Genomic DNA, 57,671 nt, shown 5'->3' with positions numbered 1-57,671 from the left:
GGCGGACGGCACCACGGTGATCGCCGCGGTGCACGGCGGCTTCCTGTCCTTCGCGGACAACAAGCTGTCGATCCTGGCAGAGGTCGCGGAGCTGGCCGACGAGATCGACGTCGACCGCGCCGAGCGGGCCCTGTCCTCGGCCAAGGCCGAGAGCGAGGCGGCGGCGCAGCGTCGTGCGGAGGTCCGGCTCTTCGCGGCCACCGGCCGCTGAGGCGCTTGGCGCTTTCGCTCGACACGAGCTCTACCGGCAGTCCCGGGGCACCGAGGGTGACCCCGGGACTGCTGTATCAGTTGTGCAGAACGTGAAGGACCTGCTGGACGCGTAGGACGCCGCCGACCCCGGGACGGGTCGGCGAGGAGGGAGCCGGGCATGGTGCTCGCGGTGGTGACCGTCATCGCGGTACTGCTGGTCTGCCTGCTCGGGCTGGGGGCCTTCGCAGTGCGGAGACGCCTGATCCAGCGACCGGGTGGCACCTTCGACTGTTCGGCGCGGCTGAACGCGCCTTCTGCGGAGGGTACTGAGGCAGAGGGCAAGGGGTGGATCTTCGGGATCGCCCGGTACAACAACGACTCGGTGGAGTGGTTCCGGGTCTTCAGCTACGCGCCGCGTCCGCGGCGGGTGCTGGAACGTTCGCAGATCGAGGTCCTGGAGCGGCGCACGCCCGCCGGGCAGGAGGAGCTGGCACTGCTCTCCGGCGCGGTCGTCCTGGTCTGCACGCACGCCGGCGAGCCGCTGGAGCTCGCGATGAGCGAGGACGCCCTGACGGGTTTCCTCGCGTGGCTGGAGGCGGCGCCTCCAGGCCAGCGGGTCAACGTCGCCTAGAACATTTCGCCGGCGGACGTTGCGCCCCTGAGCACTTGCCTGGTTCCTCGCCTGCGGAATCCCCGCCTAGACTTCCTTCATGGAGCAGGTGAGCCTGGACACGCTCGTGTCGCACGACGGGGTCGTGCTGTGGGGCCTGCTCGGGAACGTGTACCGGTTGATCAACGACCGGTTGCATGAGGACATCCACGACGCCACCGGCCTCGACGGCTCGGAGTTCGAGTTCCTGCTGCGGCTCGCCCGCTTCCCCGCGGCGCGGGGGATGGCCACGCGGGTCGGGGAGCGGATGGGGTTCACCTCCGCCGGGACGACCAAGCTGGTGGCGCGCTTGGAGCGCAAGGGGCTGATCGAGCGGACCAGGGACCCCGACGACGGGCGGGCCTATCTCGTCGCGCTGTCGCTGCGCGGTGAACGCCTGCTCCGGAAGGGGCTCACGGCGCACGTCCCGCGCCTGGACGACGAGGTGCTCGGGCACCTGACCCCCGCCCAGCAGCGGCAGTTGCACTCCCTGCTCAGCCGTCTCGACCCGACGCTGCGCCCCTGAACCGCCGAAGTACCGATTCCCCCGGGCGATAGGCTCCGGACATGGTCAACCTCACCCGCATCTACACCCGCACCGGCGACGACGGCACCACCGCGCTGGGCGACATGAGCCGCACCCGGAAGACCGACACGCGTCTCGCCGCCTACGCGGACTCCAACGAGGCCAACGCCGCCATCGGCGTCGCCATCGCCTGCGGCGGTCTGGACGCGGACGTGGCAGCGGTGCTGACGCGTGTTCAGAACGACCTCTTCGACGTGGGCGCGGACCTGGCCACGCCGGTTGCTCCGGACCCGAAGTACCCGCCGCTGCGCGTGCTGCAGACGTACATCGACCGGTTGGAGGAGGACTGCGACCGGTTCAACGCCGATCTGGAGAAGCTGCGCAGCTTCATCCTCCCGGGCGGGACGCCGGGTGCGGCGTACCTGCATGTGGCGTGCACGGTCGTCCGCCGCGCCGAGCGCAGCACCTGGGCGGCGATCGAGGAGTACGGCGACGGCATCAACCCGCTGACCGCCAAGTACCTCAACCGGCTCTCGGACCTGCTGTTCATCCTGGCGCGCACGGCCAACAAGGCGGTCGGCGACGTGCTCTGGGTGCCGGGCGAGAACCGCTAACCCTGACCGGGTTCCGGCGCGGCGGGGTCGGGCTCTTCGCCGAAGAGGGCCAGCATCCGGCTCAACACCCGTACGCACGCGGTCAGTTCGGCGTCCGTCAGGTCGCCGGCCAGCTGGCGCAGGAGGGCGTACTCGTGCCCGGTCACGGCCGTGATCGCCGCGCTGCCGCTCTCGGTGAGCCGGATCAGCGAGGAGCGCTGGTGGGCGGGGTTGGGGATGGCCTCGACGAAACCCTGTGCGGCGGCGTCATTGACCATGCGCTGGACGAACTGACGGCTGAGCGACTGGGCGCGGCCCATCTGCGGGACGGTCATCGGGCCGTTCTCGCGCAGCAGGTCGAGCACGGCGCGGACGCCGACGGAGAGCCCCTCCGTCGGAGCGTCCTGCTCGATCCGGCGCTGGACCCGCCGGTAGAGCGGGCCGACCAGGCCGAACACCTCCATGAGGCGTTCGGGCAGTTCGTCGGGGGAGAGGATGCGGTCGGGCACGGCTTCATGATGACACACGACATGACACCTCGGTTGCCATAGTGCTCCAACTGTGACACCTTGGTTGTCATGACTGAGACCTCGATCTCTTCGGTGTCCCGTGACGCAACCCGTGACGCATCCCCTGACACGCACTCCTTCGACTCCGGCGACGGTGACCTCGTCTACCGCGACTCCGGGCCGCCGGACGGGCAGTTGGTCGTGCTGCTGCACACCGGCTTCGTCGACCGCACCCAGTTCGACAACCTCGTCCCGGGCCTCGCCGCCCAGGGCTACCGCGTCGTCGCCCCCGACGCGCGCGGGCACGGCGACTCCGCCAACGCCTCGCGGCCGTTCCGCTTCACGGACGACCTCGCCGCGCTGCTGCGCCACCTCGACGCCGGTCCGGCGGTGCTGGTCGGAGTCTCCATGGGCGCGCTGATCGCGAGCGACACCGCGCTCGAACACCCGGAGCTGGTCCGGGCGTTGGTCACCAGCGGCTACGGCCTCGGCGACCATGACGCGGGCGACCCCTGGTTCGTCGAGCGCCAGGCGGCGCAGAGCGACGCGCTCGCGCGCGGGGACATCCCGGCGTGGATGGACGTCTTCCTCGACTGGGTTCCCGGGCCCGACCGCGCGCTCACCGACGTCGACCCCGCCATTGTCCGTCAGGTCCGGGAGATGTCCGTCCGGACGCTGATGAAGCACACGCCGGACGAGCCCGACCACGCGGTGTGGGTGACCGGCAAGGAGGAGCGCGCCCACGAGCTGACGCTGCCCGTGCTGGCGGTCAACGGCGGTTTCGACTGCGTCGGTGTGCGCCGCTCCGTCGCGCGGATGGTCGCGGCCGTCCCCGACGGCCGCGCGGTGGATCTCCCCGACTCAGGCCACTACACGACGATGGAGCGGCCGGAGGAGTTCACCCGGATCCTGGTCGACTTCCTCGGGCAGCTGGACTGAGCAGCCCGAACCGGGCGACACCGACATCACGCGTCACTCTTCCGGCCGAGCGCGCGACGGGCGCCACGTACGATGCCTGACCATGGAACGGTTCCGGGTGGTCGGTGGCACGCGGCTCGTCGGGCGGGTGCGCGTGCCGGGTGCGAAGAACAGCGCGCTCAAGCTGATGGCGGCGACGCTGCTTGCCGAGGGCGAGTTCAGGATCGGCAATCTGCCCCGGATCCTGGACGTCGAGATCATGGCTGAGCTGCTGCGACGGCTCGGCTGCCAGGTGCAGCTGGAGTGGGAGGACATCCAGGGCGGCACGGCCGTGATCAGCGTGCCGGGGGAGATCGGTTACGAGGCCGACTACGACCTGGTCCGCCGGTTCCGCGCCTCCATCGCCGTGCTCGGGCCGCTGCTCGCCCGCTGCGGGCAGGTGCGGGTCGCCCGGCCGGGCGGGGACGCGATCGGCTCGCGCGGCCTGGACATGCACATCGACGGCCTGACCCGGCTGGGCGCCAGGATCGCCACCGAGCACGGGTTCCTGGTGGCGGAGGCGCTCTCCGGCAGGCTGGTCGGCGCCTCGGTGGAGTTGGACTTCCCGAGCGTGGGCGCGACCGAGAACATCCTGATGGCAGCGGTGCTGGCCAAGGGCGACACGGTCATCGACAACGCCGCCCGCGAGCCGGAGATCGTCGACCTCTGCGAGATGCTGCAGGCGATGGGCGCGAAGATCGGCGGCGCGGGTTCGTCGACGATCGAGGTGCAGGGCGTGGACCGGCTCTACCCGGTCGCCTACGACACCGTCCCGGACCGGATCGTGGCCGGGACCTTCGGCGTCGCGGCGGCGATGACCATGGGCGACGTCCGGGTCGACCACGCCCGCCCGGAGCATCTGCGCATCGCGCTGGACAAGCTCGCCGCGGCGGGAGCCGAGATCAGCGCGGACCCGGTGGGCTTCCGGGTGGTGATGACACGCCGTCCGCGCTCCGTGGACGTGGTGACGCTGCCGTACCCGGGGTTCGCGACGGATCTGCAGCCGCAGTTCGCGGCGATGAACGCGGTCGCGGAGGGCACGGCGATGATCACCGAGAACATCTTCGAGGCGCGCTTCGTCTTCCTCCAGGAGCTGGCCCGCTTGGGCGCGGAGGTGCGCACCGACGGCCACCACGCGGTCCTGCGCGGCGTCGACCGGTTGTCCGGTGCGCCGGTGGTCTCCTCCGACGTGCGGGCAGGCGCGGGCCTGGTCCTGGCCGGGCTCGTCGCGGACGGCGAGACGGTGGTCTCGGGGATCCACCACATCGACCGCGGATACGCGGGCTTCGCCGAGCAGTTGACCGCGCTGGGCGCGACGATCACGCGCGAGCACGAGTCATAGGGGAAGTTGCAGGTTCCTCAGGGGCGCGGGGCACTGCTGATCTGCGGCTCCGCCGCGTGGGCGCGCCAACCCACCCACGCGGGTTGAGCGCCGAACGTTCAGGGCCATCCGCACGGGGTGGCTTCTCGCGCAGTTCCCCGCGCCCCTGGAGATTGCACCGTCCCTCTCACCGCAGCGTCCGGCGGGCCCGTTCCACGTCGTCCTCCCAGACCATGACGCGGGGGCCGGACGTGGTGTCCACGATCGTGTGCCGGATGCCCGCCTCGTCCAGCCGTGCGCCCAGCACCAGCGCCTCCTCGGTGTCGGCCGGCGCAGCCACCGGCACCAGCAGGCCGTAGTCGTCCGGGCGGCCGGACCTCGGCTCGCGCTGAGCGAGGGAGCGGCCACGTCCCCAGGTCCAGCGCAGCAGCAGCATCAGGACCCCGACCACGAGAAACGGGGCCAGCAGGCGCAGGGTGAGCGCGATCACGCTCCCATTCTGCTTCGGACGGCCGTGAAGTGTGTAGATTCCTGCCAGGCACGACGCCGTGCGCGGGCGATCCTCGCTGCGCGGATGCGCTGCCGCGGACACCACTACGACACGGAGGACACCGTGACCAGCAGCATCGCCGTCGTCGGAGCCGGGCTTATGGGTTCCGGAATCGCCCAGGTCTCGGCTGTCGCCGGACATGACGTGGTGCTGCGGGACGTCACCGACGCGGCCCTCGAGCGCGGCCTCACCGGCATCCGGGACAGCTACGCCCGCTTCGTCAGCAAGGGCAGGATGACCCAGGAGGCCATGGACGCCGCCCTCGCCCGGATCACCACGACCACCGACCTCGGCGCGGCCGGGAACGCGGACATCATCGTCGAGGCGGTCTTCGAGCAACTGGACGTCAAGGAGGGCGTCTTCCGCGAGCTCGACAAGATCGCCAAGCCGGGCGCGGTGCTCGCCACCAACACCTCGGCGATCCCGATCACCCGCATCGCGGCCGTGACGGAGCGTCCGGAGGACGTCGTCGGCGTCCACTTCTTCTCGCCGGTGCCGATGATGCAGCTGGTCGAGCTGGTGCGCGGCTACAAGACCAGCGACGCCACCCTGGCCACGGTCCGCGCCTACGCCGAGGGCATCGGCAAGACCTGCGTCGTCGTCAACCGGGACGTGGCGGGCTTTGTGACGACCCGCCTGATCACCGCGCTGGTGGTCGAGGCCGTCAAGCTCTACGAGTCCGGCGTCGCCAGCGCGGAGGACATCGACACCGCCTGCCGTCTCGGCTTCGGCCATGCGATGGGCCCGCTGGCCACCGCGGACCTGACCGGCGTCGACATCCTGCTGCACGCCGCGCACAACATCTACGACGAGACCCAGGACACCAAGTTCGCCGCGCCGGAGATCATGGCGCGCATGGTGACCGCGGGCGACCTCGGTCGCAAGAGCGGCCAGGGCTTCTACCCCTACGGCGACAAGTAGGACCGCTCCGCACGCGTGCGGAAGTGTGACGTGGGCCCCAGGTGAGCTGTCTCACCTGGGGCCCCATCAGCACTGGGGATCCTCGATAATCAAACGAACATCCGGTCGACTGACGTGAAGCGCGGACATCCTTCACCCGGATGAGTGATTTCCTTTCAGATCTCGCCGTGGCCAGCAACTTGCTCGCCTGTCGTTGCGTCAGATGGAGGGGGTCACCTGTGAGAAGTCACCGGCGGACACCTCGGTGACCCGGTATCCACGAGAGCGAGGGGAGCCCGCATGCTGATCCGCGGTGACCACGGTCACCTCGCCGTCGAGGGCGAGCTCGACGTGCGCTCCGCCGCCGATGCCCGCACCGCGCTGCACCGCGCCGTGGACGACGGAGCGGGCGATCTCGTGCTCGACCTGAGCGGCCTGTCGTCCTGGGACGCGACCGGGCTGGGCGTGATCATGGGTACCCACCGCCGTGCCGGACGTTACGGCCGCCGCCTGGTGCTGCGCGGCGTCCCGCTGCAGCTGCAGCGACTGCTGGTGGCCACGCGGCTGCACCGGATCCTCGCGATCGAGAGCTACCACCCGGCGTCCGCGGTCGAGCCGCTGCCGGTGTCCATCCCATAACGGTCCGAGGGCCGCTCTCCCCAGGGTTCACTTCCGTACCGCAGAATGACCCCCGCAGAGCGCCTTGTGTCGGCGCGGACGGGGCCGGAAGAGGATCATGAGCGAAACGACAGGCCACCACTCCGCAGGCATATCCGGCGGGGAACTGGTGCCCAGAGGTACACCCGGCGCGGTCGCACCGTATACGGGCGGTTTGTCCGTCGCGGGTGGAGCGCTCGGCTCCGGCGAGCCGCTCCCTGACGGACGCCGACGTACCGGCGACGTCGTCGCAGGCGACCTGCTGCTGACCGTCAACGGCCCCGAGGGCTCCGCCGTCGAGCCGCTGCCCGAGCACCGCCGCCCGCAGCCGCCGACGCCGCTGGGCGACGCCCACGGCCCCGTCCGCTACGCGGCCGGCGGACTGCTGGAGCGCGAGGAGCAGTGCGCACGGCTCCGGGAACTGCTCGTCCAGGGCCGCTCGGTCCGGCTGACCGGCCCGCACGGCTCCGGACGCAGCGCCGTGCTGGAGGCCGTCGCCGCCTCGTGCTCCGGGCTGCTGCCCGGCGGCGTGGTCCGGCTGAGCGCCTACCGCAAGCCGCTCGGCGACCTGCTCCAGGACCTCTACGCCGCGCTCGGCGGCGCCCCCGGCCACCGGCCCACCCGTCGTGAGCTGCCGCAGCTGCTGGCCGGCCACCGGGCCGCCGTCCTCGTCGACGACGTCGACTTCGGCGGCGAGGCGCTGGACGAGCTGATGCTCGCCGCTCCCGACTGCTCCTTCCTGATCGCGGCCACCCCCGACGCCCCCACGCCCACGGCCGGCGCACCCGTCGAGGAGTCGCGGCTCACCGGCCTGAGCCGGGCGGGCTGCCTGGCGCTGCTGACCAAGCTGGCGTGCCGCTCCCTGGACGAGAGCGAGCGGGCCTGGGCGGTGGACCTCTGGTTCGAGTCCGAGGGCCTCCCACTGCGCTTCGTCCAGGCCGCCGCGCTGCTGCGCCACCGCGAGCTGGCCATCGACGCGCTCGCGGGCGGACTGGTCGACCTCGACGAGGACCCCGTGCCGCTGCCGTCGGTCGCCGAGAGCGCCGCGCCCGCGGCCCGGATCGCCAGGGGCCTCTCCGAGCCGACGCGGGCCGTGCTCCGGCTCGCCGCGGCGCTCGGCGGCGACTTCCCGACCCCGCCGCACCTGCCCGCGCTGGTCGACGTCGGCCACGGCGAGGCGGCCCTGGAGGAGTTGGTCGAGGCCGGTCTGGCCGAGGAAGTTCCCGGCGGCACGCACCGCCTGGTCGAGGGCACCGCCGCGCTGCTGGCGGGGGAGTGGCCCGAGACCGGAGTCCGTGATGCCGCGCAGCACTTCGCCTGGTGGACCGGGCACGCCGCGGTGACGGAGACTCAGATCGCGATCGAGTCCGAGGTGCTGCTCGCTGTGCTGCGCACCGACCAGGAGGCCGGACGGCACGAGCAGGTGGTTCTGCTCGCCCGCGCCTGCGCGCCCGCCTTCGGGTTGGCGCTGCGCTGGGGCGCCTGGGAGCGGGCGCTGCGCCACGGTCTGGAGTCCGCGCGGGCGACCGGCTCGGTGGCCGAAGAAGCCTGGTTCCACCACGAGTTGGGCGTGCTGACCTTCTGCGCGGGAGCCTACGAGCGCTCGCGTGCCGAGCTTGAGGCCTCCGTCGCCCTGCGCGGCGCCCTCGCCGACGCGCGCGGCACCGCCAACGGCCGCCACGTGCTGGAGTTGCTCGACCAGGCCGCCGTCATCACCGGCGCCACCGCTGTCGGCGGAGCGCGCCTGCGCGGCGGCCGGGAGGACGGCCTGCGCCGCCTCGCCGCGTTCGCGACGCGGCGCACCGTCGGGGCCACCGAGCGCCGCGAGGGTCAGGCGACGCGGCGTCAGCTCATGCTGGCGGGCGGCAGCGTGGTGCTGATGGGCCTGCTCGGTGCGGGCGCGGCCGTGGGGCTGCACGTCTTCGACGGCGGCTCCGGCAAGGGGCAGAGCGTCGACGTCGCCCCGGCCGGTCGTCCCAGCGCGACGCCGACCCTGCCGGACCTCGGTGGTCCCGGCTCGCCGTCCGCCTCCGGCACGACCTCCTCGTCGGCCAAGGCGTCCCCGTCGAAGTCGACGACCGCCTCGCCGAGTTCCAGCGCGTCCAGCCCCTCGCTCTCCCCGTCGGCTCCGGGCGTGACCCAGCCGCCGAACTCCCCGCCCGCCACGCACGGTGGCTCGGGCGGTACCACGGGCGGGTCCACCGGCGGTTCCAGCGGCGGCAGTTCGGGGGGCACCACGGGTGGCACAACCGGTGGCAGTACCGGTGGCAGTACCGGTTCGACGGGGGGCAGCACGGGTTCCACCGGCGGGTCGACCGGAGGCACGTCGGGCGGTACGACGGGCACGCCTACGGGCGGTACGACGGGCGGCACGACCGGTGGCAGCACCGGGAGCACCGGTTCGACGGGGGGCAGCACGGGTTCCACCGGCGGGTCGACCGGCACGACCGGTGGCACGTCGGGCGGGTCGACCGGCTCGCCCTCGCCCGGCGGGAGCGCCGCGGCCGTCCCGGCGAGCCAGTCGGCCACGGCGTCCGGCCCGGTAGCGAGCAGCTCGGCGGCGAGCAGCCCGGCGACGAGTGGCTCAGCCGGGACGTCCTCCCCGACCGCTGGCTAGGTGGTGTTGAGAACCCCCGCCAGGCCTGCGGGGGTTCCAGAACATGGCCTGGTCGACGACACCTGCTGATCCGGGATCAGAACAGCTTGAGCTTGTCGTCCTCGATGCCGCGCAGCCCGTCGTAGTCCAGGACCACGCAGTCGATGCCGCGGTCGTTGGCCAGCACCCGGGCCTGGGGCTTGATCTGCTGTGCGGCGAAGATGCCCTTCACCGGGGCCAGCAGCGGGTCACGGTTGAGCAGTTCGAGATAGCGGGTGAGCTGCTCGACGCCGTCGATCTCGCCGCGACGCTTGATCTCGACCGCGACGGTGGTGCCCTCCGCGTTGCGGCAGAGGATGTCGACCGGACCGATCGCCGTCATGTACTCCCGGCGGATCAGCGACCAGCCCTCGCCGAGGACCTCCATCCGGTCGGCGAGGAGCTCCTGGAGGTGGGCCTCGACGCCGTCCTTGATCAGGCCCGGGTCCACGCCGAGTTCGTGCGAGGAGTCGAGCATGACCTCTTCGAGGGTGATGATCAGCTTTTCGCCGGCCTTGTTCTCCACCGTCCAGCGGCCGTCCTCCTCCTTGAGCGTGCAGGGCGGGGACATCCAGTTGAGCGGCTTGTAGGCGCGGTCGTCGGAGTGCACGGCGACACTTCCGTCCGACTTGACCAGGATGAGCCGAGGGGCGGACGGCAGGTGGGCGGTGAGCCGGCCTGCGTAGTCGACGGAGCAGCGGGCAATGACGAGACGCACGGCCGACCACGCTAGCCCACGAAGGCCATTCGAAGCGATTCCACGCCAAACCCGCGAACGCGCGATCTGCCGGAACCACCGGCGTACGCGGGCGCGTTGTCACGGTCGAGTACCGGCGACTACGCAGAGCACGCGCCGTGTGACAGTCGGATCACCACAACTGTGGCTTGATCCTTTCGCCGCACTCTGGTGCCACTGTGTATCACCCCTTACGGTGAGTCACGGACACTCAGGGTAGGGAGATTGCCACATTCCGCTCCCTACCCGGCCGTTCCCTGGGACGCTGGTGAGTACGCCTTTCCGCCGGAGCTGTGGCGGGAGAGCGGACTGAGCAACCACCGTCCACTCTGCACCACCCCTCCGCGGCGGCCCGTTCGCGGAGGCACTGCGAGAGGAGAACCCATGTCGCTCGACGTCTCACCGGCCCTGCTCGAAAAGGCCGAGCGAGGCGAGGTCGACGAGAGGGAATTCGTCGACTGCGTCCGTACCTCCCTGCCCTACGCCTGGGACCTGATCAGCTCGCTGGTCGTCCAGCAGCAGGTCGACGGCAGTGAGTTCGCCGACAACCAGGTGCCCCCGCCTTCCGAGCAGGCCCGCGGCCAGCTGCTGCGCGCCATGGCGAGCAACGCGATCAGGGGCGCCCTGGAGCGGCACTTCGGTGTCCGGCTCGCATTCCAGAACTGCCACCGGGTCGCCGTCTTCCCGCCGGGGCCGGAGTCCGACAACCGGTTCGAGAAGTTCACCTCGATCCGCGCGCAGGTACTCAACCAGTCCGAGGTGTTGCGGGACTGCTGAAGACGTTCGGGGGCGGATCTGATCAAGTCAATTCTGCGGAAGCTGGGGGAGGACTTCCGCGCCCAGCCGGGCGATGTTGCCGATCGTCTCGGCCCGGTCGCCGGAGCCCTCCACCAGCAGGGCGAAGCGTCGAATACCCGTGCGCTCGTGCGTGGCCGACAGCCTGTCGGCGCAGAGTTGCGCGGTGCCCACCGCGTGCAGATCGCACAGGAGCTCGGTGTACTGCTCCGGGTCGCGCATCCGGCGCTCCCGTCCGTCGACCGTCCGGTGCGCGCCCAGGCCGTACTGGAAGAAGCCGGGCATGGAGCGCATCAGCTGCGCCCGTGCCTCCGCAGTGCTGTCGCCGACCTGGGCCACTCCGGCGGCGACGTGCTCAGCCTCGACCCGAGCGACCTGGTCGGGTGAACGGCCCGCCTCCAGGGCGGCGTTGCGGTAGGCGGCGATCATCTCCGCCTTGTCCTCGTCCCCGGAGTGCATGCCCAGCAGCATCGGCAGGCCCCGCTGCGCCGCCAGCCGGACCGAGCCGAGAGAGGTGCAGGCGACCACCACGGGCGGCCCCCCGACCGCCCGTGGTGCCGCCATCGCCGTCGGCGCCTCCGCGTACGCCTCCGTGTGGGCGTCGGGGTACGCGTCGGCATAGGCGTGCTGACCGACCGTCGGGCGCTGGCGCTGCGACGTCACCGGGTGCAGCGGCTGGATCGGGGTGAGCGGTTGCTCGGTCGCCCGCGGCACGACCGGCACCTCGGGGAAGGAGTAGCGCGGACCTGACGCGCCGACCCGCGAGGAGCGCAGCCAGCGCAGCAGCAGGTCGAGCGACTCGGGGAAACCCGACTCGTAGGCCTCCGCCCCGCCCCCGAAGACGGACAGGTCGATCCACGGTCCGCCCCGGCCGACGCCGAGGGTGAACCGCCCGCCCGAGGTGAGGTGGAGCAGCGCGGCCTGCTCGCCCAGCCGCACCGGATGGTGCGTCGGCAGCACGCTGACCGCCGTGCCGACCCGGATCCGGCGCGTCCGGCCCAGCAGCAGACCCGCCAGCGTCGCGGCGTCGGGGCAGACTCCGTACGGGACGAAGTGGTGCTCGGCGAGCCAGACGCTGTCCAGGCCCGCCTGCTCGGCCGCTATCGTGGCGGAGACGGTGCGTTCCAGGGATTCGGCGTGGCTCTGGCCGGGGAACTGCGCCGAGAGCAGGAACGCTCCGGCGGTGATCCCGGCCGGCGCGCGCCGGGCTGTCCGCTGCCTCGGTAGCCGGTACGGCGCGAGAGTCGGGACGGCGCTGGCGTGCACGGCGGACATGGAATCAACTCCTTGGCATCGCGGGAAACTTCGATCCCGCAGCTACCACTGGAGTAACTCACGTCATGTGCCACGGGCACAGCGAAAGCTGCCACTCGGCGCGATAACGGGTGGAATTGGCATCGGCCTCTGGCAGGATCCGGGACCCTGTGGTAGAGGGCCTTCGACACCGGAATCGGGCCATGACGCACCGGTTCCACTACCCTGTGAGGCACCAGCATGCCGTCCAGCAAGGGGGAATCGTGTCTCCTCGACGAAGTCGTCCCCGAGGGGACGAACGACAGAATCCCCGTGCGATTTCCGGCGGCCACTGGATGGAGCAGACCGAGGACTTCGGCGGCGAGGAGTGGCAGGTCCGGTCCGTCGCAGGCGACAGCGGCAAGTCCTACCGCTGCCCCGGATGCGACCAGGAGATCCCGCCCGGCGTCGGGCATGTGGTCGCCTGGCCCGCCCAGTCGATGGGCGCGGCCGGGGGAGTCGACGACCGCCGCCACTGGCACCGCGCCTGCTGGACGGCACGCGAACGCCGCGGCGCGAACGTGATCCGCGGCCGCGGCGCTCCCCGGTACTAGCCCGGACCGGTACCAGCTCAGACCGGTACCAGCTCAGACCGGGTCCCAGCCCGGAGCGCCGGCTTCAGGCGTCCCGGCGCTTGAGCAGCACCAGACCCACCGCCAGCGCGACGGCCACCCAGGCCAGGCAGATGAAGAAGGCCTCCAGCGGGCCGTAGGGGATGCTGGTCGACCCGTGCACGGCGGCCAAGCGCTGGCCCGCCTCGTCCGGGAAGTAGTGGGCGACGGTCTTCACCTTGGGCACCGCGCTGAGGATCGGCGAGATCAGGAAGAAGAAGGGCATCAGCAGGCCCAGCGAGAGCACCGGCTTGCGCAGCATGAAGCCGACGCCCAGCGAGAAGAGGGCGATCAGCGTCATGTAGATCGCCATGCCGAACACCGCGCGCAGCACGCCCGGGTCGCCGATGTGCGTCCGGTGGCTGCCGAGCAGCGACTGCCCGAGGAAGAACGCGACGAACGCGGTCAGCAGCGCGACCGGCAGTACCAGCGCCAGCACCGTCAGCACCTTGGCCACCATCAGCGTCGTCCGCTGCGGCACGGCGGCCAGCGTCGCCCGGATCATCCCGGTGCTGTACTCGCTGCCGATCACCAGCACGGCGAAGACGATCAGAGCCAGCTGGCCCAGGAAGATGCCGGAGAAGCTGGTCGAGGTCGGATCGAAGCTGGCCTGTTCCGACGCGCCCATCTTGCTGAAGTTGCTGTTGCTGAAGAACGAGATCAACGCGCCGAGGCCGACCGTCACCACGAACGCGGTGATCAGGGTGACCAGCGTCGACCGGACCGTCTTCACCTTGGTCCACTCGGAGAGCAGCACCGGAACCATCGTCAGCTCTCCTTCTTCTTGTTGCCCTTGGTGCTCCTCCAGTCCGCACCCCACGCGGACGCGGGTGCGGGCGCGGGTGGGGGCTCCGCGGCCTCGTCCGCCGGGAGGGCTCCGGACAGGCCGTGCGTGGGCATGGCGCCGGTGTGGTACTCGACCGAGTCTGCCGTCATCCGCATGAACGCCTCCTCCAGGGACGCGCGCTGCGGGCTCAGTTCGTGCAGCGTGACGCCGTGGGCCGCGACCAGGTCGCCGATCCGGGCCGGGTCGGCGTCGACCACCTCGAAGGCGCCGTCACTGTCCGGCCTCGCGCTCATGCCGTTGGCGGTCAGCAGGTCGAGCAGTCGCTCGGGCTGCGGCGAGCGGAGCCGGACGAAGGAGTGCGAGTTCTGGTCGATGAACTCGTTCATCGACAGGTCGGCCAGCAGCCTGCCCTGCCCGATGACGATCAGGTGGTCCGCCGTCAGCGCCATCTCCGACATCAGGTGCGAGCTGACGAAGACCGTCCGCCCCTCCGCGGCCAGCGCCTTCATCAGATTGCGGACCCAGAGGATGCCCTCCGGGTCCAGGCCGTTGACCGGCTCGTCGAACATCAGGATCTTCGGGTCGCCCAGCAGCGCGGCGGCGATGCCCAGCCGCTGCCCCATGCCCAGCGAGAAACCGCCCGACCGCTTCTTCGCGACCGCCGTGAGCCCGACCAGGCTCAGCACCTCGTCCACCCGACGGGTCGGGATCCGGTTGCTCTGCGCCATCCAGAGCAGGTGGTTGTAGGCGGTGCGCCCTGGGTGGACCGCCTTGGCCTCCAGCAGGGCGCCGATGTACTTGAGCGGTTCGCGCAGCTGACCGTAGTGCTTGCCGTCGATCCGGACGCTTCCGGCGGTGGGCCGGTCCAGGTCCAGCATCATCCGCATGGTGGTGGACTTCCCGGCGCCGTTCGGCCCGAGGAACCCGGTGACCACGCCGGTGGGGATCGTGAAACTGAGCCGGTCCACGGCGAGGGTGTCGCCGTACCGTTTGGTCAGCTCGAGGACCTCGATCATGGGCGCACTCCCTGGACTGGTCGTCCCTGGCCACACTAGGTCAGTTCCCTACCTCCCGCCCTGTACCTGCGCCGATCGGCCGCCGCGCGTCCTACGCTGGCCCCATGACCGAACAACTCTCCGTGCTCTCCGTGCGCGAGGCGGGCTCGGGCACGCCGCTGGTGCTGCTGCACGCCTTCCCGCTGTCCTCCCGCATGTGGCAGGCCCAGCTCGACGAGCTGCCCGGCACGGACGGCTCGGACGCCCGCGTCCTCGCCGTCGACCTGCGCGGTTTCGGCGGTACGGAGCTGGGTGCTGACGCCCCGTCGCTGGACCTGCTGGCGGACGACATCGCGCTGCTGCTCGACCGCGCGGGCATCGAGGAGGCGGTCGTCGGCGGCGTCTCCATGGGCGGCTACGTGGCCATGGCTTTCGCCCGCCGCCATGGGGACCGCCTCAGCGGCCTGCTCCTCGCCGACACGAAGGGCACGGCCGACACCGACCAGGCCCGCGCCCACCGCGAGCGCGTCGCGTCGGCGGTCCTGGCCCGGCGGAGCGTGCGCCTGCTGGTCGACGAGCAGTTGCCGTCCCCGCTCCTCGGCGCGACGACGGCGGCGCGCGCACCGGAACTGGTCGCGCATGTCGCTTCGCTGATCGAGAGCGCGTCACCGGAGGCGGTGGCCTGGGCGCAGAGGGCAATGGCCTGCCGGCCCGACTCCCTCGCGGACCTCCGGAAGGTCGACGTCCCGTCCCTGGTCGTCGTCGGCGCGGAGGACACCCTCACCCCACCCTCCGACGCCGAGGCCCTGGCGGAGGCCCTGCCCCAGTCCGAACTGACGATCCTCCCGGGCGCGGGCCACCTCTCTCCACTGGAGGTCCCGGAGGCCTTCAACACTGCCGTCAGGACGCTCCTGGCCCGGCTGGACTGAGACGAACAACCACGTGGGGGGCGCCAGGCGCTTTGGGGCAGGCGAGCGAGCACACCAGGGGCGCGAGGCACTGCGCGAGCAACCACCCTGTCCGGATGGCCCTGCTCGATCGGCGACTCACCACCATGGGTGGCTTGTCGCGCAGTTCCTCGCGCCCCTGATAGTGCATCTACCTGTGGCAGCGCTGGCTCGGCTTGTCGCGCCCGCGCGGCGGAGCCGCACATGAGCAGTTCCTCGCGCCCCTGATAGTGCAACTACCTGTGGCAGCGCTGGCTCGGCTTGTCGCGCCCGCGCGGCGGAGCCGCACATGAGCAGTTCCTCGCGCCCCTGATAGTGCAACTACCTGCGGCAGCGCAGGCTCGGCTTGTCGCGCCCGCGCGGCGGAGCCGCACATGAGCAGTTCCTCGCGCCCCTGATAGTGCATCTACCTGTGGCAGCGCTGGCTCGGCTTGTCGCGCCCGCGCCCCTGGACAGTGCAACCATCTGCGGCAGCGAACAGTGATCCGTCTGCCTACCGGCTCTGCTGCGCCGGGACGCCGCGGCCCATGACGTCGTCGTCCGGGGCTGCCGCCGCGGCGACCGCCGCGCCCGTGAGGGTGGCGAGCATCTCGCGGACGTTGGTGAGCTGGGCGTTGATGCTGTCGCGACGGTTCGTCAGCGCCGCGAGCTCGCGCTCGCTCTCGCTGCGGACGCGGTCCGCCTTCGCGTTGGCGTCGGCGACGATGTCCTCGGCCTGGCGCTGGGCGGTCTCGACAGTCTGACGCGCGCGGCGCTCGGCGTCCGTGCGGAGCTTCTCCGCCTCCAGACGGAGCTGCTCGGCGCGGTGCTCGATCTCGGCGAGGCGCTTCTCGGCCTTGGCCTGACGAGCCGCCAGGTCACGCTCGGACTGCTCGCGGCGCTTGGCCAGGTTGGTCTCGAAGTCGGCGGCGGCCTGGGCGGCCTTCGCACGGGTCTCCTCGAAGAGGGCGTCAGCCTCCTCGCGCTTGTTCTGCGCGTCCTTCGTGGCCTCGGCGCGCAGCTGGGTGGAGTCGCTCTTCGCCTTCTCGACGATGCGAGCGCCCTCCTCCTCGCTCTTCGCCTTGCGGTCCTTGGCGTAGCCCTCGGCCTCGCTGCGCACCTGCTGCGCGGCGGCCTCGGCCAGCTCGCGGTGCTGCTCGGCGGCGCGGCGGGCCTCGTCACGCAGGTCCTTGGCCTCCTCCTCGGCGAGCCGGAGGATCTTCTCGACCCGGGCGCCCAGGCCGGCGTACGACGGTTCGGCGTCGGTGATCTGCGCCTGCGCCGTCTGGGTCTCGAGGTGCAGCTCCTCAATGCGCTTCTCCAGCGCGGAGATCCGGTTGAGAGCGCCGTCGCGGTCCGCGACCAGCTTGCTGATGCGCTCGTCGACCTGAGCACGCTCGTACCCGCGGCGCACGACGTCGAAGCCGTGCGGAGAGTGTGTGTCGCTCATGGGGGTGGAGTTCCTGTCCGTCTGCCAGAGGTGGTGTCTATGGAGTCTGAGATGAGGTGGTAGGGCGAATCCTGACACGGATTCGGAGTGTCATCGACGGAAAGCCGATGAAGAGTGGAGAATGACCGCTCAATCGGGTGGTTGCACGCCACCGCGTTTGCCACTCGCACGAGTTGCACCCGCTCCGACACCCGCAGGGGAGCCCCCGCGACCGCCGCCCTTGCCGGATCCTGAGCCGCTGTCGTTGTTCGCCTTGCCCGAGCCGCCGCCCCCGTGGCCCGAGCCGTTGGCGGAGCCGTTCTCGGCGCCCGCCGTGCCCCCGTTCGCCTTGCCCGCACCGGCCGGCGCCTCGAAGGCCTCGAGGGCCTGGAGCACGTCCTGCACGCGGGCGATCTCGGTGTTGATGTCCTTGCGGCGGCTGACCAGCTCGTCGAGTTCCCTGCGGCCCTCGTCGGTGATCCGCTTGGCCTCGGAACGGGCCTCGTCGACCGTGCGCTCGGCGTCGGTCCTGGCCCGGACCAGCTCCGACTCGCCTGCCTCGACCGCCTCCTGACGGGTCCGCTCGGCGGCGTCGGTCGCGGCCTGCCGGGTCTGCCCGGCCTCCGCGCGGGCCGCCTCGAGCTCGGCCACGGCGTCGGCCTTGCGCGCCTCGGCCTCCTTGAGCAGCCCCTCCGCCTTCCTGACCGCGGCGATGCGGACCTTGCTCGCCTCGGCGGACGCGTCGGACTGCATTTCGGCGGCCTTGTCGCGTGCCTCGGCCAACGCGCGGTCGGCCTCGGCCTTGGAGGCGTCCAACTGCTCGGTGGTGTCCGCGATCAGCTTGTCCACGCGTTCACCGGCCGAGCGCAGTGCCTCCGCGGACTCCTTGCGGGCCCGCTCGTGCAGTGCCTCGACCTCGCCGTGGATGCGCTCGCGCAGCTCCTCGGCACGTTCGCGGATCTGCGCCGCGTCGCCGCGCGCCTCGACCAGGATCTGGTCGGCGTCGCGACGGGCCTGTTCGACCAGGGAGCTGCCCTCGGCGGCTCCCTCGGCGGTGATCCGCTCCGCCTCCCTGCGGGCGGCGGAGACCATGGCGTCGGCCTGCTCCTCCGCGGCGGCCGTGGTGGCCAGCGCGGTGGTCTCGGCGTCGGTGGTGACCGACTCCGCCAGCTCCTGGGCCTCGGCCAGGGTGCGGGCGGACTCCTCGGCGGTGCGGGTGCGGAGCTCCTCCGCCTCCGCGCGCGTCCGGGCGGTGTCCTGCTCGGCCTGTTCGCGGATCTGCTCGGCCTCGGCCCGCACCCGGGCCGCCTCGGCGGTGGCCAGGTCGCGGATCTGTGCGGCCTCGCGCTCGGCGTCGGCGCGGAGCTGGGTGATCTGGACCTCGGCCGCCTCGTGCATCCCGGCGACGGACTGGCGGATCTGCGCGGCCTCGTCCTCGGCGGCCGCGATCCGGGCAGCGGCCTCGCGCTCGTTCTCGGCGCGCTCGGCGTCGAGCCTGGCCCGCTCCTCGGCGAAGGCCTCGGCGGCCTCCTGCCGCAGCCCGGCCAGCTCGGAGGTGACCCGCTCGCGGTCGGACGCGGCCTCGGCCCGGACCCGGGCGGCCTCGGTGGTGGCCAACTGCCGCACCTGACCGGCCTCGCGCTCGGCGGAGGCGGCGGTCTCGGCGGCGGACTGCTCCGCCTGCCGACGCAGCTCGGTCAGCTCGGCGTGGAGCGCCTCGCGGTCGGCGGCGGCCTGCTGTTCGGCGTCGGCGAGCACCTTCGCGGCCTCGTCGCGCAGTTCGGCGACGGCGGTCTCGGTGTCCATCAGCGCCTTGGCCGCGGTCTCGCGGGAGGCCTTGGCGTCGGCCAGGTCGACCGCGGCGGCCTCGCGGGCCTCGGCGCGGATCTGGTCGGCCTCGCCGTGGGCCTCGCCGAGCACCGCGTCGCGCCGGTCGGCCAGTTCGTTCTCGGCCTGCGCACGCAGCGCGGCCAGGCCGGCGGCGTGTTCGGCGGCGGCCTGCTCGGCCTGGGCGACGAGTTCGGTGGCGCGGGCGTCGGCCTGGCTGCGCTGCTCGACCATGGCTGCGTGCTCGGCGGCCATCACCGCGTCGGCCTCGGCGCGGAGCCGGGCCAGCTCGGCGGCGGCCTCCTCGTGCTCGCGACGGGCCTGGGCGCGGATCTCGTCGGCGTCCGCCGCGGCGGCCTGGCGGGCCTCCTCCGCGTCGGCCACCGCAGCCTCGCGGGTCTCGTCGGCGGCGGCCTGAGCCTCGATCAGGGTCTGGGCGGTGGCCTCGCGGGAGGCCTTGGCCTCGGCCAGGTCGACCGCGGCGGCCTCGCGGGCCTCGCCGCGGACCCGGTCCGCCTCGCCGTGCGCCTCGGCCAGCACGGCGTCGCGCTGCTCGGCGAGCTCGCGCTCGCTCTGCGCCCTGGCGTCGGCCAGGTCGGAGGCCTGCTGACGCGCCGCCTGTTCGGCCTGCTCGACGGTGGCCTGAGCCTCGTTCCGCAGCCGTTCGGCCTCGACCTGAGCGTCCGTCAGCAGCGACTCGCGCTGGGCGGCGGCCTCCGCGTCGTGCTGCTCCAGGGCCTGCTGTGCCTGGGCGGCGGCCTCCTGCGCCTGGGCCTGGAGCTGCTCCGCCTCGGCCTGCGCGGCGGACAGTGCCGCCGTGCGCTGCTCGGCCAGCTCGGCGGCCTGCGCCTCGGCGGCCTGGCGGGCCTCCTCGGCGATCCGCTCCGCGTCGGCCTCGGCGGCCTCGCGCAGGCGGACCAGGTCGGCCTCCTGGTCGCGGGCGGCCTCACGGATCCGCTCGGCCTCCGCCTCGGCGTCGCCGATGGACGCGGCGGCCTGCTCGCGCAGCGACCGGGCCTCGGCCAGGTCGACCTCGGCGCGCTCGGTGGCCTCGGCGCGGATCCGCTCGGCGTCGCCGCCCGCGGCGTCGCGCTGCGCCTTGGCCTCGGCCAGGTCCTGAGCGGCGGCCTCGCGCGCCTCGGTGCGGATCCGCTCGACCTCGCTGTCCAGGTCGGCGCGCATCCGGGCCAGCTGGTTCTCGGCTTGGGCGCGGGACTCGGCGACCTCGACGGCGGTGCGCTCGCGCAGCTCGGTGGTCTCGGCGGCGGTGCGTTCGCGGAGCTCGGCGGCGGCCTCGGCGTCAGCGGCGGCGCGCTCCCCGGCCGCGCGCGCCTCCTCGGCGCGCTCGGCGGCCAACTGCTCGGCGGCGGCCAGGATCTGGTCGCGCTCCTGCCGGGCCTCGGTCTGCACACGCTCGGCCTCGGCGGCGGCGGTGGCGCGCAGCTCCTCGGAGGCGGCGGCCGCGGCCTTGCGGGTCTGCTCGGCGGCGGCAGCAGCAGCCGCGTGCACCTCCTCGGCCTTGGCCACGCCCTTGGCGGCCTCGGCGTCACGGATGCCCTCGGCCTCGCCACGGATCCGCTCGGCCTCGGTCTTGGCGCGGGCCAGCACCTGCTCGGCGCGGCCCTGGATCTCCCGGGCGTCCTCGGCGGCGCGCGCCTTGGTGGCGGCGACCTCCCCGGCAGCCCCGCCGCGCAGCTCGTCGGCGTCGGCCTTGGCCTTGACCAGGAGTTCCTCGGCGGTGCGGGCCGACTCCTCGATCTGCGCTATGGCCTGACGACGTGCCTCGCCCCGGGTCCGCTCGGCCTCGACGGCGGTGTCGGCGCGCAACTGCTCGGCCTCGGCGCGCAGCTGGGCGGCGGCGTCCTGGTGCGCGGCGATCTCGTCCAGGGCCATGCCCTGGGCCTGCTCGGCGGCGGCCCTGGCCTGGTCGCGCAGCAGCTGCACCTCGGCCCTGGCCTCGGTGCGGATCCGCTCGGCCTCTTCGGTGGCGTTCAGGCGGACGGTCTCGGCGTCGGAGGTGGCGCGGGAGACGACCTCCTCGGCGGTGCGGGCCGCCTTGGCCAGGTGCACGGTCGCGGTGGCGGCGCCCTGGGTGCGGGCGGACTCGAGCGCCTCGGTCCGGAGCCGCTCGATCTCCGCGCGTGCCTCCTCCAGCAGCCGCTGGGCCTCGGCCTTGACCTCGTCGGCCTCCTTGATCGCGGCGGCGACCATCCGGGCGACCTCGGCCTTGGCCGTGTCCGAGCGCTGTTGACCGACGGCCTCGGCGCTGGCCAGCTGCTCCTCGGCGTTCGCGCGGAGCGTCGCGGCCTCGGTGTTGGCCTCGACACGGGCCCGCTCGGCCCGCTCGGTGGCGTCCTGGGCCTGCGCGGCGGCGGCGTTGAGCAGCCGCTCGGCCTCGGTCCGGGCACGCTGCAGGACCGCGTCGGCCTCGGCGCGGGTGGACTCGACGTCGGCGGCGACCTGGGAGGTGGCCGACTCGGAGACGGCCATGGCCTCGGCGCGGGCCACGCTCATCAGGTGCTCGGCCTCGGCGCGCGCCTGGTCGATGATCTGCCGGGCCTGCTGCTCGGTCCCGGCGCGGGCCTGCTCGGCCCAGGAGACGTTCTCGTTGACGTGCAGTTCGGCGTTGCGGCGCATGTCGGCCAGCTCGGCCTCGAGGTGGCGGCGACGCGCCTCGGCCTCGGCCTGCCACTCGGCCTGGAGCCGGGCGGAGCGGTCGGCGGCCTCCTGCATCAGCCGGGCGGTGGCGTTCTGCGCCTCCAACCGGGTGCGCTCGGCCTCCTGCCGCAGCTGCTCGGCCTGGGCCTCGGCAGTGCGCAGGATCTGTTCGGCCTGCCCGGCGACGGAGTCGAAGGCGCGCGGCTGCGCAAGCTGCCGACGCGATTCGTGCAGCTTGGCGCGGAGGACTTCCACCTGGTAGGCGAGGTCCTCGGCATGTGTGACGGCCTTCTCGCGCTCCTTGCGAAGCCGATCCATGTCGGCCTCGAACTTGGCGAGGTGATCGTCAACCTCGTAGCCGTCGTTGCCCCGCACTCCGCGGTCCCATCCGTCTCCTGCTCGCGTCGCCAGCCCGTGCGCCGGTTCGGGTGTATCCCGATCCGCCGTCCGAGTGAGCTCCTTGATGAACCCTATGCCTTACGGAGAATGGTGGCAGATCGTGGGAGAGAGTGGGCCACGAGGTCGCTGAGCACCCCCCACCCGCGCCCCCCGGCTACCGGACCGTGGCACCGGCGCATTTTCTCACGTCATCAGGGGTGCGTGCAGGGGGGTCTGCGGGTTTTTTCTCGCGCGGGGGGCTGTGGAGTCTGATTACCCGTGGGTTTCCTGGTCCGTTGCGCCGTGTGCGTCCGGGTGCGCGCCGGGGGTGGCGGAGGTGACCAGCTCGGTCAGCACGCCGTGGCAGTCCTTGGGGTGCAGGAAGGTGATCCGCGAACCCATGGAGCCGATCCGCGGCTCGTCGTAGAGGACTCGCACGCCCTTGCCACGGATGTCCGCGGAGTCGGCGTCGACGTCGGCGGTGCCGAAGGCGATGTGGTGGACGCCCTCGCCGTTTTTGGCCAGCCACTTGCCGACCGCGGAGTCCTCGCGGATGGACTCGAGCAGCTGCAGGTAGCTGGCGCCGCCGTCGGAGGTCTCGTTGATCTTGAGCATGGCCTCGCGGACGCCCTGCTCCTCGTTGACCTCGGTGTGGAAGACCTCGAAGCCGTAGGTCGCCCGGTAGAACTCGACGGTCTTGTCCAGGTCGAAGCAGGCGATGCCGATGTGGTCGATGCGCGTCAGCACGGGGAGGCCCTTCTGCAGGCAGGGAATGAGCGGTCAGGGAATGAGTGGTCGATGGTCGACGCTTCCAATAGAGCGCAACTCGTGCCCTGGCGAAACCCGTGCCGATGGTGCCCGTGATCACACCGCGTGCCGGGTGACGGTCCCTCGGCCGGTCGATACATTGAGCGGAAAACTCCCAACTGGCACTCGGTGCCGTGGCACACCGGGCGGCCAGTTCCCGTGGGACCCGTGAGATTCCCGTGGGACCCGTTCAGAACAGTTCCTGCAGAGCATTCAGAGCAAAGGGGCTCGACCACCATGAGCAACACGGCAAGCAGCGCCACCACCTCCGTGATCGTCGCGGGCGCCCGCACTCCGATGGGCCGCCTGCTCGGCTCGCTCAAGGGGTTCTCGGGCGCCGACCTGGGCGGCGTCGCGATCAAGGCCGCGCTGGAGCGCGCCGGTGTCACCGGGGACCAGGTCCAGTACGTGATCATGGGTCAGGTGCTCCAGGCCGGCGCCGGCCAGATCCCCGCCCGCCAGGCCGCGGTCAAGGCCGGCATCCCGATGAGCGTCCCGGCGCTCACCATCAACAAGGTCTGCCTCTCCGGCCTGGACGCGATCGCGCTGGCCGACCAGCTGATCCGCGCCGGTGAGTTCGACATCGTCGTGGCCGGTGGCCAGGAGTCGATGACCAACGCCCCGCACCTCCTGCCCAAGTCCCGTGAGGGCTTCAAGTACGGCGCGATCGAGATGCTCGACGCGATGGCCTACGACGGCCTGACCGACGCGTTCGACGGCATCCCGATGGGCGAGTCCACCGAGATCCACAACACCCGCCTGGGTATCCAGCGCCCCGAGCAGGACGAGATCTCCGCCCGCTCGCACCAGCTGGCCGCCGCCGCGCAAAAGAACGGCGTCTTCGAGGCCGAGATCGTCCCGGTGGAGATCCCGCAGCGCAAGGGCGAGCCGGTGGTCTTCTCCGTGGACGAGGGCGTCCGCGCCGACACCACGGTCGAGTCGCTCGGCAAGCTGCGCCCGGCCTTCACCAAGGACGGCACCATCACCGCGGGTTCCGCCTCGCAGATCTCCGACGGCGCCGCCGCGGTGGTCGTGATGAGCAAGGCCAAGGCCGAGGAGCTGGGCCTGACCTGGATCGCCGAGATCGGCGCCCACGGCAACGTGGCCGGCCCGGACAACTCGCTGCAGTCGCAGCCGTCCAACGCGATCAAGCACGCCCTGGGCAAGGAGGGCATCGGCGTCGAGGACCTCGACCTGGTCGAGATCAACGAAGCCTTCGCGGCCGTCGCCGTGCAGTCGGTGAAGGACCTCGGAATTTCGCTCGACAAGGTGAACGTCAACGGCGGCGCGATCGCGCTGGGTCACCCGATCGGGATGTCCGGCGCCCGTCTGGTGCTGTCCCTGGCGCTGGAGCTGCAGCGCCGTGGCGGCGGCGTCGGCGCGGCGGCGCTGTGCGGCGGCGGCGGCCAGGGCGACGCGCTGATCGTGCGCGTGCCGAAGGCGTAAGTCTTAGCGCATTGGGTCCGTTGCACCTCCAGGGGCGCGGGGCTCTGCTCGATCGACTGCGCGCGCGACAAGCCACCCGAGGTGGTGAGTCGCCGGGCGCGCAGGGCCATCCGCATGGGGTGGCTCTCGCGCCCACGCGGCGGAGCCGCACATCAGCAGAGCCCCGCGCCCCTTGGTAGGGCAACGTGGCAGTGCAACCGGGCCTCGGATCACTTTCTGACCGTTTGATCCAGAGTTGGAGCTCCGCACGATGATCGACGTCCCCGCGCTGGTCGAGCAGGCCCGAGAAGGGCGACCGCGGGCGGTCGCCCGGCTGATCTCCCTGGTGGAGGGGGCGTCCCCGCAGCTGCGCGAGGTCATGGCCGCGCTCGCCCCGCTGACCGGCAAGGCCTACGTGGTCGGCCTGACCGGCTCGCCGGGCGTCGGCAAGTCCACCTCGACCTCGGCGTTGGTCTCCGCGTACCGGCGGCTCGGCAAGCGGGTCGGCGTGCTGGCCGTCGACCCCTCCTCGCCGTTCTCGGGCGGCGCGCTGCTGGGCGACCGGGTGCGGATGCAGGAGCACGCGACGGACCCGGAGGTGTTCATCCGGTCCATGGCCACCCGCGGTCACCTCGGCGGCCTCGCCTGGTCCGCGCCCCAGGCGATCCGCGTGCTGGACGCGGCGGGCTGCGACGTGATCCTGGTCGAGACGGTCGGCGTCGGCCAGTCCGAGGTCGAGATCGCGGCCCAGGCGGACACCACCGTCGTGCTGCTCGCCCCCGGCATGGGCGACGGCATCCAGGCCGCGAAGGCAGGCATCCTGGAGATCGGCGACGTCTACGTCGTCAACAAGGCCGACCGCGACGGCGCGGACGCCACCGCCCGCGAGCTCAACCACATGCTGGGCCTCGGCGAGGCGCGGCAGCCGGGCGACTGGCGCCCGCCGATCGTCAAGACGGTCGCGGCGAAGCAGGAGGGCGTCGGCGAGGTCGTCGAGGCCCTGGAGAAGCACTTCGCCTGGATGGCGAACAACGGCGAACTCGCCGCGAGGCGCGTGCGCCGCGCTGCGCAGGAGATCGAGGCCATCGCGGTGACGGCACTGCGCGAGCGCTTCGGCAACGTCCACGGCGACAAGCACCTCGACGCGCTGGCCCGGAGGGTCGCGGACGGTGAACTGGACTCGTACGCGGCGGCGGACGAGCTGGTCGCCGCGGTGACGGGCTGACCGTTAGCAGAGCTGAAAGCCCGCGCCAGCGGAGCTTGCTGTTCGTCTCGTCGGGGCGCTGACACGCTCGGTTCGTGACGACGATTCAGGACCGACGCCCCAGCTCCCACGGCCGACAGGCGCGTGACCGCGCCGTGAGCGCGGCCCACCTCGTCGTCCGCGTGGTCGGCGGGCTCGCGACCACCACCGTGATCGTGGCGCTGGCCGTGGCCGGGTTCGCCGGGTGGGGTACTCCTACGGCCGTCGCTGGATGGACGGTGGCCGGCTGGGCCGTCGGGGGCGCGTTCCTCGCCGAGGTGCTCCGTGCCGTCCTCGGCCGGGACCCGTACCGGAGTCGCGGGGACTACGTCGGCGTTCTGGCGTTGACCATCCTCCTCTGGGGCTGCGCGGCGATGCTCGCCTTCAGCCTCAGCTACTTCTTCCACGCGCACGCGCTGGACGACCACGCCACGCGCCGGGTCAGCGCGACCGTCACGGGCTGCGTCGAGGACGCGGACGACGTGAACTGGTGCACCTATCACTGGGTCGCCGACGGGCACGCGTACTCCTCCCGGGACGGCGCGGCCCAGAAGTGGCCGGACGGAAGCCGGGTGACCGTCCGGATCGACCCCGCGCATCCCGAGCGTCCGGCCCAGGTCAACCGCTCCTACTGGATTGCTTGGATCGGCGTGGTGATCGGCCTGGTCGGCGTGTCCTTCGCCGCGCTGATGCGGTGGAGTCTCTGAACGGGACTGGACCGATACAACCGGACCGATGCAGCCGGATCGATGCAACCGGACTGATGGGTACTCCGGCCGCCCCTGCGAGGATGGGCGGTGTGGAACTCGATCCGAAGCGTCTGCTGATCCTGCGTCAGATCGCCGAAGGCGGAGGCGTGGCCGCGGCCTCCCGCGCGCTCGGGCACACGCCGTCGGCCGTGTCGCAGCAGTTGCAGCGGTTGGAGAGGGAAGCCGGGGTGCCGCTGGTCGACCGCAGCGGCGGCCGGGCCGAACTGACGGCCGCAGGGCGGCTGTTGGCGGAGTACGGGGGCCGCATCGGCGATGCGCTGGCCGACGCCGAGCGGGAGCTGCAGGCGCTCGGCGGTCAGGTGTCCGGTCCCGTCGCGATCGGGGTTCCCGGTCCGGCGATCACCTACTTCGCGACCACCGCGCTGCACCTGCTCGCCGAGTCCCACCCGGCGCTGACGCCGCGTCTCGTCGAGGCGGGGCGCTCGGACGGGCTGCGGGCGCTACGGCTGGGCGAGCTCGACGTGCTGGTGATCCAGGACGACGCCGAGGCCCCGACCCCGGTCCCGCCGGGCGCGACCGCGCGGCTGATGTTCGAGGACGAGTACCGCCTGGTGCTGCCGCACGGATGGGAGCCGGAGATCCCGGCGGGGCTGTCCGGGGTGCCGTGGGTCGGCGCTCCCGAGGGTTCACCGCGGGATCTGGCGTTCCGCCGGTTCGCCGGGAAGCATGGCATCGAGCCGTCGGTGGAGCACCGCGCCACCCACCGGTTCGCCGTCTACACCATGCTGGCCGCCGGGCTCGGTCCGGCGATCCTGCCCGCGCACTCCGCCGCACAGATCACCCACGGCCGGATCGCCGAACTGCCGGTCCCGGGAAGCTTCCTGGTCCGGACGCTGCGCCGCAGCGGCGGCAGCACGCCGGTCCCGGCGGCGGACGCCGCGGTGGAGGCGTTGCAGGCCGCGGTGCTGCGCGCCGCGGAGCACCTGGCCGAGCGCGGCCTGCCCGGCGTCGAGCCCCGGGTCTCCACCCGCCTCCGTGACCCGAGCGAGGGGCCGGGCGACGGGCCGAGCGAGGGGCCGAGCTGGCCGGAGTGAGCCGGTTCAGCCCCGCCCGCGCAGCTCGCGGAGGTGTTCGGCGACCGGGGCCAGCGCCTCGTACATCGCGGCGACCTGGTCCTCGTCGAAGCGGTCGATGAAGTGCTCGCGCACGCTGCGCACATGCTGCGGCGCGATCCGGCGCATCGTCTGCCAGCCCGCGTCGGTGAGGACGGCGTAGAGGCCGCGGCGGTCGCCCGGACAGCTGTCGCGGGTGACCAGACCGGCCGCCTCCATGCGCGTGATCTGGTGCGAGAGGCGGCTCTTGGACTGCAGGGTGGCGACCGCGAGGTCGGTCATCCGCATCCGGTGCTGCGGAGCCTCGGACAGTTCGACGAGAATGGTGTAGTCGTTGTTCGACAGCCCGTGCGGCTGGAGCTCGCGCTCCAGCTGGTACATCAGGAGACGGCTCACCTCCAGGTGCGCCCGCCACAGGCGCTGTTCTTCCGCGGTGAGCCACGGGGCCTTCTGGTGGGCCGCCTCGGTGGGGTCCTGGTCGGACTCGGCGAGGGCGACGGGGGCGGCGGTGGTGTCCATGGCCCGATGATACGCCATTTAGTTGAAACCCGTACTACTCACGGATCGTCGTCGGTTCGTCCGTGGCCTCGCCAAGGGGTGACTCCGGCTGCGGTGCCACTCGATCGAGTGGCGTGCTCTGGTGGACGCTCCGGCGCACCAACTGCTGGATGTGCTGCTGCGACTGCTGCAGCGACTCCGCGTGGGCCGCGGCCTCGACCTCCAGCAGCGAGGCGCCGTGCCGCTCCGCCTCGAACTTCGCCGCCCCGCCGCGCAGCCCGAAGAGGCGCTTGGCCAGCAGGATGTAGACGACGGCCAGCACGTTCAGGGCCAGCGTCGCGATCTTGAAACCGCTGACCTTCTCGGTGAGTTCGTAGGCTTCCAGCGGCAGGAACGCCGCCGTCGCCACCACGGTCAGGTACTCCGCCCAGCGCTTGGCCACCCACAGGCCGAAGCCCTCGACGATCTCGATCAGCGCGTAGGCGAGCAGCGCGCCCGCCGCGATCAGCAGGGTGTTGTGCTTGTACTGGAAGGTCTTCTGGATGGTGTCGACCACGGGGGAGTGGTCGATGTCGTAGTGGAAGTGGTCGGCGATCGGCCGGAACAGCGTCAGGTCCTGGTTGAAGAGCTGGGCCACCGCGTTCTGGTTGTTGCTGAACTTCCAGACCGCCCAGGCGGCCAGCACGATGAAGACGCCGCGCAGCAGCCGCTCCACGGCCAGAAACCGCAGGATGAAGAGGTCGCGCAGCGCCTTGCCGCGCGGGACGTAGGGGGCGTCGGCCGCCGGGCCCTCGCCGTTCACGGCGCCGACGGTGTAGTCACCGCAGCGCAGGCAGCGCCACACCTCGCCGACCGGCGTCCGCGCGTGCAGTCGGTCGCGCAGCTCCGGCTCTGTCGGCGCGTAGGTGATGTGCCCCTTTCGGGCGCAGTGGCGGCGGTCCCAGTCCCTCGTCATGCCGGGGAGAATATCCGCATGAAGAGAAGAAAGGGCGGTCGGTCATACTGAACGGAACACCCAGTACAGAGTCAGCACAAAGCTGAGACAGTCCCGAGAGGTACCCGTGAAGACGACCGCCGTCCACCGCCTGCGCCTGGTCTCCATGCCGGAGGGCGTCTCCTTCGTGCTGCTGCTGATCTGCACGTACCTCAAGTACAACAGCAGCTTCAACGCCGTCCCGGTGCTCGGCATGCTGCACGGCTGCCTCTTCACCGCCTATGCGATCTTCGCGCTGATGGCCTGGCGTGAGCAGCGGTGGACCTTCGGCCGGTTCGTCTGGATCATGGCGCTTTCGGTCATCCCCTTTGGCGGGATCTATGCGGAGCGTCTGCTCGGCCGCGAGGAGCGGGAGACCGCTCCGGCCATGGCATGAGACGGCCGGTCGCACTCGACTGACCAGGCGGTAACGTGTCCCCGTGCCGAAGCCGCTGAGCCTCACCTTCGATCCGATCGCCCGCGCCGACGAACTGTGGGCGCGGCGTTGGGGCGCGGTGCCGTCGATGGCCGCGATCACGTCGGTGATGCGGGCCCACCAGATCCTGCTGGCCCAGGTCGACGCGGTGGTCAAGCCCTACAGGCTGACCTTCGCCCGCTACGAGGCCTTGGTGCTGCTCACCTTCAGCAAGGCGGGCGAGCTGCCGCTGTCCAAGATCGGCCAGCGCCTGATGGTGCACCCGACGAGCGTGACCAACACCGTGGACCGCCTGGAGGCGGCCGGTCTGGTCACCCGTCGCCCCAACCCGCTGGACGGCCGCGGGGTGCTGGCAGCGATCACGCCCAAGGGCCGCGACGTGGTCGAGCGGGCCACCCGGGACCTGATGGCGATGGACTTCGGCCTGGTCGGCTACGACGCCGAGGGCTGCAAGGAGCTCTTCGAGATGCTGCGCCCGCTGCGGATAGCCGCGGGTGACTTCGAGGAGGAGGGCACCGGGCCGGCGGATGCCGAGGGCGCAGGGACCGCCGAGGCCGCCGAGGACGCTGCCGACATGCACGTCTGATCCCCTTCCGAGGCGCTCCTGGCCCGTCTCCCGGGCCTTCCTGGACCCCGCCTGCGCCCTTCCTGGGTGCCCCCTGGTAGCGTCACCCGGTTTGCCGCGCGGAGGGTGGGGCGGTGTCGGAGATCCACTTTCGGGGGTCTACGCTCGCTGGCTATGAACAAGTCCAACCCCCTGCTCACGGCCTACCGTGTCCTGGCGTACGTGACCGGCGTTGGCCTGGTCGTGCTCACCCTCGCCTGCATCCTCAAGTACGGCTTCGGGACGGGCGCGCAACTCGTCGTCATCGCCGGCATCTTCCACGGCTGGCTGTACATGGCCTACGTCGTGGTCGCCTTCTCGCTCGGCAACAAGCTCAACTGGCCGATCAGCAAGATCGCGTGGACGGTCCTGGCGGGCACCGTCCCCACCGCCGTCTTCTTCGTCGAGCGTCGCGTCGTCCGCGAGATCCACGCCGAGCTGGCCGCCAAGGAGCAGGCGGAGCTCGTCAACGCCTGACGCGAGACGTCACCACAGCGAGCGTCACCGCAGCGAGATCTCACGACAGACCCGAACCTCCGAGCGCGCCACGGTCCCACCCCGGACCGTGGCGCGCTCGCGTGTCGGCGGGCGTGGCCGAGGAGCGTCGACAGATACTTGGACGTCCCAGTAAATTGGAGATAGTAGGACGTCCGAGCATTCTGACGTGATTCTGCCGAAGGTGAGGGCCAGCACCGATGGACGCAGAGCAGATCGCAGCCGCACGCGAGCGGTGGCAGCAGCGTTACGACCGCGCCCACAAGCGTGACGCGGACTTCACCACTCTCTCCGGCGACGCGGTCGCCCCCGCCTACGGACCGGCCGACGACATCGCGTACCCGGGCTTCGAGCGGATCGGCTGGCCCGGCGAGTTCCCCTACACCCGCGGCCTCTACCCGACCGGCTACCGCGGCCGGACCTGGACCATCCGCCAGTTCGCGGGCTTCGGCAACGCCGAGCAGACCAACGAGCGCTACCGGATGATCCTCGACGCGGGCGGCGGCGGCCTCTCCGTCGCCTTCGACATGCCGACGCTGATGGGCCGCGACTCCGACGACCCACGCTCGCTCGGCGAGGTCGGCCACTGTGGCGTCGCCATCGACTCGGCCGCCGACATGGAGGTGCTCTTCCGGGGTCTGCCGCTGGCGGACGTCACCACCTCGATGACGATCTCCGGCCCGGCCGTCCCGGTCTTCTGCATGTACCTGGTCGCCGCCGAGCGTCAGGGCGTCGACCCGGGCGTCCTCAACGGCACGCTGCAGACGGACATCTTCAAGGAGTACATCGCGCAGAAGGAGTGGCTCTTCGCCCCCGAGCCGCACCTGCGCCTGATCGGCGACCTGATGGCGCACTGCGCCGTCAACATCCCGGCGTACAAGCCGCTTTCGGTCTCCGGCTACCACATCCGCGAGGCGGGCTCGACGGCCGCGCAGGAGCTGGCCTTCACGCTGGCCGACGGCTTCGCCTACGTCGAGCTGGGCCTCTCGCGCGGGCTGGACGTGGACGTCTTCGCGCCGGGCCTCTCCTTCTTCTTCGACGCGCACCTGGACTTCTTCGAGGAGATCGCCAAGTTCCGCGCCGCGCGCCGGATCTGGGCCAAGCGGCTGCGCGACGTCTACGGCGCCACGACCGAGAAGGCGCAGTGGCTGCGCTTCCACACCCAGACGGCGGGTGTCTCGCTGACCGCGCAGCAGCCGTACAACAACGTGGTCCGCACGGCGGTCGAGGCGCTCTCCGCCGTGCTGGGCGGCACCAACTCGCTGCACACCAACGCGCTGGACGAGACCCTCGCACTGCCGAGCGAGCAGGCGGCGGAGATCGCGCTGCGCACCCAGCAGGTGCTGATGGAGGAGACCGGCGTCGCCAACGTCGCGGACCCGCTGGGCGGTTCCTGGTACGTCGAGGCGCTGACCGACCGGATCGAGGCACAGGCCGAGGCGATCTTCCAGAAGATCCTGGAGATGGGCGCCGCCGGTTCTGGCCAGGAGCACCCGATCGGTCCGATGACGGCCGGCATCCTGCGCGGCATCGAGAACGGCTGGTTCACCGGCGAGATCGCCGAGGCCGCCTTCCAGTACCAGGTCGCGCTGGAGAAGGGCGACAAGCGCGTCGTCGGCGTCAACTGCCACACCGGCAGCGTCACTCCGCCGCTGACGATTCTCCGGGTCAGCCACGAGGTCGAGCGCGAGCAGGTCCGGGTCCTCGCCGACCGCAGGGCGGCCCGGGACGAGGCGGCCGTCAAGGCCGGCCTGACGGCGATGATCGCCGCAGCCCGCTCCGGCGAGAACATGGTCCCGCCGATGCTCCAGGCCGTCCGAGCCGAGGCGACGCTGGGCGAGATCTGCGACGCGCTGCGCGACGAGTGGGGCGTCTACGTGGAGCCCGCCGGCTTCTGAGGCAGGGGGAGTGACGGCGCGTCAGTCGCGCGAGGCCGCGATCTCGGCCAGCGGGTGGAGCAGCAGGCTGGTGAAGCGGCTGATCCACTCCGGGGAGGCGGGTTCGCCGCTGACCAGCATGCGGTGGACCACGGTGCCCGCGACGGTGTCGAAGATGATGTCCACGTCCTCCTGCGCCGCCACCGCGCAGTCGTCCGCGGCGAGTTCGCCGCGGTCCTGGGCCGCCGCGCGGCCGAGGTGGACGAGACGTTTCTGCGGCTCGATGATCGCCTCGCGGACGCGGGCCCGCAGCAGGGGGTCGCGGGTGGCCTCGGCGAAGAGGGCGAGCAGTGCCGCCTGGGTCTCCGGGGCGGAGAGCAGTGCGGCGAACTGGGCGACGACGGCCTCGATGTCGGCCCGCAGGCTGCCGAGGTCGGGCATCTCCAACTCGTCCAGCTGGTCCGCGACAGCGGCGACGACGAGTTCGTTCTTCGACGGCCACCGGCGGTAGAGCGTCGTCTTGGCGACCCCGGCCCGGACCGCCACGTCGCCCATGGTCAGGCCGCCCCAGCCGAGCTCGGCCAGCGCCTCGCGGGTGGCCGCGAGTATCGCGCTGTCCGCGTCGGCGCTGCGCGGCCGACCTTTCCGGGGCCCGTCGGTTGCGGTCACGGCGGGCTCCTCGCGGTGGATCTGGCGCGGTCTGGTGCGGTCTGGCGATCGGGTGGGACGGCTGTCCCGGGTCGGAGGGGCGGGTGGGTATCGCAGGTTACTTGCCGGTACCCGGAACTGCGCAGGGTCGGTGCAGCAGAAGTGGCACAGCTCACGTCGTGTCTGCTGCGCGCCGCCCTCGGCACGATATACGCTACGACTCGTAGCGAAAGAGCGACAACCACGCTGCCGCGCGGATGGGGATCCGCGCACATCGAACGTGAAACACCGGGGCTTCTGCCCCTTCTGACGCACCGTACTCCCACGCACTGCGCTCCGCAGGGCGGAGGAGACCCGGTGCGCGACGCTCCTCGCGGGCGTCCGGGGGCTTGTCGGCGCTTTCCAGGGGGCTGCCTGTCTGCGCGCCCCCTGTGGTGACTCGCGGCTCCCCGCGAGTGGTCTTCTTGCAGGTGTTGGTGCGAACGGCCTCGCAGACGGGGGAGGATAGGCCCATGCAGCCAGGAAACAACATGTCCCTGCGTGGCGCGGTCGACCTCGCCGCGGTCAAGGCGGCGGCCGACGCCGCGGCCAAGGCGGAGCAGATGCGCGCCGAGCGCGCACGCAAGGCCGAGGCGGGCGGGCTCGACGCCGCCACAGAGCCGCTGATCTTCTCCGTCACCGAAGCCGACTTCGAGGCCCAGGTGGTCCCGCTGTCCGCCGAGGTCCCGGTGCTGCTGCTGTTCTGGGCCGACGGCTACGGCCCGGCCGAGCAGCAGGTCCCGATCATGGAGGCGCTGGCCGAGGAGTACGACGGCCGCTTCGTGCTGGCCGAGGTCAACGTTCGGGACGCCCAGCGGCTGGCGCAGCAGCTGCAACTGCGGGACCTGCCCACCGTGCTGGTGGTGGTCGCGGGCCAGCTGATCCCGCTCTTCGAGGGCCCGGCGATGGTCGAGGAGATCCGTCCGCTGCTGGACCAGCTGATCAAGGAGGCCGCGGAGCGCTTCGGCATCGCCGGCGAGCCGGGCAGCCGCAGCGGCAAGGGCGAGCCCGGCGCCGCGGGCGCCGACGGCGCAGCCGCCGAACCGCCGCAGGACCCGGCGCTGGCGCTGGCCCACGAGGCGCTGGACCAGGGCGACCTGGGCGGCGCCATCCAGGCCTACCGCAACATCCTCGCCGACCAGCCCGCCAGCCAGGAGGCGAAGCTGGGCCTGGCCCAGGCCGAGCTGCTGCAGCGGGTCCAGGGTCTCGACCCGGCCGCCGTCCGCCGCGACGCCGCCGAGAAGCCCGGCGACGTGGCCGCGCAGATCACCGCTGCCGACCTGGATCTGGTCGGCGGTCATGTCGAGGACGCCTTCGGTCGCCTGGTCGACACCGTCGGTCGCACGGCCGGTGAAGATCGGGACCGGGTGCGTACGCATCTGCTGGGGCTGTTCGAGGTCATCGGTGCGGATGATGCGCGAGTGGTGAAGGCGCGGAGCGCACTGGCACGCAAGCTCTTCTGACGGGTGTCACGTTTGTGCGCGTGTTGTGATGATCTGTCGACACGTGCATCAGCTTTATCAAATCTTGATACTTCGGCGAGGTGGTCACTCTGAGTGGCTGCCTTTGCCATGTGTGCCCGGTTTTCCTGCGGGTTGACCGGGAGGGTTGAAAGATTCCGGTCACCCTGTGTCAGTGCCGGGCTTAAACACGGCCCGCAGAGGTTCACGCACTCCTTACTCCTCGGTAATGAACTACTTGTGCAGCGGGCGCACATGGACCACGATCTAGCACGCTCGGTCCATTGCTCCATCCACCCGGCGGCCGGTCGGGGGTGGTGCGTTGGAATCCCCACCGGGCGGGGTGGCGGTTCGCCGGCACCCGGAGGGCAGGGGGGTCTTCGGTCAACAGGTCGAAGCCTGCACTCAATGACGGGCGCGCCCCCCGGTGCGCTCGTGTGGTTGTCGCTCGGGGGTGTTCCCACCTCCCGAGGACGTAGTTCTTCTCCCCATCTCCGGCCCCGACCCCAGCGGGCGGGCCGGGAGGTGTACGTCCGAGAAGGAGGATCTCGACTCATGTCCCAGACCTTCGGCAAGACCCGCTGGAAGCGGTTCGCCGTCGTCATGGTCCCGACGCTGGCTGCCACCGCGGCCGTCGGCGTCAGCATCGCCCAGGGCGCGCTCGCCGCGTCCTTCGATGTCTCCGGTGCGTCCTTCAAGGTCAGTGCCGGCCAGCTCCAGGGCCAGGGCTTCAGCCAGTACGGCACCGTCGACACCGTCGTCTCCACCAAGGACGGTTCGAAGGCTCCGCTTCCGGTTGCGGTCTCCGGCTTCAACAGCGCGACCATCACCGACCTGTGCCAGTCCGTCGATGTACCGATCCCGGTGCTCGGCGACTACACGCTCAAGATCACCGCCGGTGGCGGTGGCACTCCGGTCCAGGCGTCGAAGCTCTTCATCGACATGACGGACCTGCAGGCCACCACTGCGACCTTCAACAACCTCGACATCGGTGTTGCAGGCGGTGCGGTCACCAAGGGTCCGATCGACTCGACCACGCAGCAGCAGCAGGGCTTCGCGGGCAGCTTCGCCCAGCAGGCCGACTCGGCGACGCTCACCAACGTGAAGCAGACGGCGTGGGCCACCTCGGCCGGCACCTTCTCGCTGAACGGCATGCACCTCAACCTCGCCAAGGGCAGCAACGCCTGCTTCTGACGGACCCGTACCTCGGACGTCATGAGGTTTCCGGTCGACCGGTGACGGTCGGCCGCGCGGCGGGGAGGGAGGTCCCCTCCTTCCCCGCCCCCGTCTCCACCAATCCCGTACATCCCCTGGGAGCTGCCACGTGACCAGCGCGACTACGCAGGCGCAGCCCGATCCGATCGGCGGATTCAACAAGTACCGCCTTTCCTTCCGTACCTGGCGCCGTACCCGCCCGTTCTGGGGTGGTCTGCTGGTCCTTCTCGCCGCGGGGCCGATCCTCTACTTCCCGTACGCCACGCTGAGCCTGGGCGCGCTGCGGATCCACATGGCCACCACCGCGGGCGCAGGCTCCGCGGTGATCGGTCTGTTGCTGGCCGCCCTTGGTATCTCCGTCTGGTTCCAGCCGCTGATCCGCATCTTCGCCGGCATCGCCGCGATCGTGCTGAGCCTGGTCGCCCTGCCCATCTCCAACATGGGCGGCTTCGGCATGGGGCTGATCCTCGGCATCGTCGGCGGTGCCCTGATCTGCTCCTGGGCTCCGCTCAAGGAGCCGAAGCCGGGTGGCGCACACGCGGCCGGTCAGCAGGTCGGCGGGATGCAGGAGGCCCCGACTGCCCAGGCATACACGGCCTCGCCCGCCGAGCCGCAGGGCGCGCCGGACGCGCAGGAGGAGAGCTAAGAGTGTCGACTGAGAACGAGCAGCCGCCCGACCGGACCTCCGGTCGGCACGCTGCTCCCCGCCTCACCGTGCGCGGTCGCATCAAGCGCCCCGTCGGCCGGGCGATCGCGCTGACAGCCATGCCGACGGCCCTGCTGATGGGCACGCTGGCGCCGAAGCTGGCGTTCGCCGCGGACAACAACGCCCAGCCGAAGGCCGCGCCCACGGTCCAGGACGCGGTGCCCGGGCTGACCGGCGCCGACTGCACCAAGGGCGCGCCGGGCACCGGGACGGGTGCCACCGCCACGCCGTCCGCGACGCCGAGCCCGACCAAGACCACGCACAGCCCGTCAGCGGCCAAGTCCAAGGCCGCCCCGAAGCCCACGGCGACCTCCGGGACGCCGTCCGCCCACACGGCCGGTGGCGGCACTTCCGTGCCCTCGCAGGGGAGTTCCACCCCGGCGACGCCGTCGGCCTCGGCCACGCCCTCGCCGAGTCCTTCGCAGAGCTCGTCGGGCGGCCTCGGCGGCCTGCTCGGCGGCCTGGGCGGGCTTCTCGGCCTCGACAGCACCACGTCGAGCAGCCACGGGACCACGTCGTCCGCGACCCCGTCGGCCTCGGCCTCGCCCTCGGCCAGTGCGTCGTCGGCGGTGCACGCGGCGACGGCCGCCGTACCGCACGCGGTCGCCTCGGCGACCTCGCCGGTCAGCGCGCTGACCCACGCGGCCACGGCGGCGGTGACGCCGAAGGCCGCGCCCTCGACGCCGACACCGTCCGCGACGCCGAGCAGCTCCGCGTCGAGCAGTTCCGCGTCCGGCACCTCGACCGCGAACAAGCTCTGCGACATCAGCCACCTGGCTGCCCCGCTGGACACCTCGGTCACCTCGCAGCTGGCGGCCGGCACCATGCCGGTGGATCCGTGGACGCTGCACTCGTCCGACCTGAAGCTGATCAACACCGAGTTCCACGGTGTGGTCACCATCCAGCTGGCGGACGGCAGCACCGAGCGCGTGCTCAAGTTCACCGCCGACGCGGTCAACATCGGCGACCTGGACATGTCCGCCAACCAGCGCGGCCAGGAGGTCCACGTCAAGGGCGGACCGGGCACCACCTCGACGGAGCGCGGTGGCCTGGTGACCATGTACGTCAAGGAGCTCAAGGGCACCATCCTGGCGGCCGAGGGCATCCCGCTGGGCATCCTCAACATCAGCATCGACCTCACCCCGGACACCCTGCCGCAGTGGCTGTACAACCTGATCGGCTCCGTGCCGATCCCGCTGCAGCTGGAGCTGGGCAACATGACGGCGATTCAGGCGGGCCAGTTCGGCGGCAACCTGACCATCCCGGGCATGCACCTGTACTACACGCCGCTCGGCGGCAGTTGAGCCTTCCGAGGCTCTTGTCTCACCGGAACCCCCGTACCGTCGGCCGGCGGTAGCGGGGGTTTCCTGTCGTGCGGCGGGCTCGTTGGTCCTGGCATGAGCGACGCGATATGCCTTTCAGGCAGCAGAGCACCCCGGATCCTGGTCCCCGCCTACTTCCACCCCGCCGTCGAGCCGGACGCCTGGGCCGCATTGTGCCGGGCGGCGCCACGGCTGATGGCCGTCGTCCTCAACCCGGCCAGCGGTCCGGGGGACGTCCCCGACCCCGCCTACGCGGAGGCCCGCGCCGGGCTGCGGGAGACCCGGGTGCTCGGCTACGTCGACACCGACTACGGCCGCCGCCCGCACGGCGAGGTGGTCGCCGAGGTCGAGCGCCACCGCGCCTGGTACGACGTCGACGGCGTCTTCCTGGACCAGACCCTCCCGGGCCCGGACGGAGTGCCGTACTACGCCCGCCTGACCGTCGCCGCCCGCTCTCTCGGCGCGAGCTTCCTCGCCCTCAATCCCGGCACCCGCGTCCACTGGGCTTACCACGACCTGGCGGACCTGGTGGTCACCTTCGAGGGCTCCTGGGACACCTACCAGCGCCTCCCGGAGCTCAGCCGGGACTTCGACCCCGCCCGCGACTGCCATCTCGTCCACGCGGCCCCGCCGGGCGCCCCCGTTCACGGCTACGCCACTCCCGGCACCCTGCCGAACCCCTGGGCCGTGCCGGGGCCGTTGGACGCGCGGTAGCCGGGGCCCGGAGGGTCGGCAGACCGCACGGCCCCCCGTTCCGCGCCCGCGGGTGCGGGACGGGCCGAGGGGCCGTCAGGTCGTGGTCGTCCAGCTCCAGCCGGGGCGGGCGTCAGTCGCCGGTGCTCAGGTGGTGCACGCGGACCATGTTGGTGGTGCCGACGATGCCGGGAGGGGAGCCGGCCGTGATGATCACGGTGTCGCCCTTGCTGTACTTGCCCTGCGCCAGGATCGCGCCGTCGACCTGGTCGACCATGGCGTCGGTGTTCGGCGCCTGCGGCAGCACGTAGGTCTCCACGCCCCAGCTCAGGGTGAGCTGGTTGCGGGTGGAGGCGTCCGGGGTGAACGCCAGCACCGGGATCGGCGAGCGGTAGCGGGACAGGCGGCGGGCGGTGTCACCGGACTTGGTGAAGGCCACCAGCGCCTTGGCGTTGAGGAAGTCGCCCAGCTCGCACGCGGCGCGGGCGACCGAACCGCCCTGGGTGCGCGGCTTGCGGCCCGGGTTGAGCGGCTGCAGGCCCTGCGAGAGCAGCTCGCCCTCGGCGGCCTCGACGATCCTGGCCATGGTCTGCACGGTCTCGATCGGGTACTTGCCGACCGAGGACTCCGCGGAGAGCATGACCGCGTCCGCGCCGTCGAGGATCGCGTTGGCGACGTCGGACGCCTCGGCGCGGGTCGGGCGGGACGCGGTGATCATCGACTCCATCATCTGGGTGGCGACGATGACCGGCTTGGCGTTCCGGCGGCAGAGGGTGACCAGGCGCTTCTGCACCAGCGGCACCTTCTCCAGCGGGTACTCCACGGCCAGGTCGCCGCGGGCGACCATGACCGCGTCGAAGGCCATGACGATCTCTTCCATGGCGTCGACGGCCTGCGGCTTCTCGATCTTGGCGATGACCGGGACGCGACGTCCCACCTCGTCCATGACCGCGTGGACGTCCTCGATGTCCGCGGCGTTGCGCACGAAGGAGAGCGCGACCATGTCGACGCCCATCCGGAGTGAGAAACGCAGGTCGTCCTTGTCCTTCTCGGAGAGCGCGGGGACGTTGACCGCCGCGCCGGGCAGGTTGATGCCCTTGTTGTTCGAGAGCACCCCGCCCTCGACCACTCGGGTCACCACACGGGGGCCGTCGACGCTGACGACCTCCAGGGCGACGACTCCGTCGTTGATGAGCACCGGGTCGCCCGGCTTCACGTCGCCCGGCAGGCCCTTGTAGGTCGTGCCGCAGATGTGCTGGTCACCGGGGACGTCCTCGGTGGTGATGGTGAACGTGTCGCCGTTCTCGACGGTCACCGGACCGTCGGCGAAGGTGGCGAGACGGATCTTGGGGCCCTGCAGGTCGGCAAGGACGCCCACGGCACGGCCGGAAGCCTCGGCGGCGGCGCGCACGTTGGCATAGCGGTGCTCGTGCTCGGCGTGGCTGCCGTGGCTCATATTCAGACGAGCGACGTTCATTCCGGCTTCGATCAGCGACTTCAGCTGTTCGAATCCGTCCGTCGCGGGACCCAGAGTACAAACGATCTTGGCTCGGCGCATATGGCTCATCTTATCGGCATACCTTTCGGGTGTATTCCCCCGCAATTCGGCGGCGTTACTCCGTAGTACGGGCGTTACTCCGCAGTACGGCGGACCACCGCGAAGGTCTGCTGCGCGATTTCCAGTTCTTCGTCGGTCGGCACCACCGCGACGGCGACCCGCGAGGAGTCCGCGGAGATCAGCCGGGGCGTGCTGCCGCGCACCGCGTTGCGCACCGCGTCGAGCGCGATGCCCATCGCGTCCATGCCCGCGAGAGACGCCTCGCGGACCGCGGCGGAGTTCTCGCCCACCCCGGCGGTGAACACGATGGCGTCCACCCGGCCCAGAACCGCGTAGTACGCGCCGATGTATTTACGCAGCCGGTGGATGTAGACGTCGAAGGCCAGCTGTGCCTCCGGATCTCCCTCTCCCATCCGGCGGCCGATCTCGCGCATGTCGTTGTCGCCGCAGAGACCGAGCAGACCGCTGCGGCGGTTGAGCAGGGAGTCGATCTCGTCCACGGACATTCCGCCGACCCGGTTCAGGTGCAGCAGGATCGCCGGATCCAGGTCGCCCGAGCGGGTGCCCATGACCAGGCCCTCCAGCGGGGTCAGGCCCATCGAGGTGTCCACGCAGCGTCCGCCCGCCACGGCGGAGGCGCTCGCGCCGTTGCCCAGGTGCAGCACGATCACGTTGACCGCCTCCGGCGTCTTGCCCAGCAGCTGGGCGGTGCGGCGGGAGACGTACTGGTGCGAGGTGCCGTGGAAGCCGTAGCGGCGCACCTGGTGGGCGTCGGCAGTGGCCTTGTCGATCGCGTAACGGGCCGCGTACTCCGGCATGGTGGCGTGGAAGGCGGTGTCGAAGACGGCCACCTGCGGCAGGTCGGGACGAAGTTTGCGGGCCACCTCGATGCCGGTGATGTTGGCCGGGTTGTGCAGCGGCGCCAGCGGGACCAGCTCGCGCAGGCCGTCGACGACCTCGTCGGTGATCAGCGTCGGCTCGGTGAACCTGGTGCCGCCGTGGACCGCGCGGTGGCCGATCGCGGCCAGGTGCGGCGAGTCCAGCCCCATCTGGTCGGCGGCGAGTTCGTCCGCGACGGCGGACAGCGCGGCGGTGTGGTCGGGGAACGGCTCGTACCGGTCCCGCTGCGGGCCGGTGGACGGTTCGTGTGTGATCCGGCCCTGGCCCTCGCCGATCCGCTCCACCAGGCCGGAGGCCAGCCGCGCTCCGTCGGCCATGTCGATGAGCTGGTACTTCACCGACGAGGAGCCGGAGTTGAGCACCAGCACCCGGGTCGCGTCGCTCACTTGCCGTTCTCCTCGGGCTGAGTGCTCTGCATGGCTGCCGCCTGCTGGGCCTGGATCGCCGTGATGGCCACCGTGTTGACGATGTCCTGGACCAGCGCGCCACGCGAGAGGTCGTTGACCGGCTTGCGCAGACCCTGGAGCACCGGGCCGACCGCGACCGCGCCCGCCGAGCGCTGGACGGCCTTGTAGGTGTTGTTGCCGGTGTTGAGGTCCGGGAAGATCAGCACGGTCGCCTGACCGGCCACCTCCGAGCCCGGGAGCTTGGTCGCCGCGACCGACGGCTCGACCGCCGCGTCGTACTGGATCGGTCCCTCGACCTTGAGCTCCGGGCGCAGCCCGCGGACCAGCTCGGTGGCCTTGCGGACCTTGTCCACGTCCACGCCCGAGCCGGAGGTGCCGGTGGAGTAGGAGAGCATCGCCACCCGCGGCGTGACGCCGAAGCGGGCGGCGGTCTCCGCGGACTGGAGGGCGATGTCGGCCAGCTGCTCCGCGTCCGGATCCGGGTTGACCGCGCAGTCGCCGTAGACCAGGACCTTGTCGGCCAGGCACATGAAGAAGACCGAGGAGACGATCTTCGCCTCCGGCGAGGTCTTGATCACCTCGAAGGCCGGGCGGATCGTCGCGGCGGTGGAGTGCACCGCGCCGCTGACCATCCCGTCGGCCAGGCCCTCCTTGACCATCAGCGTGCCGAAGTAGGAGGCGTCACTGACCACGTCCAGGGCCAGTTCGACCGTCATGCCCTTGTGCCGGCGCAGCTCCGCGTAGACCTCGGCGAAGCGGTCGCGCAGCGGCGAGGTGGCCGGATCGATGATCCGCGCGCGGGCCCGGCCGGGGGCGGGTTCGGCGTCGAAGGTGATGTTCAGGCCCAGCTCGGCGACCTTGCGGCGGACCGTGTCCTCGCTGCCGAGCAGGGTCAGATGGCAGACGTTGCGGCGCAGCAGCACCTCGGCCGCGCGCAGCACCCGTTCCTCGGCGCCCTCGGGCAGCACGATGTCGCGCAGCGCGGCGCCGCGGGCGCGCTCCAGCAGCTCGTGCTCGAACATCATCGGGGTGACCCGTTCGGACCGGATCAGCTCGATACGGTCCGTCAATTCGGCGGCGTCGACGTGGAGTTCGAAGAGGCCCAGGGCGGTCTCCGCCTTGCGCGGACTGACGGCGGTGAGGCGGCCCTCCAAGGTGGAGAGGTTCATCGCGGTCGGGTAGCTGCCCTCCTTGACGGAGAGCACCGGCGTGCCGGGGGCCAGCCGGGCGGCCAGGTTCATCACGTTGGGGCCGGGGTTCTCGCCCAGCGTCATCAGCACGCCGGAGATCGGCGGCGCACCGGCGGCGTGCGCGGCGAGGGAGCCGATCAGCAGGTCGGCACGGTCCCCGGGGGTGATCACCAGGCAGCCGTCGGTCATCGCGTCCAGGAAGGTCGGCAGCATGGCGCCGCCGAAGACGAAGCCGCGCACGTCGCGGGCCAGGCCTGCCGCGTCGCCGAGCAGCACCTCGGCGCGGGTGGCCTCGGCCACCTGGGTGACCGTCGGCGCGGACAGCGCCGGGTCGTCGGGGATCACGTAGACCGGCACGTCGGGCCGTACCGCGAGGCGGCGCGCGACAGCCTGCTTGTCGCTTCCGGCGACCCGGTTGGCGATCATCGCCACGATGTTGCAGCCCAGGTCGGCATAGGAGCGGTGGGCGTTGCGGACCTCGTTGACGACGGTGTCGGCGCTCTCGCGGTGCCCGCCGACGACGGCCAGCACGCCTGCGCCGAACTCGTTGGCCAGGCGCGCGTTGAGTGCCAGCTCGTCGGGGATGCTGGTGGAGGCGTAGTCGGTGCCGAGGACCAGCACCGCCTCGCAGTCCCGCTCGACCGCCCGGAACCGGTCGACCAGCTGCCCGACGAGCTCCTCCTGGCCGCGTTCGGCGAGGATCGCGGCGGCCTCGTCGTAGCTCATCCCGTACATCGACGCGGGCGGCAGGTCGACCCGGTAGCGCCCGCGCAGCAGCTCCACCACGTGATCGGTGGACGAGTGCACCAGCGGCCGGAAGATGCCGACCCGGTCGACGTGCCGGGTGAGCAGCTCCATCACGCCCAGCTCCACGACCTGACGGCCGTCCCCTCTGCCGATCCCGGTCACGTAGACGCTGCGGGCCACCGACGCACTCCGATCGCGTTCTTCTCGTTCGTTCAACAGCAGTTCGCTCCAGCAGCTCGTTCGAGCAGTTCGTTCGAGCGGCTTCGACACTACCTTCGCACCGCGCACGGCGTCGTGCCCGCCTCAGCCGCCCAGCTGCGCGTACCAGTGTCGGAAGAGGGCGAGCGGGTCGCCGCTGTAGACCCAGGGCACCCGGGCGGGGCGGTCGCCGAGGAGGGCGAAGACCTCCTTGGCCTCCGGGGCCAGCCCGGCGAAGACCAGGCCGTGGGCCAGCAGGTTGAGGTCGGCGACGTCCTGGGCGTACTCGACGCCGGAGCGGTGTGCGATCCACTGGCGCATGGTGCTGCGCAGCGCTTGGACCGCGACCTCGTGGGTCCAGTGGTAGGTGAGGCCGACCGCCGCCGGTCCCTCGGTCTCCACGCGACGGTGGAAGTGCTCGGCGCGGGCGGCCTGGGTGAGTGCGGCGAGCGGGGAGCCGAGCGGGGCGAAGGCCGCGCTGTCGCGGGCGAAGTTGTACATCTCGCCGTGGCTGCCGTGCCAGCGGGCGGAGAGGTGGCGGAGCACCTGGTGGTGGCCCTCGCGGTTGAACCGGTCGCGGGCTTGGAGTTCGCGCCACCAGTGCCAGACATGCGGATGACCCTGGCCGTAGAGGCGGGCCAGGGTCATCAAGGAGACCCAGGGGACCGGGTCCGCGGAGTGCTTCTCGGAGGCCTGGAGGCAGATCCGGGCCACCCGGTCCAGGTCGCGGCGGTCGCAGGCGTCCTCGGTCGGCGGCGGGGTGCCGTTCTGGTGGTGGGACTCGGCGACCGCGAAGAAGATCCGCTGCACCTCCGTCTCGGCACGTAGCACCAGGGCGTCGGGGTTGTCCGGCTCGGCCGCCTGCCAGGACTCGACGGTCCGGGTGGAAGCGGCGACGTCGGCGAGCAGCCGGACCCGGTGGGTGCGCCGGTCCCAGTCGCGGCCGGTGTCGCGGAGCAGGTCGCGGACGCCCTGCCAGCGGCCGACCGCCAGGTCGTGGCGGGCGGCGGCGAGTTCGCGGTCGCCGTGGGTCTGGTCGAACTGCGGTGCGGTGGTGCGGCGGCGCGATGCTCGGGCCATGGCGGGCAGCCCCTTCGGATACGGAAAGCCGACAACCGGCAGTCGTCGGACTGCCGGTTGCCGAGCCTGTTGAGTTGTGTGGACGGTTGGTGCGAACGATAGTGCGTGGTACCGGAGTTGCCGGATGTTACAGGTCGGTGGCCATCGAGCCGGTCGAGTCGGAGGAGGCGCTGGCCAGGGCCGAGCCGCCGAACTCGGCGTCGACCGCCTGGGCCACCGCGGCGTCCAGTCGGGCACCCGGGTTGGTGTAGAACTCGCTGCCCTTGGCCCAGTAGACGGCCAGCGGGACGATGCCGATCGCCAGTGCGCCGAGGCCGATCAGGATCTGGGTCAGCGGCAGGTTCATGCAGTTCTCGACGAAGAGGAAGCCCATGAAGACCGCGCCCGCGCCCGGCCAGAGGGCGACGAAGATCAGGTTGCGCAGGGACTTGAAGGCCACCTTGCGGTAGGCGACGACCACCGCGACACCGGCCAGCGCGTAGTAGACGCAGATCTGCAGACCGATCGCGGCCACCGCGTCGTTGAGGATCTTGGTGACCGACCCCAGCGCGCTGGAGGCCACGAAGAGGCCCAGCGAGATCACCACGACGACGGCCAGCCCGACGTACGGCGTCTGCCAGCGTGCGTGGGTGCGGCCGAAGACGGCGGGGAGGGTCTTGTCGCGCCCCATGGCGAAGAGCGAGCGGCTGACCTGGATCAGCGTCGTCTCCAGGGTGGCGACGGTGGAGAGCACCACGGCCAGCACCATGATCTTGCCGCCCGCGCCTGGCCAGACCGCCTCGCCCAGGGTGTTGAGGAACGGCGCGCCGCTCGCGATGTCCTTCTGACTCACCATCATGTTGACCGCGATGGTGACGATCTCGAAGAGCGCGAAGACCGCGGCGACACCGAGCAGGCCGCCCAGGCCGGAGTTCTTCTGCGAGTCGGTGGTCTCCTCGCTCAGGTTGGCGGTGACGTCCCAGCCCCAGAAGTAGAAGGCCGCCACCAGCGCCGCACCGGCGAAGCCCTTGAGGCCGCCGAAGTGGCCGAATCCCCACAGCCACGACCACTGGAAGGGGGCCGCGCTGCCGCCATGGATCAGCGCGGCGATGCCGAAGCCCGCGAGGATCAGCACCTCGATGCCGGTCATGATCCACTGCGCGTGCGCGGTGATCCGCGCGCCGAGCAGCACCAGCAGCGCCATCACCAGGAAGACGAAGGCGCCGACGCCCACGCAGGCCCAGGTGTTGTTGGAGAGCGAGGCGGAGAAGAGGGAGAGGGTGTACTGACCGGCCGGGAGTGAGCCCGCGACCATGAAGATCAGCGCCGAGACGACCAGCGACCAGCCCGCCGTGAAGCCGAGCGCCGGGTGCAGCGCGCGGCCGACCCAGGAGTAGCTGGCGCCCGCGTTGACGTCCAGCCGGCCCAGGTAGTTGAAGGCCCAGGCGATGCCCAGCATCGGTATCGCACACCAGAGCAGCGCGGCGGGGCTGAACAGCCCGGCCGCGGCGAGCAGGGCGACAGTGCTGGCGGCCAGCGAGTAGGCGGGGGCACTGCCCGCGATGGCCATGACGATGGTGTCGAAGGTACCGAGGACGTTGGCCTTCAGGCCGCCGGTCTCGGTCGGGGGGTACTCGCTCACGGTGGACCTTTCCTCCGCGACCGAAGGGAGCGTGGGGGCAGGGCCGGTCGCGGCGCAGGGGGAACAGTGGTGCGGGGGAGCAGCGCGGGGGACGTCGCAGCCGCACTCAAGCAGATGGGAGAGCAAGCTGGGCAACAGCCTTGTTTCGCTTGAGTTTCCGGAGGCGGGATCACCGCTCGGTCACCTCTGGTGCCAGCGCGTGCCACATGGTGCCGTTAGCCGACCGGGACTGGCAATGCTTTGGCGGAATTCGTTTATGTTGCTTCCAGGAATGCGGATTCCGTGGCAGGATCGCAAATGGGAAACGAAAACCGTCGTATGGAAGAGTGGAAGATGTCAGAACTCGCGGTTACCGAACGGACGCGGCATCGCCGTATGCGCGAGAACGGCAGCGTTCGCAGGGCCGATCTGGACGCTGTGCTGGCTGCCGGGTTCGTCTGCCATCTCGGGGTGGTCGTGGACGGTGCGCCGATGGTGGTGCCCACGGTCTACGGCGCCACCGCCGACACGCTCTACTTCCACGGCTCCGTCGCCAGCCGCAGCCTGCAGCAGGCTGCGGAAGCCGGGGCGGCCGGGGCGGCCGAGATGTGTGTGACCGTCACACATGTGGACGGCCTGGTCCTGGCCCGCTCGGTCTTCGAACACAGCGTCAACTACCGCTGTGCGATGGTCTACGGCGTCCCGCGCGTGCTCGCGGACGAAGAGAAGCTGGAGGGCCTGCGCGTGCTCTCCGAGCAGTGCGCGCCGGGGCAGTGGGACTACGCCCGCCGCCCCAACCGCAAGGAGCTGGCCGCCACCACGCTGCTCGCCCTGGACCTGGCCGAGGCCTCGGTCAAGATCTCCGTCGGCCCGCCCGACGACGGCGACGGCCCCGATGCCGAGCTGGGCCTGTGGGCGGGCAACGTCCCGATCCGCACGGTCTTCGACGCCCCCGTCGCCACGCCGGACCTGGCGGACGGCATCACGCTGCCCGACCACATCGCGGCGCTGCGGAGCGTGTGAGGTTCGGACCCCCCCACGGGTTCAGATCCCCCACTCCGCGCGGAGCCCGGCCAGCGCCTGGTGGAAGCCGGGGAAGGTCTTCTTGACGCAGCCCGGGTCGTCGAGGGTGATGCCCTCGGCGCGGAGGCCGGTAATGCTGAAGGACATGGCGATCCGGTGGTCGCCGTGGCAGGCGATCCGGGCCGGGCCCTGCGGCTGTGCCGGGTGGATCTCGATCCAGTCCCGGCCGGTGCTGACCGGGACGCCCAGGGCCGCGAGGTTCTGCTCGCAGGCGGCCAGGCGGTCGCACTCCTTGATCCGCGTGTTGTAGACGTCCTCGATCCGCACCGGGCCGTCCGCGAAGGGCGCGATGCCGGCGAGGGTCGGGACCGTGTCGGAGATGTCGCGCATGTTGACGGTGATGCCGCGCAGCGTGCCGGTGCCGGTGACGGTCGTCGCGTCCGCAGTGATCGACACGTCCGCGCCCATCTCGCCCAGCACCTCGGCGAAGCGCAGGTCGCCCTGGAGCGAACCGGTGCCGAGGCCGGGGACGGTGACCGAGTTGCCGGTCAGTGCCGCCGCCGCGAAGACGTAGCTGGCGGTGGAGGCGTCGGGCTCGATCAGGTAGTCCGTCGCGGTGTAGCGGACCGGCGGGACCACGAAGGTGTCGCCCTCGCGCCGGGCCGGATTGCCGAAGCGGTTCATCATCGCCAGCGTGATCTCGACATAGGGCACCGAGACCAGGTCGGTGACCGTGATGTCGAGGCCCTCGGCGGTGAGCGGGCCGGTCAGCAGCAGCGCGGTGAGGAACTGCGAGGAGAGGCCCGCGTCCAGGGTGATCGCACCGCCCTTGATGCCGGACGCCTCGATCCGCAGCGGGTGGTGGCCCTCCTGCTCCTCGTGGCGAAGGTCGACGCCGAGCTCGCGCAGGGCCTGCGTCAGCGGGCCGAGCGGACGGCGGCGCATCTGCGCGGAGGCGTCGAAGCGGAACGAGCCGTGCCCGGCCGCCGCCAGCGCGGGCAGGAACCGGGCGGTGGTCGCGCCGTCCCGGCAGAACACGTCCGCCGCGTCGACCTCCGGACCGGCCGGGCGGCCCTCGATCGTCCAGACGCCAGGCTGCCGGTCCACCGCATAGCCGAGGGCGATCAGGCCCTCGGCGAAGCCCTCGGAGTCGTCCGACAGCAGCGGCTGCCGCAGCGTGGTTGTGCCTTCGGCAGCCGCCGCCAGGTAGAGGGCGCGGGCGGTGACGGACTTGGAACCGGGGATCTGGACAACGGTCATGCCCGTGAGGATACGGACATGCCCCCGGCTACGCCGGACTCAACCAGATGGTGGCCAGCGGCGGCAGGGTCAGCTCCGCGCTGGTGTCCCGGCCGTTCCACTGGACCAGCTCGGCCTTGATCGGATCGGGGTTGCCGATGCCGCCGCCGCCGTAGACCGGCGTGTCCGTGTTGAGGACCTCCAGCCAGCGCGCGTCCCGGACATCCGCCCGGACCGTCGGCAGCCCGACCCGGTAGCCGTGGCGGACGACGGGCGAGAAGTTGCTGACGCAGACCAGCGGGCGGCCCAGGGTGTCGAAGCGGACGAAGGAGAAGACGTTGTCGTCGGCCGCCCCGCCGTCCAGCCAGGCGAAGCCGGCCGGGTCGGCGTCCTGCTGCCACAGCGCCGGGGTGTCCTGGTAGATCCGGTTCAGGTCGCGGACCAGGTCGCGGACGCCCGCGTGCTCGGCGTGGGCCGGCCACTGCTCGTCCAGCACCCACCACTGCGGGCCCTCGTGGTGGTCCCACTCCGCGCCCTGGGCGAACTCCTGCCCCATGTAGAGGAGTTGCTTGCCCGGGTGGGCCCACATGTAGCCGAGGTAGGCGCGGTGGTTGGCGCGCTGCTGCCACCAGTCGCCGGGCATCTTGGAAACCAGGGCCTGCTTGCCGTGGACCACCTCGTCGTGGGAGATGGGCAGCACGTAGTTCTCGCTGTACGCGTACACCATCGAGAAGGTCATCTCGTTGTGGTGGAACTTGCGGTGCACCGGCTCCTTGCTCATGTAGACGAGGGAGTCGTGCATCCAGCCCATGTTCCACTTCAGGCCGAAGCCGAGTCCGCCGTGGTCGGTGGGCGCGGTGACGCCGGGCCAGGCGGTGGACTCCTCGGCGACGGTGACGACGCCGGGGCAGCGGCGGTAGAGGGTGGCGTTCATCTCCTGCAGGAACGTGACGGCGTCCCAGTTCTCCCGGCCGCCATGCTCGTTCGGGGTCCACTCGCCGTGCTCGCGGGAGTAGTCGAGGTAGAGCATGGAGGCGACGGCGTCCACCCGCAGGCCGTCGACGTGGAACTCCTCGCCCCAGTAGACCGCGTTGGCGACCAGGAAGTTGCGCACCTCGGTGCGGCCGTAGTCGAACTCCAGGGTGCCCCAGTCCGGGTGCTCGGCCCGGCGCGGGTCGGCCGGCTCGTAGAGCGGCGCGCCGTCGAACTGGGCCAGGGCCCACTCGTCCTTGGGGAAGTGCGCGGGCACCCAGTCGACGATCACGCCGATCCCGGCCCGGTGCAGGGCGTCGACCAGGAAGCGGAAGTCGTCCGGCGAGCCCAGGCCTGAGGTCGGCGCGTAGAAGCCGGTGACCTGGTAGCCCCAGGAGCCGTCGAAGGGGTGCTGCATCACCGGCATCAGCTCGACATGGGTGAAGCCCAGGTCGCGGACGTAGGCGGGCAGCACCTCGGCCAGCTGACGGTAGGACAGGCCGGGTCGCCAGGAGGGCAGGTGCACCTCGTAGACGCTGAACGGCCCCTGGTGGTGCGGCAGCCGCCCGCGCGAGGCCATCCACTCCGCGTCCTGCCAGGAGTAGCGGGACTCGGTGACCACGGACGCGGTCGCGGGCGGGCACTCGGCGGCGCGGGCCAGCGGGTCGGCCTTCTGCAGGCGGCGGCCGTCACGGGTGGCGATCTCGTACTTGTAGCTGGTCCCCTCGCCGACGCCGGGGACGAACAGCTCCCAGACGCCGCTGATGCCGAGCGAGCGCATCGGGTGCGCGGCGCCGTTCCAGCCGTTGAAGTCGCCCACCAGCCGCACCCCGGACGCGTTCGGCGCCCAGACCGCGAAGGACGTGCCGGTGACGCCCTCGATCACCCGGACGTGGCTGCCGAGCGCCTTCCACAGCTGCTCGTGGCGGCCCTCGCCGATCAGGTGCAGGTCCGTCTCGCCCATCGTCGGCAGGAAGCGGTAGCCGTCCTCCTGCTCGAACTCCTGGCCCGCGTAGGTGACCTTGAGCAGGTAGCCCTCGGTGACGGCGGTGCGCGGCAGCAGGCCGGTGAAGAAGCCGTCCTGCTGGTGCGTCAGCTCGTAGCGGGCGACGCCGGTGTCCACCACCACCCGTTCGGCCAGCGGGCGCAGCACGCGGACGGCCGTTCCGGTGGCCGAGTCGTGCGACCCCAGCAGGCCGTGCGGGTCGTGGTGCCAGCCGCCGACCAGCCGCTCCACCTCGCCGGGCGCGAGCGGCGCCTCGGGGACCCGGACGGCGCCGTCGGCTGCGGCCGGGTCGGCTGTGACGCGGGCCGGGGTGTCGGGGGCAGGGGTGATGGGAGCGGGGGTGACGGGTGCCGGGGCGGCCGGCTCCGGGGCGGTTGCCGGCGTGTCCCTGGTGACCGCGTCGGCGGCGTCCGTGACGGCACCGCCGCTCGCGGCGCGGCCGGTCCTGGCGCTGCCGTGCGTGGCCCCGCCGGTCGCGGCCTTGAGGATGGCCGGTACGGCGGCGAGAAAGGTGTCGGGTACGTCGAACGCGGTCACGATCTATGCCTCCCGTGGGATTGTGGGCGTCGTGGGGTCGGTGGTGCCGTCGGTTCCGGTGAGGACAGCGGCGGCCAGGCGGGCGCAGGCCGTCAGCGGGATGGAGACCCAGTCGGGGCGGTGCCGGGCCTCGTAGACCACCTCGTAGACCGCCTTGTCGGTCTCGAAGGCGCGCAGCAGCACGGGGTCCAGCGTCGGGTCGGGCGCGCCTGTCGCGGCGTAGCCGGCGCAGAACGCCTCCCGGTTGCGGGCCGCCCAGGTCGCCGCGACGGACGGTTCGGCCATGACGGCGTGTGCGGCGGCGTAGTCGAAGGAGCGCAGCATCGCCGCCACGTCGCGGACGGCGGGCTGCGGCTTGCGGCGCTCCTCCAGGGTCTTGGCCGGTTCGCCCTCGAAGTCGAGCAGGACCCAGCCGCGGGTGCTGCGCAGCGCCTGCCCGAGGTGCAGGTCGCCGTGGACGCGCTGGACCCGGAGCCGGAGGCCGTCCCTGGCGGAGGCGGTCAGGTCGTGGAAGATCTGCCGCAGCGCGGACCGGTGCGGGGCCAGCTGCGGGACGGCGAGGACGGCGGCGTCCAGGCGGAGCGCCATCGCCTCCGCCATGGCCTCGATCTCGGCGCGGCGCAGCACCGCGACCGGCAGGCTCCGGGCCAGGGCGAGGTGCACGTCGGCGGTGGCCCGGCCGAGCAGAAACGACTCTGCGGCGAAATGGCCCACCCGGGACGGGTCCGCGTCCAGCATCGCGATCTGACGGAGCGCCAGCTCCCAGCCGTCCTCCGCGGCCCGCATGTAGTGCTGGAGCAGGCCCAGGGTGGCGGGCGCCTCCTCCGGGGCGTCCGGCAGCTCGGCCTCGAACCACGCCAGCGGGGTCGGGATCCGGCTGCTCCCGGCCCGGCCCAGAGCCAGGGAGAGCTCCAGGTCCGGGTTGAGGCCCGGGCTGACCCGGCGGAAGAGTTTGAGGATCGCCGCGTCGGTCGGGCCGCCCGCGTCGTAGATGATCGAGGTGTTGCTCTGCTCCGCCGTGCCCACGCGCCCCGCGGCGGGTGCGGGCGGACGGTCCCCGAGGGTGGAGAACCGCAGCGGCCCGAGCCGTTGCGGTGAGGAGAGCAGCGCCAGCAGACGACGTGTCAGTGCCGGGTCGTAGGCTGCGTCGTAGGTGACCAGCCCGTCGTAGGGGCCGCTGGTGATCCGGCCGATCACGGCCGTGTCGCTGCCGATCCCCGGCAGCCCGTCGGGGTGGGCGCCGAGCAGCAGTTGGTAGACGTCGTTGAGGGGCGCCCCGCCGCTCGCGTTGTGCTGGTCGACGCGGAGCAGCAGATGCAGCAGGACGCCGGTGCCGCGGGCCAGCCCCGTCGGTCCCGGCAGCAGGGTGGTCGCCACCGGGGTGATCGCGGTGATCGGGTGGCCTTTGCCCGCGAACCAGCGCTGACGCGGCAGCCAGTCGCGCAGCAACGGCACGGTCGCCGCCACGAGCGGGCCGAAGCCGACGGCCGAGGCTGCTGGGACAGGGGAGGTGACGGCACGCGGTCGGGAGGTGTCGGACATTTCTCCCTTTCCCCGGAGAGGCCGGCGCAACCGGTGGCCAAGGGTGGTTGGTCGCCGGTTGAACCATTTTTCCGGAATGTGAGGGCGTGGGCATCGTTGGCACGCCCGTAGGGGGACGTCGTTGGGCAGGACGGGGGACGCGCGAGCCCGGCGCGGCGCTAGCGGAGGCCGGGCAGCGGTGCTGGTCGACCGTTGGCGAGGAGGGTGGTGCCGGTCAGCCCGACGGTGGCAGCGGCAGCCGCGCCGGGGCCGGTGGCCTGGGGGTCGCCCGGGCGCAGACGGAACCAGTAGAAGCCGTGCCCGCCGAGGGTCAGCAGGTACGGCAGCTCGCCGATCGCCGGGAACCGCACCCCGCCGATCAGCTCGACCGGGTGCATGCCCTCGAACTCGCGCAGGTCCAGCTCGGTCGGCTGGGCGAAGCGCGAGAAGTTGTTGACGCACATGACCAGGTCGTCGCCGTAGGAGCGCAGGTAGGCGAGGACCGCCGGGTTGCTGGACGGCAGCTCGGCGTACGAGCCCAGACCGAAGGCCGGGTTGAGCTTGCGGATCTCGATCATCCGGCGGGTCCAGTGCAGCAGCGAGCTGGGGTTGCTCATCTGCGCCTCGACGTTGGTGACCTGGTAGCCGTAGACCGGGTCCATGATGGCCGGCAGGTTGAGCCGGCCCGGGTCGGCGGCGGAGAAGCCGGCGTTGCGGTCCGGCGTCCACTGCATCGGTGTGCGGACGCCGTCGCGGTCGCCGAGCCAGATGTTGTCGCCCATGCCGATCTCGTCGCCGTAGTAGAGCACCGGGGAGCCGGGCAGGGAGAGCAGCAGTGCGGTGAAGAGCTCGATCTGGTTGCGGTCGTTGTCCAGCAGCGGGGCCAGCCGCCGCCGGATGCCGACGTTGGCGCGCATCCGCGGTTCCTTGGCGTACTCCGCGTACATGTAGTCGCGTTCCTCGTCGGTGACCATCTCCAGGGTCAGCTCGTCGTGGTTGCGCAGGAAGATGCCCCACTGGCAGCCGGTGGGGATGGCCGGGGTCTTGGCGAGGATCTCGGAGACCGGGTAGCGGGACTCGCGGCGCACCGCCATGAAGATCCGCGGCATGACCGGGAAGTGGAACGCCATGTGGCACTCGTCGCCGCCGCGCGAGAAGTCGCCGAAGTAGTCGACGACGTCCTCGGGCCACTGGTTGGCCTCGGCCAGCAGCACCGTGTCCGGGTACTCGCGGTCGATCTCCTCCCGGACCCGCTTCAGGAACGCGTGGCTGGCGGGCAGGTTCTCGCAGTTGGTGCCGTCCTCGGCGTAGAGGTAGGGCACCGCGTCCAGGCGGAAGCCGTCGATGCCGAGGTCCAGCCAGAAGCGCAGCGCCGCCAGCATCTCCTCCTGCACCTTGGGGTTCTCGTAGTTGAGGTCCGGCTGGTGGGAGAAGAAGCGGTGCCAGAAGTACTTCTTGCGGACCGGGTCGAAGGTCCAGTTGGACGTCTCGGTGTCGACGAAGATGACCCGGGCGTCCTGGTAGAGCTTGTCGTTGTCCGCCCACATGTAGTAGTCCCCGTACGGGCCCTCGGGGTCCGTGCGGGAGGCCTGGAACCACGGGTGCTGGTCGCTGGTGTGGTTCATGACGACGTCGATGATCACCCGCATGCCGCGCTGGTGGGCGGCGTCGACGAACTCGACGAAGTCGGCCAGGTCACCGAACTCGGGCAGCACCGCCGTGTAGTCGGCCACGTCGTAGCCGCCGTCACGCAGCGGCGAGGCGAAGAACGGCGGCAGCCAGAGGCAGTCCACACCCAGCCACTGGAGGTAGTCGAGCTTGGAGGTCAGTCCCTTGAGGTCGCCGACGCCGTCTCCGTTGCTGTCCTGGAAGCTGCGCACCAGGACCTCGTAGAAGACGGCGCGCTTGAACCACTCCGGGTCGCGGTCGCGCTGCGGGGTGTCGGCGAAGGTGTCGGGGACGGGTTCGTTGACGATCACTGGGTGGCCCTCCGGACCGTGAGGATGTGTGCCGGCCGGGTGTGGGGGTCCAGCCGGACGTAGTTGTGGCGTCCCCATCGGTAGGTCTCGCCGGAGAGCTCGTCGTGGACCTCGATCGCGGGCTCCCCGACCGCCTGCCGGTCGGCAGTCGGCTGACCGGTTGTCGGCTGACCAGCTGTCAGGGAGGCGGCGGGCACGCCGCCTCCCTCCGTCGTGTGGGTGTGCGACGGACGGCCCGCTCCGGAGTGCTCGGCCGCGGCGTCCCCCGCCGTGGCGTCGAGCGCGTCCGGGTCCAGGGTGAGGGTGCCCTCGTGGGCCTGGTGCGGGTCGAGGTTGACCACGACGAGAACCTCGTCGGCCGACTCGCCCTCCCCGCCCCGCTTGGAGAAGGCGAGGAGGTGGTCGTTGTCGATGGGGTGGAAACGCAGGTCGCGCAGTTCCTGCAGGGCAGGGTGCTCGCGCCGGAACCGGTTCAGGGTGGCCAGCAGCGGTGCGATGGTGTCCGTCCGCGACCAGTCGCGGGGTCGGAGCTGGTACTTCTCCGAGTCCAGGTACTCCTCGGAGCCGGGGTGCGCGGGGGCGTTCTCGTACAGCTCGTAGCCGGAGTAGACGCCCCAGCTCGGGGAGAGGGTGGCGGCCAGGACCGCGCGGATCGCGAACCCGGGGCGGCCACCGTGCTGCAGGTAGGCGTGCAGGATGTCGGGCGTGTTGGTGAACAGGTTCGGCCGCATGTACGCGGCGGCCTCGCCCGACAGCTCGGTCAGGTACTCCGTCAGTTCCTGCTTGGTGTTGCGCCAGGTGAAGTAGGTGTAGGACTGGTGGAAGCCGACCTTGGCCAGGGTGTGCATCATCGCGGGACGGGTGAACGCCTCGGCCAGGAACAGCACGTCCGGGTCGGTGCGGGCGATCTCGCCGAGCACCTTCTCCCAGAAGACGACGGGCTTGGTGTGCGGGTTGTCGACGCGGAAGATCCGGACGCCGTGGGACATCCAGTGCCGCAGCAACCGGACCGTCTCGGCCACGATGCCGTCGAAGTCCCGGTCGAAGTTGACGGGGTAGATGTCCTGGTACTTCTTGGGCGGGTTCTCGGCGTAGGCGATGGTGCCGTCGGCCCGCTCGTTGAACCACTCCGGGTGCTTCTCCACCCAGGGGTGGTCAGGGGAGCACTGGAGCGCGAAGTCGAGGGCGACCTCCAGGCCGAGCTCACCCGCGCGTGCGACGAAGGCGTCGAAGTCCTCCAGCGTGCCCAGGTCGGGGTGGACCGCGTCGTGCCCGCCCTCCTGGGAGCCGATCGCCCAGGGCGAGCCGACGTCGGCCGGGCCCGCGTCCAGGGTGTTGTTGGGTCCCTTGCGGAAGGCACGGCCGATCGGGTGAACCGGGGGCAGGTAGACCACGTCGAAGCCCATCTCCGCGACGGCCGGAAGGCGCTCCGCCGCCGTGCGCAGCGTGCCTGAAACCGGCGCGCTGCGGCGTTCCGGGTCGACCCGTGCGCCCTCCGAGCGCGGGAAGAACTCGTACCACGACCCGTACAGCGCCCGGCGCCGGTCCACCTGGAGCGGCAGCGGCCGGGACGCGGTGACCAGCTCCCGCAGCGGGTGCCGGGCCAGCGCCGCCGCCAGCTCCGTCGTCAGCGCCGCCTCCAGACGCTCCGTCGGCGGCAGCTCCGAGCTGCGCAGCGTCTCGGCCGAGGCCAGCACATGGGCCTTGCCGTCCTTCTTCGGCACCCCGGCGGCGGCGCGGTCCAGCAGCAGCGCGCCCTCCTCCAGCATCAGGCCGACGTCGACGCCCGCCGCGATCTTGATCCGGGCCACGTGCTCCCAGGTCGCCACCGGGTCCGCCCATGCCTCGACCGTGTAGGTCCAGCGGCCCGGCGTGTGCGCCGTGATCCGGGCGCCCCACCGGTCCGTACCGGGCGCCAGCTCGCGCATCGGGGTCCACGGGCCGCTGCGGCCACGCGGGTCACGCAGGACGACGTTCGCGCCGATCAGGTCGTGGCCCTCGCGGAACAGTGTTGCGCTGACTTCGAACGCCTCGCCCACCACGGACTTGGCCGGCCGTCGGCCGCAGTCCACCGAAGGGTTCACATCCAGTACGGGAATCCGGCCGATCATCAGAGTGGGGTCGTCCTTCCGGGTGGTTTGGCGAGGCGGGCGGGTCATCGAGGCTCCAAGCTGCGATCTCGAGGGAGTGCGAAAGCGCGCCGGCGAGCTGGTGAGCAAGCGAGCAAACGGGCCGTCAAGCAGAAGAACCGAAAAGCGATCAAATCCATGAAAGCAGGCAAAGCTCGTGCAAATGGTGTATCGCCGCACGGAGTTCGATGACGCTGGGTGAAGGGTGACGCAGTGTGATGATCTGCGAAGACGCCTGGCGGAGGGCCAAAAGGAGGACCCCTGAGAGCCTTCCCCGGTCGCCCCGCCGAGCAACCCGCCGTCGGTCGAACGCCGTCGTGTTGACAACGATCGCGCGGGACTGCTGGACACGCAGACGCGGGCGTTCCGCATCCGGCGTCAGCAGCTCGGTGCGTCCTTTCCGACCTGCTTCGATCCTCGCACCGCCGGGCCTCGCTACGCGCCAGTAGGCGCTCATTTCGGCCACAGATCAAGGCAGTTGGTCGCGCGCGGGCGGACGGCCGTGTGTCGCGGGTGTGAATTACTACGACCGCGCGCCCCCTCACTCCGGCGTGCGCCCGCGTGTGCTGTACCCCCGGAAGAGTGAAGCTTGACGCCTCCGATCGCACCAATGCGCCGAACGGCGGGCAGTGCCGCGCTGCGCCGCTAACGTCGGGTCAGTGGGCGCGGCTATGGTCGCTGGGGTGAAGGCAATCCGACGTTTCACGGTCCGCACTGTCCTCCCCGAACCCCTCCAGGCCCTGGGTGAATTGGCGCTCAATCTGCGCTGGTCCTGGCACCCCGAGACGCGCGAGCTGTTCCGCTCCGTCGATCCCGAGGTCTGGGAGTCGACCGGATGCGACCCGGTGCGGCTGCTCGGCGTGGTCTCCGGCCAGCGCCTGGCCGCACTCGCCGCCGACCGCCGCTTCCTGCGCCGCCTGCACGACGCCCACGAGGACCTGCGCGACTACCTGACCGGTCCGCGCTGGTACCAGCAGCAGTCCGACCGCGAGCTGCCTCGGGCCATCGCCTACTTCTCGCCCGAGTTCGGGATCACCGCCACGCTGCCGCAGTACTCCGGCGGCCTCGGCATCCTGGCGGGCGACCACCTCAAGGCCGCCAGCGACCTGGGCGTGCCGATCGTCGGAGTCGGGCTGCTCTACCGGCACGGCTACTTCCGCCAGTCGCTGTCCCGCGAGGGCTGGCAGCAGGAGCGGTACCCGCTGCTCGACCCGAACGAGCTGGCCGTCAGCCTGCTGCGCGAGGAGGACGGCAGCCCCTGCACCGTCGCCCTCGGCCTGCCCGGCGGGCGCTCGCTGCACGCGCAGATCTGGAGGGCCCAGGTCGGCCGGGTGCCGCTGCTGATGCTCGACTCCGACATCGAGGAGAACGACCCCCGCGCCCGCGACGTGACCGACC

At 71.5% G+C, this 57,671-nt stretch carries 48 protein-coding genes and 1 pseudogene (2 of these 49 running past the window's edge); 27 read left to right on the top strand and 22 right to left on the bottom strand.

Annotated elements, in window-relative coordinates; genetic code table 11:
- The 4 genes from ABH928_RS01035 to ABH928_RS01020 all read left to right on the top strand — a co-directional run.
- Positions 1-211, top strand: the 3' portion of a protein-coding gene (locus ABH928_RS01035; protein ID WP_370060873.1) for a F0F1 ATP synthase subunit epsilon. It extends 161 nt beyond the left edge of the window; the window shows 211 of its 372 coding nt (coding positions 162-372); its start codon lies beyond the left edge, outside the window; the stop codon is at positions 209-211.
- Between the two features lie 159 nt (positions 212-370).
- The gene (locus ABH928_RS01030) at positions 371-823 is read left to right on the top strand and encodes a DUF2550 domain-containing protein (RefSeq protein WP_370060872.1); all 453 of its coding nucleotides are present in this window, start codon (positions 371-373) and stop codon (positions 821-823) included.
- Positions 824-902: 79 nt separating this feature from the next.
- Positions 903-1,367 carry a MarR family winged helix-turn-helix transcriptional regulator gene (locus tag ABH928_RS01025; protein WP_370060871.1) on the top strand — a complete coding sequence of 155 codons (465 nt, stop codon included), beginning with the start codon at positions 903-905 and terminating at the stop codon, positions 1,365-1,367.
- Between the two features lie 41 nt (positions 1,368-1,408).
- Positions 1,409-1,981, top strand: coding sequence for a cob(I)yrinic acid a,c-diamide adenosyltransferase (locus ABH928_RS01020; RefSeq protein ID WP_370060870.1), 573 nt, complete (start codon positions 1,409-1,411; stop codon positions 1,979-1,981).
- Here the strand turns inward: ABH928_RS01020 and ABH928_RS01015 are convergent.
- Complete coding sequence (locus ABH928_RS01015; RefSeq protein ID WP_370061845.1) at positions 1,978-2,424, bottom strand: MarR family winged helix-turn-helix transcriptional regulator; 447 nt, start codon at positions 2,422-2,424, stop codon at positions 1,978-1,980. The two genes, ABH928_RS01020 and ABH928_RS01015, sit on opposite strands and share 4 nt — an antisense overlap.
- Positions 2,425-2,538: 114 nt before the next feature.
- On the opposite strand from ABH928_RS01015, the gene ABH928_RS01010 reads away from it, so the two are divergent.
- Positions 2,539-3,408 (top strand): alpha/beta fold hydrolase, encoded by an 870-nt coding sequence (locus ABH928_RS01010; RefSeq protein WP_370060869.1) that lies wholly within the window; start codon positions 2,539-2,541, stop codon positions 3,406-3,408.
- Positions 3,409-3,490: 82 nt separating this feature from the next.
- On the top strand, positions 3,491-4,768 hold the full coding sequence (murA, locus tag ABH928_RS01005; RefSeq protein ID WP_370060868.1) for a UDP-N-acetylglucosamine 1-carboxyvinyltransferase: 1,278 nt from the start codon (positions 3,491-3,493) through the stop codon (positions 4,766-4,768).
- Positions 4,769-4,934: 166 nt separating this feature from the next.
- On the opposite strand, the gene ABH928_RS01000 is transcribed toward murA, so the two are convergent.
- Positions 4,935-5,237: a hypothetical protein gene (locus ABH928_RS01000; protein ID WP_370060867.1), complete on the bottom strand. Its 303-nt coding sequence runs from the start codon at positions 5,235-5,237 to the stop codon at positions 4,935-4,937.
- A gap of 123 nt (positions 5,238-5,360) precedes the next feature.
- Between ABH928_RS01000 and ABH928_RS00995 the strand changes: the two genes are divergently transcribed.
- From ABH928_RS00995 to ABH928_RS00985, 3 genes are all read left to right on the top strand, one after another.
- Positions 5,361-6,218 (top strand): 3-hydroxyacyl-CoA dehydrogenase family protein, encoded by an 858-nt coding sequence (locus ABH928_RS00995; RefSeq protein WP_370060866.1) that lies wholly within the window; start codon positions 5,361-5,363, stop codon positions 6,216-6,218.
- A gap of 279 nt (positions 6,219-6,497) precedes the next feature.
- Positions 6,498-6,836, top strand: a complete 339-nt coding sequence (locus ABH928_RS00990) for an STAS domain-containing protein (RefSeq protein ID WP_370060865.1) — start codon at positions 6,498-6,500, stop codon at positions 6,834-6,836.
- Between the two features lie 193 nt (positions 6,837-7,029).
- Positions 7,030-9,471, top strand: a complete 2,442-nt coding sequence (locus ABH928_RS00985) for an ATP-binding protein (protein WP_370060864.1) — start codon at positions 7,030-7,032, stop codon at positions 9,469-9,471.
- 76 nt (positions 9,472-9,547) lie between these two features.
- On the opposite strand, the gene nucS is transcribed toward ABH928_RS00985, so the two are convergent.
- Entirely contained in the window at positions 9,548-10,207 is a 660-nt protein-coding gene (gene nucS, locus ABH928_RS00980) for an endonuclease NucS (protein WP_370060863.1), read from the bottom strand.
- A gap of 402 nt (positions 10,208-10,609) precedes the next feature.
- Between nucS and ABH928_RS00975 the strand changes: the two genes are divergently transcribed.
- A complete protein-coding gene (locus ABH928_RS00975) occupies positions 10,610-11,002 on the top strand; it encodes an SCO5389 family protein (RefSeq protein WP_370060862.1) in 393 nt (130 codons plus the stop codon).
- Between the two features lie 27 nt (positions 11,003-11,029).
- Here ABH928_RS00975 and ABH928_RS00970 read toward each other — a convergent pair whose 3' ends face one another.
- Complete coding sequence (locus ABH928_RS00970) at positions 11,030-12,208, bottom strand: LLM class flavin-dependent oxidoreductase (protein ID WP_370061843.1); 1,179 nt, start codon at positions 12,206-12,208, stop codon at positions 11,030-11,032.
- Between the two features lie 329 nt (positions 12,209-12,537).
- Between ABH928_RS00970 and ABH928_RS00965 the strand changes: the two genes are divergently transcribed.
- Positions 12,538-12,867: an ATP/GTP-binding protein gene (locus tag ABH928_RS00965; RefSeq protein WP_370060861.1), complete on the top strand. Its 330-nt coding sequence runs from the start codon at positions 12,538-12,540 to the stop codon at positions 12,865-12,867.
- Positions 12,868-12,931: 64 nt separating this feature from the next.
- On the opposite strand, the gene ABH928_RS00960 is transcribed toward ABH928_RS00965, so the two are convergent.
- Positions 12,932-13,696 carry an ABC transporter permease gene (locus tag ABH928_RS00960; RefSeq protein ID WP_370061841.1) on the bottom strand — a complete coding sequence of 255 codons (765 nt, stop codon included), beginning with the start codon at positions 13,694-13,696 and terminating at the stop codon, positions 12,932-12,934.
- The gene (locus tag ABH928_RS00955) at positions 13,693-14,727 is read right to left on the bottom strand and encodes an ABC transporter ATP-binding protein (RefSeq protein ID WP_370060860.1); all 1,035 of its coding nucleotides are present in this window, start codon (positions 14,725-14,727) and stop codon (positions 13,693-13,695) included. Before ABH928_RS00955 ends, ABH928_RS00960 begins: the two co-directional genes overlap by 4 nt.
- 104 nt (positions 14,728-14,831) lie before the next feature.
- On the opposite strand from ABH928_RS00955, the gene ABH928_RS00950 reads away from it, so the two are divergent.
- On the top strand, positions 14,832-15,635 hold the full coding sequence (locus ABH928_RS00950; RefSeq protein WP_370060859.1) for an alpha/beta fold hydrolase: 804 nt from the start codon (positions 14,832-14,834) through the stop codon (positions 15,633-15,635).
- Positions 15,636-16,146: 511 nt separating this feature from the next.
- Here ABH928_RS00950 and ABH928_RS00945 read toward each other — a convergent pair.
- From ABH928_RS00945 to mce, 3 genes are all read right to left on the bottom strand, one after another.
- Positions 16,147-17,082: a cellulose-binding protein gene (locus ABH928_RS00945; RefSeq protein ID WP_370060858.1), complete on the bottom strand. Its 936-nt coding sequence runs from the start codon at positions 17,080-17,082 to the stop codon at positions 16,147-16,149.
- Positions 17,083-17,211: 129 nt separating this feature from the next.
- Positions 17,212-21,921 (bottom strand): hypothetical protein, encoded by a 4,710-nt coding sequence (locus tag ABH928_RS00940; protein ID WP_370060857.1) that lies wholly within the window; start codon positions 21,919-21,921, stop codon positions 17,212-17,214.
- Between the two features lie 276 nt (positions 21,922-22,197).
- Entirely contained in the window at positions 22,198-22,671 is a 474-nt protein-coding gene (gene mce, locus ABH928_RS00935) for a methylmalonyl-CoA epimerase (protein ID WP_370060856.1), read from the bottom strand.
- Between the two features lie 297 nt (positions 22,672-22,968).
- Between mce and ABH928_RS00930 the strand changes: the two genes are divergently transcribed.
- The 4 genes from ABH928_RS00930 (at position 22,969) to ABH928_RS00915 (ending at position 27,203) form a co-directional block, all read left to right on the top strand.
- Positions 22,969-24,177 (top strand): acetyl-CoA C-acetyltransferase, encoded by a 1,209-nt coding sequence (locus ABH928_RS00930; protein WP_370060855.1) that lies wholly within the window; start codon positions 22,969-22,971, stop codon positions 24,175-24,177.
- A 250-nt stretch (positions 24,178-24,427) separates the two neighbouring features.
- Complete coding sequence (gene meaB / locus ABH928_RS00925; RefSeq protein WP_370061839.1) at positions 24,428-25,381, top strand: methylmalonyl Co-A mutase-associated GTPase MeaB; 954 nt, start codon at positions 24,428-24,430, stop codon at positions 25,379-25,381.
- A 74-nt stretch (positions 25,382-25,455) separates the two neighbouring features.
- Positions 25,456-26,106, top strand: coding sequence for a DUF3592 domain-containing protein (locus ABH928_RS00920; RefSeq protein ID WP_370060854.1), 651 nt, complete (start codon positions 25,456-25,458; stop codon positions 26,104-26,106).
- Between the two features lie 92 nt (positions 26,107-26,198).
- The gene (locus ABH928_RS00915; RefSeq protein ID WP_370060853.1) at positions 26,199-27,203 is read left to right on the top strand and encodes a LysR family transcriptional regulator; all 1,005 of its coding nucleotides are present in this window, start codon (positions 26,199-26,201) and stop codon (positions 27,201-27,203) included.
- Between the two features lie 6 nt (positions 27,204-27,209).
- On the opposite strand, the gene ABH928_RS00910 is transcribed toward ABH928_RS00915, so the two are convergent.
- Complete coding sequence (locus tag ABH928_RS00910) at positions 27,210-27,740, bottom strand: MarR family winged helix-turn-helix transcriptional regulator (RefSeq protein ID WP_370060852.1); 531 nt, start codon at positions 27,738-27,740, stop codon at positions 27,210-27,212.
- A gap of 184 nt (positions 27,741-27,924) precedes the next feature.
- Positions 27,925-28,674, bottom strand: a pseudogene (locus tag ABH928_RS00905) (DUF2127 domain-containing protein); the annotation flags it as partial.
- Between the two features lie 106 nt (positions 28,675-28,780).
- Here ABH928_RS00905 and ABH928_RS00900 point away from each other — a divergent pair.
- The 4 genes from ABH928_RS00900 to ABH928_RS00885 all read left to right on the top strand — a co-directional run bounded on the left by ABH928_RS00900 (position 28,781) and on the right by ABH928_RS00885 (position 32,125).
- On the top strand, positions 28,781-29,089 hold the full coding sequence (locus tag ABH928_RS00900) for a DUF3817 domain-containing protein (protein WP_370060851.1): 309 nt from the start codon (positions 28,781-28,783) through the stop codon (positions 29,087-29,089).
- Positions 29,090-29,132: 43 nt separating this feature from the next.
- Complete coding sequence (locus tag ABH928_RS00895; protein ID WP_370060850.1) at positions 29,133-29,714, top strand: MarR family winged helix-turn-helix transcriptional regulator; 582 nt, start codon at positions 29,133-29,135, stop codon at positions 29,712-29,714.
- A 153-nt stretch (positions 29,715-29,867) separates the two neighbouring features.
- Positions 29,868-30,209: a DUF3817 domain-containing protein gene (locus ABH928_RS00890; RefSeq protein WP_370060849.1), complete on the top strand. Its 342-nt coding sequence runs from the start codon at positions 29,868-29,870 to the stop codon at positions 30,207-30,209.
- Between the two features lie 218 nt (positions 30,210-30,427).
- The gene (locus ABH928_RS00885; protein ID WP_370060848.1) at positions 30,428-32,125 is read left to right on the top strand and encodes a methylmalonyl-CoA mutase; all 1,698 of its coding nucleotides are present in this window, start codon (positions 30,428-30,430) and stop codon (positions 32,123-32,125) included.
- Between the two features lie 21 nt (positions 32,126-32,146).
- On the opposite strand, the gene ABH928_RS00880 is transcribed toward ABH928_RS00885, so the two are convergent.
- On the bottom strand, positions 32,147-32,773 hold the full coding sequence (locus ABH928_RS00880) for a TetR/AcrR family transcriptional regulator (RefSeq protein WP_370060847.1): 627 nt from the start codon (positions 32,771-32,773) through the stop codon (positions 32,147-32,149).
- Between the two features lie 491 nt (positions 32,774-33,264).
- On the opposite strand from ABH928_RS00880, the gene ABH928_RS00875 reads away from it, so the two are divergent.
- The 5 genes from ABH928_RS00875 to ABH928_RS00855 all read left to right on the top strand — a co-directional run bounded on the left by ABH928_RS00875 (position 33,265) and on the right by ABH928_RS00855 (position 38,208).
- Entirely contained in the window at positions 33,265-34,254 is a 990-nt protein-coding gene (locus ABH928_RS00875) for a tetratricopeptide repeat protein (RefSeq protein ID WP_370060846.1), read from the top strand.
- A gap of 552 nt (positions 34,255-34,806) precedes the next feature.
- Positions 34,807-35,445: a DUF6230 family protein gene (locus ABH928_RS00870; protein WP_370060845.1), complete on the top strand. Its 639-nt coding sequence runs from the start codon at positions 34,807-34,809 to the stop codon at positions 35,443-35,445.
- A 130-nt stretch (positions 35,446-35,575) separates the two neighbouring features.
- Complete coding sequence (locus ABH928_RS00865) at positions 35,576-36,112, top strand: DUF6114 domain-containing protein (protein WP_370060844.1); 537 nt, start codon at positions 35,576-35,578, stop codon at positions 36,110-36,112.
- 2 nt (positions 36,113-36,114) lie between these two features.
- A complete protein-coding gene (locus ABH928_RS00860; RefSeq protein WP_370060843.1) occupies positions 36,115-37,476 on the top strand; it encodes a hypothetical protein in 1,362 nt (453 codons plus the stop codon).
- 93 nt (positions 37,477-37,569) lie between these two features.
- Complete coding sequence (locus tag ABH928_RS00855) at positions 37,570-38,208, top strand: spherulation-specific family 4 protein (RefSeq protein ID WP_370060842.1); 639 nt, start codon at positions 37,570-37,572, stop codon at positions 38,206-38,208.
- Between the two features lie 112 nt (positions 38,209-38,320).
- Here ABH928_RS00855 and pyk read toward each other — a convergent pair whose 3' ends face one another.
- The 5 genes from pyk to ABH928_RS00830 form a co-directional block, all read right to left on the bottom strand.
- On the bottom strand, positions 38,321-39,745 hold the full coding sequence (gene pyk, locus ABH928_RS00850) for a pyruvate kinase (protein ID WP_370060841.1): 1,425 nt from the start codon (positions 39,743-39,745) through the stop codon (positions 38,321-38,323).
- A 74-nt stretch (positions 39,746-39,819) separates the two neighbouring features.
- Positions 39,820-41,031 carry an acetate kinase gene (locus ABH928_RS00845; protein WP_370060840.1) on the bottom strand — a complete coding sequence of 404 codons (1,212 nt, stop codon included), beginning with the start codon at positions 41,029-41,031 and terminating at the stop codon, positions 39,820-39,822.
- Positions 41,028-43,169: a phosphate acetyltransferase gene (gene pta, locus ABH928_RS00840; protein ID WP_370060839.1), complete on the bottom strand. Its 2,142-nt coding sequence runs from the start codon at positions 43,167-43,169 to the stop codon at positions 41,028-41,030. The genes ABH928_RS00845 and pta overlap by 4 nt, the downstream gene beginning before the upstream one ends.
- Before the next feature lie 123 nt (positions 43,170-43,292).
- On the bottom strand, positions 43,293-44,267 hold the full coding sequence (locus ABH928_RS00835) for a hypothetical protein (protein WP_370060838.1): 975 nt from the start codon (positions 44,265-44,267) through the stop codon (positions 43,293-43,295).
- Positions 44,268-44,394: 127 nt separating this feature from the next.
- Positions 44,395-45,888, bottom strand: coding sequence for an APC family permease (locus ABH928_RS00830; protein WP_370060837.1), 1,494 nt, complete (start codon positions 45,886-45,888; stop codon positions 44,395-44,397).
- A 333-nt stretch (positions 45,889-46,221) separates the two neighbouring features.
- On the opposite strand from ABH928_RS00830, the gene ABH928_RS00825 reads away from it, so the two are divergent.
- Positions 46,222-46,890, top strand: coding sequence for a pyridoxamine 5'-phosphate oxidase family protein (locus ABH928_RS00825; protein WP_370060836.1), 669 nt, complete (start codon positions 46,222-46,224; stop codon positions 46,888-46,890).
- Between the two features lie 21 nt (positions 46,891-46,911).
- Here ABH928_RS00825 and aroA read toward each other — a convergent pair whose 3' ends face one another.
- The 5 genes from aroA to ABH928_RS00800 form a co-directional block, all read right to left on the bottom strand.
- On the bottom strand, positions 46,912-48,150 hold the full coding sequence (gene aroA, locus ABH928_RS00820; RefSeq protein ID WP_370060835.1) for a 3-phosphoshikimate 1-carboxyvinyltransferase: 1,239 nt from the start codon (positions 48,148-48,150) through the stop codon (positions 46,912-46,914).
- 28 nt (positions 48,151-48,178) lie between these two features.
- Positions 48,179-50,644 (bottom strand): 1,4-alpha-glucan branching enzyme, encoded by a 2,466-nt coding sequence (gene glgB, locus ABH928_RS00815; RefSeq protein WP_370060834.1) that lies wholly within the window; start codon positions 50,642-50,644, stop codon positions 48,179-48,181.
- A 3-nt stretch (positions 50,645-50,647) separates the two neighbouring features.
- A complete protein-coding gene (locus ABH928_RS00810; protein WP_370060833.1) occupies positions 50,648-52,186 on the bottom strand; it encodes a maltokinase in 1,539 nt (512 codons plus the stop codon).
- A gap of 158 nt (positions 52,187-52,344) precedes the next feature.
- The gene (treS, locus tag ABH928_RS00805; protein WP_370060832.1) at positions 52,345-54,144 is read right to left on the bottom strand and encodes a maltose alpha-D-glucosyltransferase; all 1,800 of its coding nucleotides are present in this window, start codon (positions 54,142-54,144) and stop codon (positions 52,345-52,347) included.
- The gene (locus tag ABH928_RS00800; RefSeq protein WP_370061837.1) at positions 54,141-56,255 is read right to left on the bottom strand and encodes a maltotransferase domain-containing protein; all 2,115 of its coding nucleotides are present in this window, start codon (positions 56,253-56,255) and stop codon (positions 54,141-54,143) included. Before ABH928_RS00800 ends, treS begins: the two co-directional genes overlap by 4 nt.
- A gap of 701 nt (positions 56,256-56,956) precedes the next feature.
- Here ABH928_RS00800 and glgP point away from each other — a divergent pair.
- Positions 56,957-57,671, top strand: the 5' portion of a protein-coding gene (glgP, locus tag ABH928_RS00795; RefSeq protein ID WP_370060831.1) for an alpha-glucan family phosphorylase. It continues 1,976 nt past the right edge of the window; the window shows 715 of its 2,691 coding nt (coding positions 1-715); it begins with the start codon at positions 56,957-56,959; its stop codon lies beyond the right edge, outside the window.

It is taken from the genome of Streptacidiphilus sp. MAP5-3, assembly GCF_041262505.1.
Lineage (GTDB): Bacteria > Actinomycetota > Actinomycetes > Streptomycetales > Streptomycetaceae > Streptacidiphilus.
Note: the sequence above shows the minus strand (reverse complement) of the source record. Positions and strands in the feature narration are given on the sequence as shown.

What these genes read in the sequence shown, in the direction of transcription:
- ABH928_RS00910 (WP_370060852.1), bottom strand. Translation starts at nt 27,740, where the DNA reads ATGGACACCACCGCCGCCCCCGTCGCCCTCGCCGAGTCCGACCAGGAC.
- ABH928_RS00810 (WP_370060833.1), bottom strand. Translation starts at nt 52,186, where the DNA reads ATGTCCGACACCTCCCGACCGCGTGCCGTCACCTCCCCTGTCCCAGCA.
- ABH928_RS00855 (WP_370060842.1), top strand. Translation starts at nt 37,570, where the DNA reads ATGAGCGACGCGATATGCCTTTCAGGCAGCAGAGCACCCCGGATCCTG.
- ABH928_RS00975 (WP_370060862.1), top strand. Translation starts at nt 10,610, where the DNA reads ATGTCGCTCGACGTCTCACCGGCCCTGCTCGAAAAGGCCGAGCGAGGC.
- ABH928_RS00800 (WP_370061837.1), bottom strand. Translation starts at nt 56,255, where the DNA reads ATGATCGGCCGGATTCCCGTACTGGATGTGAACCCTTCGGTGGACTGC.
- ABH928_RS00825 (WP_370060836.1), top strand. Translation starts at nt 46,222, where the DNA reads ATGTCAGAACTCGCGGTTACCGAACGGACGCGGCATCGCCGTATGCGC.
- ABH928_RS00990 (WP_370060865.1), top strand. Translation starts at nt 6,498, where the DNA reads ATGCTGATCCGCGGTGACCACGGTCACCTCGCCGTCGAGGGCGAGCTC.
- ABH928_RS01030 (WP_370060872.1), top strand. Translation starts at nt 371, where the DNA reads ATGGTGCTCGCGGTGGTGACCGTCATCGCGGTACTGCTGGTCTGCCTG.
- ABH928_RS00930 (WP_370060855.1), top strand. Translation starts at nt 22,969, where the DNA reads ATGAGCAACACGGCAAGCAGCGCCACCACCTCCGTGATCGTCGCGGGC.
- ABH928_RS00945 (WP_370060858.1), bottom strand. Translation starts at nt 17,082, where the DNA reads ATGAGCGACACACACTCTCCGCACGGCTTCGACGTCGTGCGCCGCGGG.
- ABH928_RS00870 (WP_370060845.1), top strand. Translation starts at nt 34,807, where the DNA reads ATGTCCCAGACCTTCGGCAAGACCCGCTGGAAGCGGTTCGCCGTCGTC.
- ABH928_RS01015 (WP_370061845.1), bottom strand. Translation starts at nt 2,424, where the DNA reads ATGGAGGTGTTCGGCCTGGTCGGCCCGCTCTACCGGCGGGTCCAGCGC.
- ABH928_RS00890 (WP_370060849.1), top strand. Translation starts at nt 29,868, where the DNA reads ATGAACAAGTCCAACCCCCTGCTCACGGCCTACCGTGTCCTGGCGTAC.
- aroA (WP_370060835.1), bottom strand. Translation starts at nt 48,150, where the DNA reads ATGACCGTTGTCCAGATCCCCGGTTCCAAGTCCGTCACCGCCCGCGCC.
- ABH928_RS01020 (WP_370060870.1), top strand. Translation starts at nt 1,409, where the DNA reads ATGGTCAACCTCACCCGCATCTACACCCGCACCGGCGACGACGGCACC.
- ABH928_RS00950 (WP_370060859.1), top strand. Translation starts at nt 14,832, where the DNA reads ATGACCGAACAACTCTCCGTGCTCTCCGTGCGCGAGGCGGGCTCGGGC.
- ABH928_RS01025 (WP_370060871.1), top strand. Translation starts at nt 903, where the DNA reads ATGGAGCAGGTGAGCCTGGACACGCTCGTGTCGCACGACGGGGTCGTG.
- pyk (WP_370060841.1), bottom strand. Translation starts at nt 39,745, where the DNA reads ATGCGCCGAGCCAAGATCGTTTGTACTCTGGGTCCCGCGACGGACGGA.
- meaB (WP_370061839.1), top strand. Translation starts at nt 24,428, where the DNA reads ATGATCGACGTCCCCGCGCTGGTCGAGCAGGCCCGAGAAGGGCGACCG.
- ABH928_RS00875 (WP_370060846.1), top strand. Translation starts at nt 33,265, where the DNA reads ATGCAGCCAGGAAACAACATGTCCCTGCGTGGCGCGGTCGACCTCGCC.
- ABH928_RS00955 (WP_370060860.1), bottom strand. Translation starts at nt 14,727, where the DNA reads ATGATCGAGGTCCTCGAGCTGACCAAACGGTACGGCGACACCCTCGCC.
- ABH928_RS01010 (WP_370060869.1), top strand. Translation starts at nt 2,539, where the DNA reads ATGACTGAGACCTCGATCTCTTCGGTGTCCCGTGACGCAACCCGTGAC.
- ABH928_RS00835 (WP_370060838.1), bottom strand. Translation starts at nt 44,267, where the DNA reads ATGGCCCGAGCATCGCGCCGCCGCACCACCGCACCGCAGTTCGACCAG.
- murA (WP_370060868.1), top strand. Translation starts at nt 3,491, where the DNA reads ATGGAACGGTTCCGGGTGGTCGGTGGCACGCGGCTCGTCGGGCGGGTG.
- ABH928_RS00885 (WP_370060848.1), top strand. Translation starts at nt 30,428, where the DNA reads ATGGACGCAGAGCAGATCGCAGCCGCACGCGAGCGGTGGCAGCAGCGT.